General features: G+C 68.9%; 53 protein-coding genes (2 of these 53 cut by a window edge). 30 read left to right on the top strand and 23 right to left on the bottom strand.

Annotated features, from left to right (window positions below):
- The 5 genes in view from ACFY3D_RS24025 to ACFY3D_RS24045 are tightly spaced (at most 44 nt apart) and all read right to left on the bottom strand, a layout consistent with a single transcriptional unit that may run on beyond the window.
- Positions 1-317, bottom strand: partial view of a phytanoyl-CoA dioxygenase family protein gene (locus ACFY3D_RS24025; RefSeq protein ID WP_389982757.1) — the start only. Its footprint begins 553 nt before the window's first position; only the first 317 of its 870 coding nucleotides appear in the window; the start codon lies at positions 315-317; the stop codon falls past the left edge of the window.
- Entirely contained in the window at positions 317-1,384 is a 1,068-nt protein-coding gene (locus ACFY3D_RS24030; RefSeq protein WP_389982762.1) for a hypothetical protein, read from the bottom strand. The genes ACFY3D_RS24025 and ACFY3D_RS24030 overlap by 1 nt, the downstream gene beginning before the upstream one ends.
- 44 nt (positions 1,385-1,428) lie before the next feature.
- The gene (locus ACFY3D_RS24035; protein WP_389982766.1) at positions 1,429-2,622 is read right to left on the bottom strand and encodes a hypothetical protein; all 1,194 of its coding nucleotides are present in this window, start codon (positions 2,620-2,622) and stop codon (positions 1,429-1,431) included.
- Positions 2,619-4,709, bottom strand: coding sequence for a DegT/DnrJ/EryC1/StrS family aminotransferase (locus ACFY3D_RS24040; protein ID WP_389982769.1), 2,091 nt, complete (start codon positions 4,707-4,709; stop codon positions 2,619-2,621). The genes ACFY3D_RS24035 and ACFY3D_RS24040 overlap by 4 nt, the downstream gene beginning before the upstream one ends.
- Positions 4,710-4,724: 15 nt before the next feature.
- A complete protein-coding gene (locus ACFY3D_RS24045) occupies positions 4,725-5,918 on the bottom strand; it encodes a radical SAM protein (RefSeq protein WP_389982772.1) in 1,194 nt (397 codons plus the stop codon).
- A 303-nt stretch (positions 5,919-6,221) separates the two neighbouring features.
- On the opposite strand from ACFY3D_RS24045, the gene ACFY3D_RS24050 reads away from it, so the two are divergent.
- The 7 genes from ACFY3D_RS24050 (at position 6,222) to ACFY3D_RS24080 (ending at position 15,783) form a co-directional block, all read left to right on the top strand.
- Entirely contained in the window at positions 6,222-7,415 is a 1,194-nt protein-coding gene (locus ACFY3D_RS24050; RefSeq protein WP_389982775.1) for a galactosyltransferase-related protein, read from the top strand.
- On the top strand, positions 7,412-9,511 hold the full coding sequence (locus ACFY3D_RS24055) for a N,N-dimethylformamidase beta subunit family domain-containing protein (RefSeq protein ID WP_389982778.1): 2,100 nt from the start codon (positions 7,412-7,414) through the stop codon (positions 9,509-9,511). Before ACFY3D_RS24050 ends, ACFY3D_RS24055 begins: the two co-directional genes overlap by 4 nt.
- A gap of 1 nt (position 9,512) precedes the next feature.
- Positions 9,513-10,523 carry a zinc-binding dehydrogenase gene (locus tag ACFY3D_RS24060; RefSeq protein ID WP_389982781.1) on the top strand — a complete coding sequence of 337 codons (1,011 nt, stop codon included), beginning with the start codon at positions 9,513-9,515 and terminating at the stop codon, positions 10,521-10,523.
- Positions 10,505-11,623 carry a Gfo/Idh/MocA family protein gene (locus ACFY3D_RS24065; protein WP_389982784.1) on the top strand — a complete coding sequence of 373 codons (1,119 nt, stop codon included), beginning with the start codon at positions 10,505-10,507 and terminating at the stop codon, positions 11,621-11,623. The genes ACFY3D_RS24060 and ACFY3D_RS24065 overlap by 19 nt, the downstream gene beginning before the upstream one ends.
- Positions 11,620-12,216, top strand: a complete 597-nt coding sequence (locus tag ACFY3D_RS24070; RefSeq protein WP_362769368.1) for a DUF1349 domain-containing protein — start codon at positions 11,620-11,622, stop codon at positions 12,214-12,216. Before ACFY3D_RS24065 ends, ACFY3D_RS24070 begins: the two co-directional genes overlap by 4 nt.
- A 222-nt stretch (positions 12,217-12,438) precedes the next feature.
- Entirely contained in the window at positions 12,439-14,034 is a 1,596-nt protein-coding gene (locus tag ACFY3D_RS24075; RefSeq protein ID WP_389982787.1) for a CocE/NonD family hydrolase, read from the top strand.
- A 492-nt stretch (positions 14,035-14,526) separates the two neighbouring features.
- The gene (locus tag ACFY3D_RS24080; RefSeq protein ID WP_389982790.1) at positions 14,527-15,783 is read left to right on the top strand and encodes a pectate lyase; all 1,257 of its coding nucleotides are present in this window, start codon (positions 14,527-14,529) and stop codon (positions 15,781-15,783) included.
- Positions 15,784-16,000: 217 nt separating this feature from the next.
- Here the strand turns inward: ACFY3D_RS24080 and ACFY3D_RS24085 are convergent, their stop codons facing one another.
- The 3 genes from ACFY3D_RS24085 to ACFY3D_RS24095 all read right to left on the bottom strand — a co-directional run bounded on the left by ACFY3D_RS24085 (position 16,001) and on the right by ACFY3D_RS24095 (position 18,471).
- Positions 16,001-16,939 carry an NADP-dependent oxidoreductase gene (locus ACFY3D_RS24085; RefSeq protein WP_389982793.1) on the bottom strand — a complete coding sequence of 313 codons (939 nt, stop codon included), beginning with the start codon at positions 16,937-16,939 and terminating at the stop codon, positions 16,001-16,003.
- A 68-nt stretch (positions 16,940-17,007) separates the two neighbouring features.
- Positions 17,008-17,646 carry an HD domain-containing protein gene (locus ACFY3D_RS24090; RefSeq protein ID WP_389982796.1) on the bottom strand — a complete coding sequence of 213 codons (639 nt, stop codon included), beginning with the start codon at positions 17,644-17,646 and terminating at the stop codon, positions 17,008-17,010.
- 516 nt (positions 17,647-18,162) lie between these two features.
- A complete protein-coding gene (locus ACFY3D_RS24095) occupies positions 18,163-18,471 on the bottom strand; it encodes a MiAMP1 family antimicrobial peptide (protein ID WP_389982799.1) in 309 nt (102 codons plus the stop codon).
- A gap of 343 nt (positions 18,472-18,814) precedes the next feature.
- Here ACFY3D_RS24095 and ACFY3D_RS24100 point away from each other — a divergent pair, with 343 nt between their 5' ends.
- Complete coding sequence (locus ACFY3D_RS24100; RefSeq protein ID WP_389982802.1) at positions 18,815-20,374, top strand: methionine--tRNA ligase; 1,560 nt, start codon at positions 18,815-18,817, stop codon at positions 20,372-20,374.
- Between the two features lie 155 nt (positions 20,375-20,529).
- On the opposite strand, the gene ACFY3D_RS24105 is transcribed toward ACFY3D_RS24100, so the two are convergent.
- A complete protein-coding gene (locus ACFY3D_RS24105; protein WP_350949241.1) occupies positions 20,530-21,105 on the bottom strand; it encodes a DUF5919 domain-containing protein in 576 nt (191 codons plus the stop codon).
- 527 nt (positions 21,106-21,632) lie between these two features.
- Here ACFY3D_RS24105 and ACFY3D_RS24110 point away from each other — a divergent pair.
- The 6 genes from ACFY3D_RS24110 (at position 21,633) to ACFY3D_RS24135 (ending at position 25,754) form a co-directional block, all read left to right on the top strand.
- The gene (locus ACFY3D_RS24110) at positions 21,633-21,971 is read left to right on the top strand and encodes a hypothetical protein (RefSeq protein WP_389982806.1); all 339 of its coding nucleotides are present in this window, start codon (positions 21,633-21,635) and stop codon (positions 21,969-21,971) included.
- A complete protein-coding gene (locus tag ACFY3D_RS24115) occupies positions 21,968-22,255 on the top strand; it encodes a hypothetical protein (protein WP_389982809.1) in 288 nt (95 codons plus the stop codon). The genes ACFY3D_RS24110 and ACFY3D_RS24115 overlap by 4 nt, the downstream gene beginning before the upstream one ends.
- Positions 22,256-22,595: 340 nt before the next feature.
- Positions 22,596-23,981, top strand: a complete 1,386-nt coding sequence (locus tag ACFY3D_RS24120; protein ID WP_389982812.1) for an IS110 family transposase — start codon at positions 22,596-22,598, stop codon at positions 23,979-23,981.
- A gap of 98 nt (positions 23,982-24,079) precedes the next feature.
- A complete protein-coding gene (locus ACFY3D_RS24125) occupies positions 24,080-24,508 on the top strand; it encodes a hypothetical protein (RefSeq protein WP_389982815.1) in 429 nt (142 codons plus the stop codon).
- A 259-nt stretch (positions 24,509-24,767) separates the two neighbouring features.
- The gene (locus ACFY3D_RS24130) at positions 24,768-25,238 is read left to right on the top strand and encodes a hypothetical protein (RefSeq protein ID WP_389982818.1); all 471 of its coding nucleotides are present in this window, start codon (positions 24,768-24,770) and stop codon (positions 25,236-25,238) included.
- 252 nt (positions 25,239-25,490) lie between these two features.
- Complete coding sequence (locus ACFY3D_RS24135) at positions 25,491-25,754, top strand: hypothetical protein (RefSeq protein ID WP_389982821.1); 264 nt, start codon at positions 25,491-25,493, stop codon at positions 25,752-25,754.
- Positions 25,755-25,758: 4 nt separating this feature from the next.
- Here the strand turns inward: ACFY3D_RS24135 and ACFY3D_RS24140 are convergent, their stop codons facing one another.
- Positions 25,759-27,702, bottom strand: a complete 1,944-nt coding sequence (locus tag ACFY3D_RS24140; protein ID WP_389982824.1) for a hypothetical protein — start codon at positions 27,700-27,702, stop codon at positions 25,759-25,761.
- A 246-nt stretch (positions 27,703-27,948) separates the two neighbouring features.
- Between ACFY3D_RS24140 and ACFY3D_RS24145 the strand changes: the two genes are divergently transcribed.
- Entirely contained in the window at positions 27,949-29,673 is a 1,725-nt protein-coding gene (locus tag ACFY3D_RS24145) for a hypothetical protein (RefSeq protein ID WP_389982827.1), read from the top strand.
- 1,949 nt (positions 29,674-31,622) lie between these two features.
- Positions 31,623-32,360 carry an HAD family hydrolase gene (locus tag ACFY3D_RS24150; RefSeq protein ID WP_389982830.1) on the top strand — a complete coding sequence of 246 codons (738 nt, stop codon included), beginning with the start codon at positions 31,623-31,625 and terminating at the stop codon, positions 32,358-32,360.
- A 185-nt stretch (positions 32,361-32,545) separates the two neighbouring features.
- Here ACFY3D_RS24150 and ACFY3D_RS24155 read toward each other — a convergent pair whose 3' ends face one another.
- From ACFY3D_RS24155 to ACFY3D_RS24190, 8 genes are all read right to left on the bottom strand, one after another.
- The gene (locus ACFY3D_RS24155; RefSeq protein WP_389983128.1) at positions 32,546-32,821 is read right to left on the bottom strand and encodes a CPCC family cysteine-rich protein; all 276 of its coding nucleotides are present in this window, start codon (positions 32,819-32,821) and stop codon (positions 32,546-32,548) included.
- Between the two features lie 563 nt (positions 32,822-33,384).
- Positions 33,385-33,714, bottom strand: a complete 330-nt coding sequence (locus tag ACFY3D_RS24160) for a DUF3140 domain-containing protein (RefSeq protein WP_389982833.1) — start codon at positions 33,712-33,714, stop codon at positions 33,385-33,387.
- A complete protein-coding gene (locus ACFY3D_RS24165; protein ID WP_389982836.1) occupies positions 33,707-33,943 on the bottom strand; it encodes a DUF2945 domain-containing protein in 237 nt (78 codons plus the stop codon). The genes ACFY3D_RS24160 and ACFY3D_RS24165 overlap by 8 nt, the downstream gene beginning before the upstream one ends.
- Positions 33,944-34,209: 266 nt before the next feature.
- Complete coding sequence (egtD, locus tag ACFY3D_RS24170) at positions 34,210-35,190, bottom strand: L-histidine N(alpha)-methyltransferase (RefSeq protein WP_389982839.1); 981 nt, start codon at positions 35,188-35,190, stop codon at positions 34,210-34,212.
- Positions 35,191-35,277: 87 nt separating this feature from the next.
- Positions 35,278-35,991: an ergothioneine biosynthesis protein EgtC gene (gene egtC, locus ACFY3D_RS24175; protein WP_362896910.1), complete on the bottom strand. Its 714-nt coding sequence runs from the start codon at positions 35,989-35,991 to the stop codon at positions 35,278-35,280.
- Complete coding sequence (egtB, locus tag ACFY3D_RS24180; RefSeq protein ID WP_389982842.1) at positions 35,992-37,461, bottom strand: ergothioneine biosynthesis protein EgtB; 1,470 nt, start codon at positions 37,459-37,461, stop codon at positions 35,992-35,994.
- Complete coding sequence (locus ACFY3D_RS24185) at positions 37,458-38,717, bottom strand: glutamate-cysteine ligase family protein (RefSeq protein WP_389982845.1); 1,260 nt, start codon at positions 38,715-38,717, stop codon at positions 37,458-37,460. The genes egtB and ACFY3D_RS24185 overlap by 4 nt, the downstream gene beginning before the upstream one ends.
- Positions 38,718-38,956: 239 nt before the next feature.
- Complete coding sequence (locus ACFY3D_RS24190; RefSeq protein ID WP_389983131.1) at positions 38,957-40,135, bottom strand: AI-2E family transporter; 1,179 nt, start codon at positions 40,133-40,135, stop codon at positions 38,957-38,959.
- 235 nt (positions 40,136-40,370) lie between these two features.
- Between ACFY3D_RS24190 and ACFY3D_RS24195 the strand changes: the two genes are divergently transcribed.
- The 11 genes from ACFY3D_RS24195 (at position 40,371) to ACFY3D_RS24245 (ending at position 52,054) form a co-directional block, all read left to right on the top strand.
- Positions 40,371-41,363 (top strand): substrate-binding domain-containing protein, encoded by a 993-nt coding sequence (locus ACFY3D_RS24195; protein WP_350949227.1) that lies wholly within the window; start codon positions 40,371-40,373, stop codon positions 41,361-41,363.
- 159 nt (positions 41,364-41,522) lie between these two features.
- Positions 41,523-42,575 carry a galactitol-1-phosphate 5-dehydrogenase gene (locus ACFY3D_RS24200; protein WP_362896907.1) on the top strand — a complete coding sequence of 351 codons (1,053 nt, stop codon included), beginning with the start codon at positions 41,523-41,525 and terminating at the stop codon, positions 42,573-42,575.
- A 2-nt stretch (positions 42,576-42,577) separates the two neighbouring features.
- On the top strand, positions 42,578-44,095 hold the full coding sequence (locus ACFY3D_RS24205; RefSeq protein ID WP_389982848.1) for a ribulokinase: 1,518 nt from the start codon (positions 42,578-42,580) through the stop codon (positions 44,093-44,095).
- Positions 44,092-45,060, top strand: a complete 969-nt coding sequence (locus ACFY3D_RS24210) for a sugar-binding domain-containing protein (RefSeq protein ID WP_350949224.1) — start codon at positions 44,092-44,094, stop codon at positions 45,058-45,060. The genes ACFY3D_RS24205 and ACFY3D_RS24210 overlap by 4 nt, the downstream gene beginning before the upstream one ends.
- Complete coding sequence (locus tag ACFY3D_RS24215; protein WP_389982851.1) at positions 45,057-46,559, top strand: sugar ABC transporter ATP-binding protein; 1,503 nt, start codon at positions 45,057-45,059, stop codon at positions 46,557-46,559. The genes ACFY3D_RS24210 and ACFY3D_RS24215 overlap by 4 nt, the downstream gene beginning before the upstream one ends.
- Positions 46,556-47,560, top strand: a complete 1,005-nt coding sequence (locus ACFY3D_RS24220) for an ABC transporter permease (RefSeq protein ID WP_350949222.1) — start codon at positions 46,556-46,558, stop codon at positions 47,558-47,560. The genes ACFY3D_RS24215 and ACFY3D_RS24220 overlap by 4 nt, the downstream gene beginning before the upstream one ends.
- Positions 47,553-48,473: a deoxyribose-phosphate aldolase gene (gene deoC / locus ACFY3D_RS24225; protein WP_389982856.1), complete on the top strand. Its 921-nt coding sequence runs from the start codon at positions 47,553-47,555 to the stop codon at positions 48,471-48,473. The genes ACFY3D_RS24220 and deoC overlap by 8 nt, the downstream gene beginning before the upstream one ends.
- 15 nt (positions 48,474-48,488) lie before the next feature.
- Positions 48,489-49,928 (top strand): aldehyde dehydrogenase family protein, encoded by a 1,440-nt coding sequence (locus tag ACFY3D_RS24230; RefSeq protein WP_389982859.1) that lies wholly within the window; start codon positions 48,489-48,491, stop codon positions 49,926-49,928.
- Positions 49,921-50,814 (top strand): aldehyde dehydrogenase family protein, encoded by an 894-nt coding sequence (locus ACFY3D_RS24235; RefSeq protein WP_389982862.1) that lies wholly within the window; start codon positions 49,921-49,923, stop codon positions 50,812-50,814. The genes ACFY3D_RS24230 and ACFY3D_RS24235 overlap by 8 nt, the downstream gene beginning before the upstream one ends.
- A gap of 201 nt (positions 50,815-51,015) precedes the next feature.
- The gene (locus ACFY3D_RS24240; protein ID WP_389982865.1) at positions 51,016-51,474 is read left to right on the top strand and encodes a transposase; all 459 of its coding nucleotides are present in this window, start codon (positions 51,016-51,018) and stop codon (positions 51,472-51,474) included.
- Between the two features lie 331 nt (positions 51,475-51,805).
- The gene (locus tag ACFY3D_RS24245; protein WP_389982868.1) at positions 51,806-52,054 is read left to right on the top strand and encodes a hypothetical protein; all 249 of its coding nucleotides are present in this window, start codon (positions 51,806-51,808) and stop codon (positions 52,052-52,054) included.
- Positions 52,055-52,187: 133 nt separating this feature from the next.
- Here ACFY3D_RS24245 and ACFY3D_RS24250 read toward each other — a convergent pair whose 3' ends face one another.
- From ACFY3D_RS24250 to ACFY3D_RS24260, 3 genes are read right to left on the bottom strand one after another with little or no spacing between them, the layout of a single operon-like run.
- The gene (locus tag ACFY3D_RS24250; RefSeq protein ID WP_389982871.1) at positions 52,188-52,454 is read right to left on the bottom strand and encodes a hypothetical protein; all 267 of its coding nucleotides are present in this window, start codon (positions 52,452-52,454) and stop codon (positions 52,188-52,190) included.
- Between the two features lie 59 nt (positions 52,455-52,513).
- A complete protein-coding gene (locus tag ACFY3D_RS24255) occupies positions 52,514-52,903 on the bottom strand; it encodes a hypothetical protein (RefSeq protein ID WP_389982874.1) in 390 nt (129 codons plus the stop codon).
- Positions 52,904-52,907: 4 nt separating this feature from the next.
- The gene (locus tag ACFY3D_RS24260) at positions 52,908-53,273 is read right to left on the bottom strand and encodes a hypothetical protein (RefSeq protein ID WP_389982877.1); all 366 of its coding nucleotides are present in this window, start codon (positions 53,271-53,273) and stop codon (positions 52,908-52,910) included.
- A gap of 96 nt (positions 53,274-53,369) precedes the next feature.
- Between ACFY3D_RS24260 and ACFY3D_RS24265 the strand changes: the two genes are divergently transcribed.
- Complete coding sequence (locus ACFY3D_RS24265) at positions 53,370-53,759, top strand: hypothetical protein (RefSeq protein WP_389982880.1); 390 nt, start codon at positions 53,370-53,372, stop codon at positions 53,757-53,759.
- Between the two features lie 168 nt (positions 53,760-53,927).
- On the opposite strand, the gene ACFY3D_RS24270 is transcribed toward ACFY3D_RS24265, so the two are convergent.
- Positions 53,928-54,122 carry a CsbD family protein gene (locus tag ACFY3D_RS24270; RefSeq protein ID WP_362505991.1) on the bottom strand — a complete coding sequence of 65 codons (195 nt, stop codon included), beginning with the start codon at positions 54,120-54,122 and terminating at the stop codon, positions 53,928-53,930.
- A gap of 430 nt (positions 54,123-54,552) precedes the next feature.
- Here ACFY3D_RS24270 and ACFY3D_RS24275 point away from each other — a divergent pair, with 430 nt between their 5' ends.
- Positions 54,553-55,131, top strand: coding sequence for an ATP-dependent Clp protease proteolytic subunit (locus tag ACFY3D_RS24275; protein WP_350949211.1), 579 nt, complete (start codon positions 54,553-54,555; stop codon positions 55,129-55,131).
- Positions 55,132-55,352: 221 nt separating this feature from the next.
- On the opposite strand, the gene ACFY3D_RS24280 is transcribed toward ACFY3D_RS24275, so the two are convergent.
- On the bottom strand, positions 55,353-56,081 hold the full coding sequence (locus ACFY3D_RS24280; RefSeq protein WP_389982883.1) for a DUF2470 domain-containing protein: 729 nt from the start codon (positions 56,079-56,081) through the stop codon (positions 55,353-55,355).
- Between the two features lie 88 nt (positions 56,082-56,169).
- Between ACFY3D_RS24280 and rpsD the strand changes: the two genes are divergently transcribed.
- Positions 56,170-56,597: the 5' portion of a 30S ribosomal protein S4 gene (rpsD, locus tag ACFY3D_RS24285; protein ID WP_389982886.1), read on the top strand. Its footprint extends 187 nt past the window's final position; 428 of the gene's 615 nt are visible here — the first part of the coding sequence; the start codon lies at positions 56,170-56,172; its stop codon lies beyond the right edge, outside the window.

Here is a 56,597-nt window from a genome sequence, read left to right on the forward strand (position 1 = left end):
TCGTAGGCGGGGTGGTCCCTCACCCCGTGGGAGGGCAGCCCCTCCGGCGGGCGGCCGGAGAAGACGCCCTCCTCGGGGGTGGTCCCCGGCTTGAGCAGACCTTCGGGAAACGCCGACAGGTACGCCGCCCGCAGGGAGAGGACCGCCTCGCGGTCGAGGAACCCCCGCAGCAGCAACAGACCGTCGTCGTGGAACCGCCGCCTGAGCGCCTCGGGATCGCCGAGCAGCGCGCTGCTGTCGGCGAGCGGGGCGAACAACTCGTCGGTGAACGGGATGGGCACGCCGTTGGAGGAGACGGCCCGCCTGTCTCCTGGCATCAGTAGACCCCCTCGGTGATCTGGTCGGCGTCCTCCGCCTCGTAGGGCCCCACTCGCGCCACCCCCGGCCACGGAAACCAGGGATGCGGCGGGGCGGAGACGGCGCTGTCCCGCTCCAGCAGGTTGGGCAGGAAGAGATCCTCCAGGAGGGTCACCGCCCTGATCCGGCCCCGCTCACCGGTGGCGGCCTCCTGCCAGACGTCGTCGGGCCGGACGACGTGCATGACCGCGAAGGGCGGCGGCAGATGGTAGCTGTGCGGCTCGCCGGGGGAGGGGGCGTCACCCTGGAGGGCGTGCCCGACGAGGGTGTTGCCGTAGGTGTCGATCCACTGGACCCCGTCCAGATACTCCTCGCGCAGATAGCGCGCCTCCTCGGGGGAGCAGGAGGTGCCGCCGGTGCACACCGCGCGGACGCCGTACTCGGCGAGGGGCTTGTCCAGTGCGGGGGCGAGCGACAGGAGCAGTTTGGCGGTCGTGAAGAGCAGGCTGACCCGCTCGTCCCGCAGGAGGTCCGCCGTCTGCGCGACGAGGTGCTCGACGTAGGCGTCGGCGCCGTCGCCGGAGGAGGCGCGAAGCAGGTGTTTCACCCAGCGCGGGTCGAAGTCCACGGAGAAGACCGCCGCCCCCCAGCTGTCGCCGAGCAGCTTGACGAAATGCCCGTAGGCGTGCGGGCCGCTGGGCGTCATGGCCAGGATGTCGCCGCCGAGCAGGCCGCGGGCCTCCAGCATGACGCGGTACATCTTCACGTCGTAGACGGCGCGGGTCACATCGACGACCCGGTACGGCAATCCGGACGTCCCCCCGGTCTCCACGACGCGGAACGGCCGCCCCGCGAAGCCCCTGGGCACGAGGTCGCGCGCGCTCACCCCCCGCAGGTCGGTCTTGTCGAACAGGCCGAACAGGCGCAGGGAGGCGTAGTCGGTGACGTCGCGGATCGGGTCGAAGGGCAGGCGGCTCCTGCGCGCCAGCCAGAACGGTGAGCCGGTCTCCTCGCTGAAGTGCCAGCTCATCATGCGCGCCGTCCACTCGTCGAGGGACTCGCGCATGGCGGGGATCTGTTCTCGCATGGCGTCCAGCAGGGAGCCGACCGGGAGGTGATGACTGCTCGGGTTCAGGACGACACTCCTTGGGGAACGGCCGCGAAACAGGCCGGGTGTACGAAGCGGGACCCGGCGGCGACGTCACGCGCTCCCGCCTCGTCCGTGGAGACGACGACGGCGAAGGGGAAGGGCAGCTCGCAGCCGACGAGAGGATGGCCGACGTCGTCGACGTGGACGAGGGTGGGCGCGAGGAACGTCGTCCCGCCCGACCTGACCAGGAGCGGCCGCCGGGTGAGGACGCGCCCGCCGGGGGCGAGCCGGTCGGAGACGAACGCGGCCATGCGCGCGGCGTCGGCCTCGGGCCACGACGCCTGCGGCAGGCGCGGGTCGGGCGGGTCGAGGGAGATGCCGTCGAGCACCGCCGCGACCGCGCGGCCGCGCTCGACGGCATCTTCCCCGGCCGTCCGCAGGCAGACCACCGTGGACACGCAGGTGCAGAACCGGCCCGCGTCCCGCGCGATCCGGAAGGCGAGCTCGGTGGGATCCACCGGCTCCCGCGCGCCCACGATCACGCAGGCCCGCCCGGGGCCGCGCAGATCGAGGGACGGCGTGTCCATCGCCGGTTCCGCGGCCAGGCCGTCGCCGCCGTAGACGACCTGCCTGTCGGTCGCCCGGATCAGCGCGGGCAGGACCCGGGGCGCGCTCGGGTAGTAGCCCAGCGTCTCCGGCGGCCAGCCCACGCTCAGCAGGGCACCGATCAGGCGGGCCGACGACAGCGGCTCGCGCCTGCTGGGGCGGACCCAGACCGCCGCGCCCGACAGCGCCGCCTCGAGCACTCCCTCCAGGCAGGTGAAGGTGTTGGCGGGCAGGGAGACCAGGGTGAGCCCGCCGGTCTCACGCACGTCCGCCGCGAGCTCCTCCAGCCGCTCGCCGAGCATCGCCGACCAGCGGCGCACGAGAACGGAGGGGAGCCCCGCCGTGGCGCGCATCGCCTCGTCGAACCCCCCGGCGTCCTGGACGCCGAGGGACTCGACGGGTACGCGGCCGTGCCCGAACAGCGCGACGGCCTCGCGGAGCATCTCCAGGCGCCGGGCGAAGGGGGGGACGGTCGTCGCGGCACGACGCGCCCGCAGGCGCGCGCCGTCGTCGCGGACGAGGATCTCCGGGGCGAGGGAGAGCGACGGCCCTCCGGGGACGGGCACGGTGTCCATCGACCGGTACCACCGTCCCGCGCGCAGCAACGGCAGGACCGCATCGCCGGTCACGACAGCGCGTCCCGCAGCGCGTGGACGACCCGCTCCTGCTGGGCTCGCGTCATGCCGGGAAAGAGCGGCAGGCAGATGTGCCGGGAGGTGAACGCCTCGGCGTTCGGGAAGGACCGGTTCGCGAAGCGCCGGGCGAAGTAGGGCTGGCGATGGAGCGGGACGTCGTACACCTCGCCCGCGAGCCGTACCCCCTCGGCGCGGAGGTGCCGCTTGAGCGCCGCGCGGTCGACGCCCTCGGGCAGCAGGGCGAGATACTTGTAGTGGTTCGTCGCGCACCCCGCGGGTACGGCGGGGCGCTTCAGTGAGGGCACGCCGGCCAGGCCGTCGTCGTACCAGGCGGCCAGTTCCGTACGCTCGGCCAGCACCTCGGCCAGCCGGGCCAGATGGGTGAGGCCCACCGCCGCGTGCAGTTCGCTCATCCGCCAGTTGCTGCCGAGATCGTCGTGGAGGTTCTCCTCGAAGGAGCGCTTGCCGTGGTCGCGCAGGTGCACGACGCGCCTCAGATCGTTCTCGTCCGCGCTGAGCAGGCCGCCCTCGCCACTGGTGATGATCTTGGTGGGGTACAGGGAGAAGGCGGCCAGCCGGCCGAAGGTGCCCGCCCGGCGTCCGTGCAGCGAGGAGCCGAGGGCGTGGGCGGCGTCCTCGACGACGGCGATCCCCTGCCTGTCGCACTCGGCCAGCACCTCGGCCAGCGAGTCGGGGACGACCCCGGCGATGTGCACGGGCACGACCGCGGCCACGTCCTCGTGGGCGGCGAGGGCGGCGCGCAGCCCGTCGGGGTCCATGCCGAGACCGTCCGGCTCCATGTCGACGAAGTCGACCCGGGCGCCGGCGCGGACGGCACTCGCCGCGGTCGCGAAGAAGGTGTTGGCCGGGACCAGGACGGTGCGTCCCTCGACCCCGACGATCCGTAGCGCGATCTCCAGGGCGGAGGAGCCCGAGCTCACCGCCGCCGTGCCACGCCCGATCTCCCCGGTCGCGAGCGCCTCCAGCCGGGTGCCGCGCGTTCCGAGCGTGAGGGACCCGGAGGCGAGGGCGTCGTCGACGAGGTCCAGGATGTCCAGGCGGGCCCGGACGTCGAACCCGATCTTGGCCGCGGGCACGTCCGGCGTGTCGGTGACGGGCTCGGCCAGGGACCGGGTGAAGAAGTCCGCCGCCTCGGCCAGGCCGGTGCCGTGGCCCATGGGCAGCGGCAGGATCTCGGCCGAGGGGTGGGCGCTCACGATCCGTTCGCCGGCGGTCTTGGCGTCGCCGGGATCGAGGCGTCCGTCGGCCGTGCCGTACTGGACCTGCAGGGGAGCGGGGGCGAGCGCCGCGTACAGGTCGGGGAGGTCGGCGTGACGCAGGATCGACGGCAGGGCGACGTACTGGTTCCAGGCCAGCGACCGGCCGATCATCGTCTCGTACGTGCCCAGGTGGCTGGCGGCGCACAGCGGGAGCGACTCCTGGCGCAGCAGCGCGGCGTGCAGCGCCACGGCCGCGCCCATGCTGTGCCCGAACAGGCCGATCCGCCCGGGTGCCACGTCCGGATGCGTGCCGAGCCAGTCGAGCGCGGCTCCCGCGTCCTCCGCCATCGCCCCGAGGAGGCTCCCGCCGCGCAGCCGCAGCGTGCCGTCCAGCACGTCGCCGGGATCGCGCCCGCCCAGCGTGGCGGGTTCGGCCCAGCGGTCGAGACCGTGGTCGAGGGTGAGGGTGAGGAAACCGGCCCGGGTCAGGTGCGCGGCGACGTCGCGCCCCGGATGGTCGGGAGGCAGGAGCCCGGTGACCCGTTCCAGGGTCGCGTTGCGCCCCGGGCAGACCAGCACGGCCGGCCACGGCCCCGGGCCCGGCGGGGCCAGCATGACCGCGCGCAGCTCCCGGCGGTCCTCGTGCTCGAAGAGGTAGTGGTCCACCCGCGGCTCCCCGCCCTCCTGCCTGCGGGTGGAGCGCACCCGAAGGCGCACCTGCCGGGTGGCGGCCAGTCGGGCCACCACCCGGCGCACCTGGCCGTTGCGTGCGGCGGCGGGGGCGGGGTCGGACGTGGGGGAGCCGGGGGCGGAATCGACCGGAGAATGGCCGAGATGGTGGAACCGGTCGATCGACGTCAACGCGAACCCCGGATCTCAGACGAAGTCGGCGTGGAGCGTGTGCGGAACCTCGACGCGGTAGGTGTTCAGTGCGTCGTCCAGCTTGATCCGCCCCTTGCGCAGCCATTCGAGCAGCTCGTTCTGCGGCCGGTAGAAACAGGATTTGCACAGGTCGGTCCTGAGCGGGTTGCTCGACTCCCACTCGGCTCTGGGGCCGCCCTCAAGGACGTTCAGGTAGCCGTCCTGGAGCACGTTGCCGATGCGGTAGCGGCTGTTCAGGTGGACCTGGGGGCAGGGGTAGAGATGGCCGTCCGCTCCGACGGCCGTGACGAAGCGGCTGTAGTGGCAGTGGTCGAAGTCGCCCTCGACGGACTCCACCTGGTCCATCGGTCCCCGGTCGAGCTTGGGCACGGAGACCTCGAACTCCTCCGACGACAGCGCGGAGACCTCGTCGAGCGAGGCGGAGACCTCCGCCATGACCTGCTCGATCGTCTCGTGGCCCATCGAACTGTAGAACTCCGGCTCGAACCGTACGTAGTGGGCTCCGGAGTCGCGCGCTATCAGGGCGGCCTGCGTGATCTCCCGGTAGTTCTGCATGGTGATCACGAAGTTGAACCCGATGCGGAACTCGGGGTCGACGGCGTTGTCGCGCAACCTGCGGACGGAGCCGAGGAAGGACTTGAACGTCTGCTCGCGGTCCCGGGTGATCTCGTTGAAGGTGGCCTCGGTGCCGGCGTTGAGGCCGATGCGCACCCAGGTGTGGGTGTTCACCACGCAGTCGGCGATGTCGTCCCTGTGCAGGCGGGAGCCATTGGTGATGAGGCCGATGCGCAACCCGGCCGCGTGCCCGGAACCGCAGATCTCCGTATAGCCCTTGTGAATGGTGCATTCGCCGCTGCCGCAGAATGTGACGGCCCGGCCGCCGGACTCGGCGAATTCCCGCATGAGCCTGACGCTCTTGTCGGTGGGAATCGCGTCCTTGAAGGAGAACAGATCGTAGAAATTCTCCTCGTTCGGCGAGTGGAAGTTGCAGAAATTGCAGCGCATATTACAGGCACCCATGATGCCGATGCGCATATGGACGGGCCGGAAGCTCTCCCCGTTGACGAACTTCCTCAGCAGGTCCTCGTGAGCCATGACCTTGTCGGGAGCGTGTGCCTGGTCGAGTTCGACCTCCGCCAGGCCCTCCCCGTTGGTGGGTCTCGCAGACCGGTAACTCTCGTTCGACATTTCATCCCCAATCGACCAGGAAGGATTTGGTCAACCCGGTCCTTGTGCCAAATTCGGCGCGCTGGCAACGTCGTTCGGATACGTGTTGAAGTAGGTCGATTTAGGGTTGGGATCGTGACATTCGGACTATGGGAGCGCTCCCAAATCGGGATACTAAATGACGCTCCTAAATGGGTCAAGTCCTCTTGTGGGGCATTTTCGGACACGGTACGGTACGTCGGGGTCCGACATTCGCGCGGCCGGAGGGAGTTCGTGCAGGTGGAGGGAAACGGCATGACAGAAACCCCAATAGCGTCACCCCAAATGCCAGGTTCCTTCCCGGACACACGGACACTCGGGTCCAGGCTGGCCGCCTATGCCTTCCTCGCCAACGACCCGTCGGTTCCCATGGTCGCCGCCGACTGGTGGGAGATCAGCGGCCCGCACTACAAGGCGGTGGCCGCCGCTCTCGCCCACTTCGTGGCCGGAGAGCCCGCGGCGGAGGACCTGCGCCGCTTCGCCGCCTGCCCCGGGGACGGCGAGCTGGAGACCGCGCTGGTGAACGCGCTCCTTCCCCTGCTGGACCGCTCACCCGCCGACCGTGCGCGCCTCGGGGAGCTGGTCGTCGCGGCCGACGCGCGCGTGCTGGTGGACTACCACAACGGCGCGTCGGCCGACCGCTCCGCCGCCGAGGTGTCGGTGGCCGACGCCTCCGCCTGGTCACGGCCGAGAACACTGGGGACACCGGGGGCGTCGGGGGTGCGGACGGTGGTCGTCATCCCCTTCAGGGACCGCGTCGGCGGCGCCCGTACCCGCAACCTGCTGGCCTGCCTGGCCGCCCTGCGCGACCAGGACGGTCACGACGCCCGGGTGAGCGTCGCCGTGGTCGAGTCCGACTCGGCGCCCACCTGGCGTGACACCGTCGAACCACTGGTGGACCACTACGTGTTCGCGCGACACGACGGGCACTTCAACAAGTCCTGGGCGGTCAACGTCGGGGTTCGCGACACCCCCGGCGAGCCCGAGCTGATCTGCGTGCTGGACACCGACATCCTGGCCGACCGCCGGTTCCTGAGCCGGAACCTGGACCGCATGGCGAGCGAGCCCGAACTCTCGGCCTTCCTGCCCTACCGTCGCATGTTCTGCCTCGATCCCGAGTCCTCCTCCGCCGCCGTCCGCCGGCGCTGCGAGCACGGCGAGGCCGACGTGCCGCTCGACGCCGTACGCGCGCTGGTGCTGAAGGAACCGCCGGGCGCCTGCCTCTGGGCGAGAAGGACAACCTTCGACGCGATCGGCGGGTTCGACGAGCGATACCAGGGCTGGGGCGGCGAGGACGACGACGTCGTGGCGCGGCTGAGCCTGGCGGGAGGGTTCACCCGGTTCGACGACCCGTTGCTGCACCTGGCCCACCCGCGTCCGGAGATGACCCTGGACGGGGTGCCGTTCAACGCCCACATCGCCCCGCTGAGCTGGAGCGTCGCCGGCGGATACGGCGACCTGCGAGGTCCCGGGGCATGACCTTGGCCGTTCGCGCCTACGCGGCGCGCACCTCGGTGCCGCAGGGCGGATCGCTGCGCTTTCGTCTCCTGCCCGACGATCCGACGACCGAGGACCCGATGCCCGGCGGTATCGCCGCCGGCGAGACGGCGGCAGGCGGCGGGCACGGCGCGGCCGGCTGCCGTGCCCGGGTTCGTGACGCCGTGACCGGCGAGGTCAGGGCCGAGCTGGACGCCTCCGGGCCCTGGTGGACCCTGCGGGTCCCCGAGAGCTGGCCCAGCTCCCTCTACGCCGTGCGGTTCACCCTCGGCGAGGAGGACGACGGGACCCGGGAGGGCGAGGCCCGGGCCGGCGGGAGCGACGAGAGCGGGGACGACGAGACCTACTTCGTCGTCCTGGCCCGCGAACCGGGACCCACCGGGGCGGTCCTGGTGTCGGTGCCCTTCCTCACCTGGCAGGCGTACAACAGGGCCGGAGTCCCGGGAGAGGGCCTGTATCCCACGGAGAGCCCGGAGCGAGCCGGCCGGGTCACCTTCGACCGGCCGGGCGGCGGACCCGCGGGCAACTGGGAGGACAACTTCTACCGGTGGCTGAGCCGTAACGGCGTCCGGGCCGACTACTGCTCCAACCTGGATCTGCACGAGGATCCGGACACGCTGCTGCGCGGCCGCCGCCTGCTCGTGATCCCCGGGCACGACGAGTACTGGACCCGGGAGATGCGCGACGCCGCGGAGTCCTTCGTGGCCTCCGGAGGCAACATCGCCTTCTTCGCCGGCAACACGTGCTGGTGGCAGATCCGGCTGGAGGACGAAGGCCGCACCATGGTGTGCCACCGCGACGCCCTGCTCGACCCGATGGCCGCGACCGATCCGAGCCTGGTCACCGTGGAGTGGTCGGGTTCGCCCGTGGGCCGGCCGGAGAACAGCCTGACCGGCGTGAGCTTCCGGCGCGGCGCGGGCTGCTGGGAGGACATGGACGCGATGAAGTCCGAGTCGTACACGGTGCGCTTCGCCGAGCACTGGGTGTTCGAGGGCACGGGACTGCGCGACGGCGACACCTTCGGCAGGGGCGCGGTCGGCTACGAGACCGACGCCGCCGAGTACGTCGAGGTCGACGGCGTCCCGCTCGCGACCGGCGCCGACGGCACCCCCGCCGACTTCGCCATCCTGGCCACCGCCGACCTGCGCCACTGGCGGCACCTGGGCCAGGGCGGCCACGCCACCATGGGCATCATGCGCCGTGGGGCGGGCACCGTCTTCAACGCGGCCACGATCGGCTGGGGCGACGCCCTCGACGATCCGGTGCTCGACCGCGTCACCCGCAACGTGCTCGCCAGGCTCGCCGGTGATCCCGGCTGGTGGGAGCCGATGGGGCACGGGGCCACCGCACTCGCGCTCGCCGCCTGCGAGCACCGTCTCTTCGCCGTCCACACCGACGGTGATCTCTGGGTGAGGCCGTACCGCACCCAGAACCTGAGATGGCGGCGGATCGAGCCCGCGCCCGGCCTGGTGGCCCTGACCGCGCCGAGAGAGGCGACACCGGGCTCACCCGTCCTGTTGTACGGCCTGCACTCCGAAGGGCGCGTCGTCGTCCGCGAGCCGGTGACCGAGCGGGCTTCATGGCAGGACCTGTACGACGCCCCGCCGGAGGCGGTCGGGATCGCCCCCGTCGACCAGACCATGTTCGCCGCCGGTGCCGGAGGCGAGCTGTGGCAACGTCCGCTCGCCGCGGGTCGGTCGCGGCCGTGGACCCGCGCGGGCGAAGGGCCGAGGCTCGCCGCGCTCGCCCACGTGGGGGGACGGCTGATCGGGCTGACCCACGACGGGGAACTGCGGGTCAGGACACGGGATGACGAGTGGGCGTTTTTGGGCACCACGCCCGGGCTGGTCACGCTGACCGGTACGACCGGCAGGCTTGTCGGCGCCACGCCGGGCGGCGACCTGTTCTGGCGCGAACTCGTCGGTGGCGCGTTCACAGGACCTCCACCTCCCGTGGCGGGCGATACGGGTCCGGGACGTCCACGGCCCCTGGCGGGCGATGCAGCCCTGGGACGTCCACGGCCCTTGGCAGGCGAAGCGATCACGGGACATCCGCAAACCGGAAACAACGAGGAGTGACGTGCGCCGGATCGAACTCGTCGGCCGACATCGCATCCGCCTGGACGGCGACGCGCCGGTCCCGCCCATCGGGCCGGGCGACGTGCTCGTCCGGGTGGGAGCCTGCACCGTCTGCAACCGCAGCGACCTGGCCTATTATCACTACTTCGGCCTGCGCGATCACTGCGCGACCGGCTGCTTCGGCCACGAGGTCGCCGGCACCGTCGAGGCCGTGGGGGAGCGGGTGACCCGCGTCGAGCCAGGGCGACGGGTGTTCGTCCGCACCCCGCTCACCCCGGGTTTCGCCGAGTACGCGGCGGCGAGGGAGGTGAGCGTGGGCGTCCTTCCCGACGACGTGCCCTTCGAGCAGGGGGCGATCCTGCAACTGCTGCCCCTGGCCGTGCACGCGACCCGAGGGGTGCGGCTGGGCGATCGGGTGGCCATCGTGGGGCAGGGGCCGGTCGGGCTGATGGCCCTGCGGGTCGCACGGTTGCGCGGCGCGGCCGAGATCGCCGTCGCCGACCTGGACCCCTGGCGCCTGGAGCGCTCGGTGCTCCTCGGCGCGGACCGGACCTCGCTGGTGAAGACACCGCAGGCCGTACCGGAGGAACTGGGAGGGGAGTTCGACGTCGCCATCGAGGCGGTCGGCACCCCGCACACCGCCAACGTCTGCGTCGACCTGGTCCGGCAGAACGGTCTCGTCGTCTTCCTCGGCACCCACCACATCGACACCCACGTCACCTTCGACATGGTCAAGTGGGAGAAGAAGGGATTGCGGGTGCACAGCTCCGCCGAGCCGACCGACACCGCGAGGGCCGAGGCGATGCGCGTGGCCGAGCGGCTGGCCGCCACATTCACCAAGGATCTGCGTCTCGACGCGATCCTCAGCGCCGTCTACCCACTGGAGCGGCTTCAGGACGCCCTCGACCGCCTCTCCGAGAGTCCCACCCTTCATCCGGCGGGAAGCGCGGCACCGTTCCAGACCCCGCCCCCGCAAACCCTGAAGATCGCCATATGTCCCGGCCAGGGCTGAGATGGGGGATCGCCGGATACGGCGACATCGTCCGCAGGAAGGCCCTTCCCGCCCTGCTCTCCCTGGGGGAGACCGTCACCTGCGTGTGGGGCAGGGACGCCACGCGGGCCCAGGCGATCTGTGAGGAGTTCGGAACCTCTCCCGGCGGGTCCGGCGCCTTCGGCACGTCCGACTACACCGAACTGCTCGACGTGGCGGAGGTCGTCTACGTCGCCACACCGGTCGCGGCCCATCTGCCGCTCGCGATCGCGGCGGCGCGTGCGGGACTGCCGGTCCTGGTGGAGAAACCGCTCGGCGGGGCGGCGCCCGAGCCGGCCGCGGCCCACGTGGGAATCGACCGCCGACACGGAACGGCGTCCGAGCCGGCCCCGGCTCGCGCGAGGGACACCCGCCGGCGTGGATCGCCATATGTCCCGGCCTGGACCCCCCCGGGGGTCGCCCAGCACCGTGAGATGGTGTCCGAACTGGCCGGCGCCCACGCGGGCGTCGCCTACTACCGCCGGCTCGCACCCGCGCTCGGGTGGGTGCGCGAGATCCTGCGCGGGCGTGCCGTACACCGCGCGATCGTGGAGTTCTCCAGCCCTTTCGACCCGGGCCCCGACGATCCCAGGCTCTGGCGCACCGACCCCGCGCTCTCCGGCGGGGGAGTACTCGCCGATGTGGGCAGTCACCGTCTGGACCTGCTCTGCTGGCTGCTGGGAGAGCCGGTCGTGACCGCCGCGTGGACCGGGCGGCCCTTCGACCTGGGCGCCGAGCGCCTCGCCCGGATGGAACTGGCCTGGCCGTCGGGGACCACGGCCGGCCTGGAGGCGGCGTGGAGGCCCGGCGCCCGCCACGACCGGCTGCGCCTGTTCTTCGACGGTGGTCACCTGGAACTCGACCCCCTCGACTCGGGGACCGTGCGCGGGATCGTCGACGGGGTCGCCGTCGACGAGTTTCTTCCCCCGCCGCAGAACCCGCATCTCCCCCTCATGGCCGACTTCGCCCGTAGCGTCAGGAACGGGACCGATCCGGTCTGCACCGTCCGCGACGCCGACACCGTCGACCGTCTCATCGCGACCGTCTACGCGATCGCAACCCCTCTGGAGGAACACCCGTGAGCGAAACCGTCTCCCTGCCCGCCTTCCCCGCGCCGCTGCGCTGGCTGAACCGGCCCGAGGACTGGAGCGCCGACGGCGACGCGCTCTCCATCGTCGCGGGGGCGGGCACCGACCTCTTCTCCGACCCCGGAGAGCCGAACCGCTACGCCAACGCCCCCGCCCTCGTCGGCCGCCTGGACGGCGACTTCACCCTCAGTGCGCGGGTCAGGCTCGACCTGCTGTCCACCTACGACGCGGCCGTCCTGCTGCTGTACGCCGACGACGACCGGTGGGCCAAGTTCTGCCTCGAACTCTCCCCGCAGGGCAAGCCCACGATCGTCTCGGTGGTCACCCGCGGAGTGTCCGACGACTGCAACTCCGTGACCATGGACGGCCGGGACATCCGGCTGCGGATCTCCCGCATCGGCTCCGCCTTCGCCTTCCACGTCGCCGACGAGTCCGGTTTCTGGAACCTCATCAGATACTTCGCGCTCGACGGTGACCCGGAGGTCGGTTTCCTCGCGCAGAGTCCCACCGGCGACGGCTGCACCGTACGCTTCGAGGACATCGAGTACTCGCCCAAACGTCTGGCCGACCTGCGCGGCGGCGAGTAGCCCGCTCTCCCGCCGGCCGGGGTGGGCAGTGCGGCGAGAGCTCCACGGAACGGCGGCCGGGCGGGCTACCGGGTGTCGGCCGGGCGAGCGGTGAGAACGCGGGCGAGCAGACCGTTGAGATCGGCCTGCTCGCGCGGGTCCATGGGGAGGACCACTCCCGCTCCCCGCGGATCTCCCCGGTACGATCCCCGAAGCTCGACGGACGCCCCCAAGGAACTCGCGATGCCGAAGCTGAACCGCCCGCCGCTCTCCATCGTCGCCGAACACGACACCCCGATGCCGGTGCGCGACGGCACGATCCTGCGCGGCGACATCTATCGCCCCGCCTCCGGCGGGCCGTTCCCCGCCCTGCTCGTCCGCACACCGTACGGCTCGGGCTCGTTCTCGATGGCGCCGAAGATCCCCGCGCTGGAGGCCGGCTTCGCGGTGGTGCTCCAGCACTGCCGGGGACGCGGAAGCAGCGACGGGGAGTTCCGGCCGTGGCTGGACGAGGGCGACGACGGCTACGACACCGTCGGGTGGATCACCTCCCAGCCGTGGTCGAACGGCGAGGTCGTGGCCTTCGGGATGTCCTACCTCGCCGGATGCGCGCTCCAGGCCGCCGCGACCCGCCCGCCGGGGCTCAGGGCGGTGGTCGCCTCGATGACCCCGCACGACTTCTACGACGGGCTGAAGTATCACGGCGGGGCCTTCGCGCTCGGCTCGGCGCTGAACTGGGGCCTGCTGCAGGAGATGCTCGGTCTGACGCATGCGATGGAGGCCGGCCAGGACGTGACGGCGGGCTTCGGCACGCTCCTGCCCGTACTGGGCGACCAGGCCGCCGCCGCGCGAACGCTGCCGCTGCGCGACGTCCCCGCCGGGCCGTGGTGGAGCGACTGGATCTCGCACCCGACCCGTGACGCCTACTGGGAAGGGCTGGCCGAGACCCTGCGGCACGACCGGATCGAGGTGCCCGTGATGCACGTCGCGGGCTGGTTCGACCTGTTCCTCGCCGGGACCCTGGAGAACCACCGGCGGCTGGGCGGCCCGTTGGTCATCGGCCCCTGGTCGCACGGTTCGGAGGCGACGGGTACCGGCCGCCTGGACTTCGGGTTCTCCGCCTCGGCGCAGGCGATCATGCTGCCGCCGCGGCAGCTGGACTTCCTCCGCGGCGAGGACGCCGGCCCGCCCGTGAAGATCTTCGTCATGGGCGACAACGTCTGGCGGGACGAGGAGGAGTGGCCGCTGTCTCGCGCGGTCGACACCCGCTATTACCTGCACACCGGCGGCCTGCTGTCCGCCGAGGCCCCCTCGGACACCGCGCCGTCCACCTTCACCTTCGACCCCCGCGATCCCGTGCCCACGACCGGTGGCCCTCTCCTGCTCCCCGACGTGACGAACATCGGCCCTCAGGACCAGCGCGACGTCGAGCTGCGCCCCGACGTGCTCTGTTTCACCACCGAGGCGCTCGCCTCCGATGTCGAGGTGACCGGCCACCTCCGTGTCACCCTGCACGCCGAGACCTCGGCGGTCTCCACCGACTGGACGGCCAAGCTCGTCGACGTCCACCCCGACGGCCGTGCCATGAGCGTGACCGACGGCATCGTCCGGACCTCCGTCGCCTCCGGAGTGCACGAGATCGACCTCGTCGCGACCAGCCAGGTCTTCAAGACCGGCCACCGCATCCGCGTCGAGATCTCCAGCTCCAACTTCCCCCGCTTCGACCGCAACCCCGGCACCGGCCGGACCTCCGCCGACTCCACCGAGGCCGACCTGGTCGTCCAGCACCAGACCGTCTTCCCCGACTCCTGCATCACCCTCCCGATCGTCCCCCGGTAACGGACCCGCACCGATACCTGTCGTACCTGCCGCCATCGGATCCGAGCGGGCCCGGAGGAAACCCGGTCACCGTCGACGCCCGCCGGTGACGATGTCTCCGGACTCCTTCGAGGGCGAGAACCCAAGCGCGGTGAGCGACCCACCCCTCCCGAAATGAAAGTTTCAGGGTCGTCCCGAGGTGGGCGGCCCTCGAGAAATCGCGGTGACCTGCCCCGATGACGAGCCGTCGGGGCCTTTCGCCCATCAGGGCTTCTCATCCTCGTCCACCGTGTGCTTCACTCCAAACGCATGCGGGAAAGCGCTTACCAACAGAAGGCGGGCGACCTTCCCCATGCTGTCCGGCAGGCATGCCCGCCGGCGAAGGGAGCTTGACGAGGACGGTGACGATCAGGGCGTCCGGGCCGCCACAGGTGTGGCCGTCGAGAAGATCACCCCCTGACGCGCTTCGACCCCGTCAAGCGCTCACACCCCCCGACCGAACTGGAGATGACGATGCGCAAGGACCGAAAACTCGCGGTCATGCTGGCCGCCGCCCTCGTGACGGGCAGCGGGCTGGTGACCGTGCTCTCCACCCCGGCCTCGGCGGCCCCCTCCAACGGCAACTACACGCTCGCCAACGCGGGCAGCGGCCTGTGCGCCGCCGTACCGGGGCAGAGCACCGGCGACGGCGTGCAACTGGCCCAGAACGCGTGCACCAACGCCGCCGGACAGGTCTTCACGCTCACCTCCTCGGGCGGCGGATACCAGATCAAGGCGGCGCACAGCGGCAAGTGCCTCGGCGTACGGGACGCCTCCACCAGCGCCGGCAAGGCGGTCCAGCAGGAGTCCTGCACCGGGGCCGCGTCGCAGACCTGGCAGCTCACCGCCTCCGGGTCCAACTACCGGGTGGTCAACGCCAACGGCGGCAAGTGCCTCAACGTCCAGGACAACTCCACCTCCTCCGGCGCCCTGCTGCAGCAGAACTCCTGCGACTCCGCGGCCACCAAACAGTGGACGTTCCGGACCGCCGGCGGCACGCCGCCGCCGAACCCCACCCCGTCTCCCACCCCGACCTCGCCGCCCCCGGGCAACGGTGACGGCAGCGGCTCGTGGCCCTCGGACACCGGCAGCGTGCACCAGACCACCACCCGCAACGCCGGCACGTTCTTCGACGGCGGCATGAAGCGCTACTACGGCATCGGCGACGGAGGGCAGAGCGAGAGCCAGGACCCGATGTTCGTCGTGGCCAACGGCGGCACGATCCAGAACGTCATCCTCGACGCCCCGGCCGGTGACGGCATCCACTGCGAGGGCTCCTGCACCATTCGCAACGTGTGGTGGAACGACGTCGGCGAGGACGCCGCGACGTTCAAGTCCTCCAGCTCCTCGGCCACCTACCTGGTGGACGGCGGCGGCGCCAAGTCCGGCGCCGACAAGGTCTTCCAGCACAACGGGGCCGGCACGCTCACGATCAGGAACTTCCAGGTGCACAGCTCCGGCAAGCTGTACCGGGCCTGCGGCAACTGCTCCACCTCCTACACGCGCCACGTGGTGATGGACGGCATCACCGCCCGCTCCACGAAGGTGCTGGCCGGGATCAACTCCAACTGGGGCGACACCGCGCGCTTCAGCCGGATCACCGTCTACGGCAACACCACCATCTGCGAGCGCTACAAGGGCGTGCCGAAGGGCAGCGAGCCCAGCAAGATCGGTGAGGGACCCGACGGCACGAACTGCCTGTACTCGGAGTCCAACATCACCCGTCGCTAGAACCCCCGGGTAGGCGGGCCCTCACACCCCCGCCTACCCGGGTTTTGGAATCGAAGGACGGAAGGTTCACACGGTCTCCGCAGGTCTCCGCCGAGCCGCCGGAGCCCTTCAGACAAAGCGAACAGCCCTTCGTCGCTTCAGACGGGACGGCGGAGCAGTGGCGCGACGAGGCCGACCGTGTCCAACTGTTCGGACTCGCCCAACCGGAGTGCGATGCTCAAAAGTGCCGCGCTCCTCGCTCGTCCGCGACCTGAATGATCGTCTTGCCGGGCGCGCGGCGATGGTCGGCGAACGCGGAGACCGCTTCCGAAAGCGGTCGTACGTCGCCGACGACAGGAGTGAGCTGTCCGGTCTGGAGACGCCGGGCGAGGGCGGCCAGCCGGACGCGGTCGGGTTCGACGACGAAGAAGACGGCTCGCCCGTCCTTGGGTCGCACGGTGGGGGGCACGGCTATGGTGACGAGGATGCCGCCCGGGCGTACCAGCTCGGCCGATCGCCGCAGGACGTCGCCGCCGATGACGTCGAACACCACGTCCACCTCGCCGACGTGCCGCATGTCGTCGGCGTCCAGGTCGAGGAAGGCCTGCGCGCCGAGGCCGAGCGCGACGTCACGATCGCCGGCCCGGCCGGTGCCGATCACGCGGGCGCCCACCTCTCGCGCGAGCTGGACGGCGATCGAGCCGACGCCGCCTGCGGCGCCGTGAACGAGGACGGTCTGGCCGGTCGTGAGATGAGCGTGGTCGAACAGTCCCTGCCACGCGGTCAGTCCGGAGACGGGCAGCGCAGCGGCCACGGTGTGGTCGATGTCGGCCGCGAGCGGGGCGAGGTTGCGGGCCTCCACCGCGGTGTACTCGGCCAGGGATCCGTCGCGGGCCCAGTCGGTCAGCCCGAACACCCGCTGGCCCACGGTGAGGCCAGTTGTTCCGTAGCCCAGCTCGACCACGACCCCGGACAGCTCGTGTCCGGGGACGCTGGGTGTCCGGTCGCGGCCGGCGCGATCGGTCCACGTCGTCGGCCAGTCGAGCTCTCCGGGAGTGAAGCCCGCGGCGTGCACGCGTACTATGACGTCGTTCTCCGCCGCGTGGGGGTAGGGCATGTCGGTCAGGGTGAGGCCGCCGACACTCGCGTCACGGTCTCGTACGGTGATCGCTCGCATGTGAATCCTTCAAGAATGTTCGTCGGTACGGGACCGTCGTTCATAGCGTGGCCCCGTGCGGTGTCCGGTCAGCTCGGCCAGGGCGAGCCGACGATGCGCTCGACCGTCGTGGTGCGCCGGAAGCCGGGGACGAAGTGCTCGAGCACGTCGGAGTTCACGGTGCCGTTCGTGGTCTCGGGGCGGCTCTTGAGCCCGTCGACGTAGGCTCGCAGAAACTCGATCTTGAAGTTCCCCCGCGGGTGGACGGCAAGGATCTCGCCCAGCTGATCGTGCTCCAGTCCGTCCAGGCCAAGGCCGAGCACGTCGGTCTGGACGCCGAAGTAGGTGGTCGCGATCTCCGGGGCCATCCGGCCGGGGATGCCCGGCGTGGTATGTAGCGCGATCGCTGTCCAGACGGTCTCGGCGGCGGCCGTGGAGAAACCCCGGTCCAGGAGGAACCTGCGCGCGTGGTCGGCGCCGTCGACCTCGAAGCGCTGTTCGACCTCGGAGAAGGGCGTCAGGAGGCCGGTGTCGTGGAACATGGCCGCCAGATAGAGCAGCTCCGGATCCGGTTTCACGCCGAGCCTGTGAGCGTGGATCAGGCCGAAGAGGAAGACCCGCCGTGAGTGGTGGTAGATGAGGGGGACGGTCATCTCCTGGACAAGCCTGGTCGCCTCGGCGACCGTTGCTGTCCCAGGGATCTCCAATCCCGCGATGACTTCTGGCATGATCTTTGGCTTTCCGGGAAGCGTGTCGGCTGTCGGACTGGATGTCCGATTTCCATGCTGCTCGCCGATCAGCGTGCGGCGCCGCCCTCGTTCGGCCAGGAATCACCTATATCTGGACAGGGCGAATATCTGGACAGGGCGAAATCGCGATCGTGTGCTCTGCCCCGCGCGGCACCGTGTCGCGCGGGGCGGAGGGGCTTCGGTGCCCGCCGGGTGGCCCCCGCGAGGGCCCGGTGATCTCCGATGAGGTGTGCTGCCAATGAACGGCGCCAATGCCTTCCGTGTCGCCGACTCGACGTCGGGCGAGGTTCGTGAGCGCGTCGTCCGGTTGCTGTTGCTCCGTGCGCGTCTCACCGTGCGGTACGCGTGCGACGGTCCTGGAAGCGGGGCCGTGTGGCCTGACCGCCCCACAGGCCAGGAGTTATGGGGAGTGTCCAGGGCATGCAAGCTGTGAAATCGCCGGTGCGTGACCGGAAGGTGGACGGGCTCCGGGCTTCCGGCCACGCCTTCCGGGCGTCAGCACACGATGAAGATGCTCTTCCAGCCGACGGGTGTCCGCTGCTCCGCGTTGCGGTCGGACGCCAGCTCGAAGTGCATCACCCCCTGCGCGTCGGGCTGGTTGTACATCCGGCCGCTCTGGCCGTCGCCGTACCACTTGTACGACCCGTGGAAGGGGATGTTGGACGGGCCGCACCGGTCGATGATCGCCGACCGGCCGGTGAAGCCCGGCCCTTCGTAGGCGACGTACTGCGAGGCGTAGGCGGCGCTGCCCATGACCGCGACCAGGGCGGCGGAGATGACGGGGACGAGGGCGATTCGCTTCACGACGATGATCCTCTCGATGATCTCGATTTCCTACGTTGAGTAATGAGGCTATCACTCAAAGTGAAGGAAGCGGTTGGCGTAGGGTCCGGATCGCTTGCCGGAAGCATCGCCGAGGTGATGAGGGGACCTTGATCCCTCCTCGGGCCGAGGGCGTTCGCCGTAAAACCGGCGGCTCGTGCCGGGGGGCGGGTGTTAGCCTGACCGCATGAACGCGTCCGGACGCCAGGTGATGATGCCCCGCTCACGGGGCCGCTGACGCCGCACGGACGTTCGTTTCCGAGGCCCTGTCACGGGGCCTCGGCGCGTTTCACCGGCCGGAGCCCCCGTTCTACCGGAGGTTCCGATGACCACAGCGCACACCTACGTCACCACCACCATTCCCTACGTCAACGCCCGCCCCCACCTGGGGTTCGCGCTGGAGCTCGTGCAGGCCGACGTGCTCGCCCGGTTCCGCAGGGCACAGGGCGAGCAGGTGCGGTTCCAGACCGGCACCGACGACAACTCGTTGAAGAACGTGCTGGCCGCCGAGGCGGCCGGTGTTCCCGTCCAGGAGTTCGTCGACCGTAACGCCGAGGCGTTCGTCGCGCTGCGCGAGCCGCTGGCACTCGCGGTCGACGACGTCATCCGCACCAGCCGCGACCCCCGCCACCGGAGTGGCGTGGAGAGGCTCTGGCGGGCCTGCGCCGATGCCGGTGACCTCTACCGCAAGCACTACGAGGGTCTTTACTGCGTCGGCTGCGAGCAGTTCTACACCCCCGCCGAGCTCACCGGCGGACGATGCCCGGAACACGGTGTCGAGCCCCAGCGGGTGGCCGAGGAGAACTGGTTCTTCCGCCTCTCGCGCTACGCGGACCGGCTCCACGACCTCGTCGCCGGCGGGCGCCTGAGGATCGAGCCCGCGGAGCGTCGCAACGAGGTCCTCGGCTTCATCGCCGGTGGTCTGGAGGACCTCTCGGTCTCCCGGTCGACCGCTCGTGCCCGGGGGTGGGGAATCCCGGTTCCCAGGGACCCCGGCCAGGTCGTCTACGTGTGGTGGGACGCGCTCGGCAACTACATCACGGCCCTGGACTACGGCACCGGCGGTGAGAATTACGGCCGCTGGTGGGTCGGCGCCGACCGTCGGATCCACCTGGTCGGCAAGGGGGTGTTGCGCTTCCACGCCGTCTACTGGCCGGCGATGCTGCTGTCGGCCGGGCAGCCGCCGCCCACGGACGTGGTGGTACACGATTACCTCACCGCCGGTGGCCGCAAGATCAGCAAATCCGGTGGGGGCACGGCCGATTCGATCGCCCTGGCCGGGGAGTACGGCACCGACGCCGTCCGCTGGTGGCTGTTGCGCGAGGTGCCGCGCGTCGGGGACGCCGACTTCACGGTCGACCGGCTTGTCGCCCGCGCCAACGACGAGCTCGCCAACGGGCTGGGCAACCTCGTCAACCGGGTCGTCGCCATGGTCCACCGCTACCGCGACGGGCACGTTCCCCTCGCCGGCACCGGGCCCGGGACAGGTGGTGGGATCGGCGCGCCGGGAGGGGAGGCCCTGGAGGCGGTCTGCCGCCAGGCGCCCGGTCTCGTTCGCTCGGCCCTGGACGACTTCGCGTTCCGCCGGGCCACCGCGCCGGTCTGGGCCATCGTCGACGAGGCCAACCGCTACGTCGACCTCACCCGGCCCTGGGAGCTGGCCCGGGCGGAACGCGACGGCGCCCCCGGCGCCGCGGCCCGGCTCGACGCCGTTCTCGCCGCGCTCGTCCGGGCGTGCGAGACGTTGGCCGATCAGCTGGCGCCGTTCCTGCCGGATACGGCCGCCCGGATCGCCGCGCAGTGCACGGCCGGGGAGAGTGGCCTTCCCGAGCCGCGCCCGCTCTTCCGGCGGCTCACCGCCCTGGAGCCGAAACCCCTGCCCTGACGCGCACCGCGCACGAGGGCCGGGTTCCGTGCTCCGGCGCGCGGTGTGAGAGGGGCCGTGCTCCGATCCGCGCCGGGTGCGACGTGGGCGGGGCCGTGTCTTGGCCCTCACCGCGACGCAGCGGCCATCGAAAACGCTCCCGCCCGGGGGCGTTGTCACCCAGAACTGGCGCTCCCCGCAGGTTTGCGTGGCTCCTCTGCCCAGACGTTCCTCCCGTTGCTCCACAACTCGGAGGCGTGGTAGCCGAACCGGTCGAACAGGCCGTCGTCCTGGTAGCGGCGTAGGTGCATCATCGGCGAGTCGTGGCCGACGAGTTTGGCCAGGTGCGGGGTCACGAGCATCTCCGAATCGAAGCGGAAGACGCTCATCGCGATGTGCTCGTCTCCGAACCTCGCCTCGATGCCGGGTACGTCCCGAACCTGCTCGATCTCCGAGAGGGTGATCCGGATGCGGGTGGAAACCGTCAACGGAACGCTCTCCACCTCCTCACGACGGCGGGTGACCTCACTGTCCGGATCGCCGATCAGGAACCGGATCTTGCATCCTTGCTCGGCTTTGCGCTTGAGGACCTTGGCGAGGTTGGGGTGTTCCAGCCATAGGAAGTAGTTGGTGTACCCGGCGAAGACGATCTCGTTGCGGGCCGAGGTGATCAGGTTGCGCCAGATCGACTTGGGGCACGCCGACCGATAGGGGTAAACGGTCAGAACCTCTCGATCCGGGCCGGTCTTCACGGTGTTACGGATAGCCTCTGGCCACAACACGGACGTATCAACTCCTAATGCCTCGGCGGCGGCCAACTGGTGCCGGAGGTGTGGGACTCGTGCCTCATCCTGTAACCAGCGTTCCACCGTTTTAACGTCCACCTCGCAGCGGTCTGCCAGATTCTGGTTGCTCAGCTTCGCATCGAGCATGGCGCGGCGTAAGGGGACGTTGGCCACGGTGCACCTCGTGAAGTGAGGACGTCAAGGACGTTTTCGACTCTAACTTTGAAACGTCCTGGACGTCTCTGGAACGCGGTGGGTTCGTCACTCAAATGGAACGACGCTTACTCCATGTCAACGCCCATGATTCTGGAAGACCTCCAGGCAGCATTTCTCGGATGGTGTATTTGGCGTAGTTCTGCGGGTCGTTTGTGGGCAACCCGGAATGGCCGACACCTCACCGACGAAGAGATAAATCGTGGCCTTTACCGGACAATCGACGCCGACGACGTCACCGAACTCGCCCAGCAGCTCCGCGACCAGGAAGGGCTGGAGTCGTGAGCGCCCTCGGCGGCAAAGGGCCGGCTCAACGATGCCCGGCGGCCCTGGCTGCTGAGCGCCTGCGGATCGGCCTCGAACACTGCGGCGTCTCGGCCGACGTCCACGAGGGCCACGGCGTCGCCCTGGTCTCTGTCTGGGCCGATCTCCTTGTCTGGACGGACGGGCTCGCCTACCGCTGGTGGACGGGAAAGACCTCGGTGAAGACGGGGCGCCGCCTGTATCGGGTCTACGGTGTGGACAACCCCATCACCGTCGCCCACTACATCGCCCAGCGGCACGAAGAGCTCCTCAAAGCGGCTTACCGGTGCGAAGGCGTCGCGGAGCGCACGTCGTGATTCTGCTCGACGAGTGCCTAAGCCCGCATGTGGCAATGCCGCAGGGAGGTCATCTCCGGCTGGACTGGCAACAGCCCTACCCAGCACTTGAGCGGGCGCGCTCGGTGGCCTGGACCTGTTGGTGCCGTGCCACGGTCTACGAACTGTACGAAGGCGCCGGTCGGGCGTTCGTCCGGCGAACCATCCAACTCGACAGCGGCCACCAGGTCCAAGAGACCTTTTCCTGGCCAATCAATGAGGCTCGGGCGATCTGGACGGCGTTGCTGTCCGGAAGAGCCCGGTGAGACGGGCGTGGCGGCGCGGGATCTGGAGGGACCCGTGTCGCCACGCCTTCAGCAAACAGAAATACGACCTTCCACTTTTCAGTCTTTGATGTGGCTGCGCACGCCCTGCGGGCATGAAAATCGGGGGTGGTTGCCCGCCGACGTCGAGTCCGCCTGGTGCCTGGTCGAGGCCGGTTTTCAGTCTGACGCCGGGAGCCGCCCAAGGGGCCCTGAACTGTCGCTTCGAGCACGAGAGCCCGGCTCTTGATCCTTCCCCTACCGGCTCCCCGGGCAACCACCTTGCCCACGACGGAGGAGACGAGGGACACCTGCGCAGGAAAGTGATGAGCCACTGGAACTGGTGGAGCGAGTCGCGGCGATCGACATCGGCAAGAGCGGCCTGGTGGTGTGCGTGCGCGTCCCCCATGACGACAAACCCGCACGACGCCGCCAGGAGGTACGCGAGTACACCACGCTGACCGCCTCCCTGCTCGCCCTGGCCGACTGGCTGCGCTGCCAAGCCGTCACCCTGGTGGCGATGGAGGCCACCTCCGACTACTGGAAGCCGGTCTACTACCTGCTGGAAGCCGAGGGATTCACCTGCTGGCTGCTGAACGCCAAACACGTCAAGAACGTCCCCGGCCGCCCGAAAACCGACAAGCTGGACGCAGTCTGGCTGGCCAAGGTCGTCGAACGAGGCATGTGCCGGCCCAGCCTGGTCCACCCCAAACCGATCCGCCAGCTACGCGACCTGACCCGCTATCGGCGCAGCCTGGTGCGCGAGCGCACCCGCGAAAAACAGCGCGTGGAAAAGCTGCTGGAAGACGCCCAGATCAAGCTGTCCAGCGTGATCAGCGACATCTTCGGCATCTCCGGCCGCGAGATGCTGGCCGCACTGATCGGCGGACAACGCGATCCCAAGGTGTTGGCCGCGATGGCACGCGGTCCGATGCGCTCGAAGATTCCCCTGCTGCAAGAAGCGCTCACCGGTCACTTCACCGATGAGCACGGCTTCTTATGCCAGATGATGACCGATCGAGTCGATGACCTCACCGCCCGGATCGAGGCCATCTCCCGCCGGATCGAGGACAAGATCGCCCCGTATGCCGCCGCGGTGGCTCAACTCGACGAGATCATCGGTGTCGGCACCATCGCCGCCCAAGAACTCATCGCCGAGATCGGCATCGACATGAGCCGCTTCCCCACCGCCGGCCACCTGGCCTCCTGGGCCAAATTCGTGCCCATCGACAACGCCTCCGCCGGCAAGAAGAAAGGCGGCTCCACCGGCAAGGGCAATCCCTGGCTCGGCGCCACCCCCTCGGCGAGATCGTCGCGGTCACCTCCCGCTCCAGTACCTTCCTCGGCGAGCGCTACCGGCGACTGTCCAGACGCCGCGGACAAAAACGCGCCATCGTCGCCGTCGGCAATTCCGTCCTCACCATCGTCTGGCATCTGCTGTCCGACCCTGAGGCCCGCTACTGCGACCTGGGCCCCGACTTCTACCAATCTCGCATCGCCACCAGACGCCGCGAACACGACCTCGTCCGCCAGCTCGAACGCCTCACCGACAAAACCGTCACCCTGCAACCAACCGCCTGACTCCAACCCGCCCCCACAAAACCCTGACCCGACATCACCGGCCAGGGCTCGCTGCCGCCTGCCCACTAACGCACCGATTTTCGAGCCAGGCGGAGCAATCACCGTGGTCGGGTGGCGGAGACCATGCTCAGAGGGTGGTGGACGGTAGCCGAAGTGAGCCCGTGTGTGGGGACGTTGCTGTCAGCGCTGCTGTCACCGTTCTAGTGAGACCCGCGAGATCGTTCCGGCCTGTAGGACCATGTCCTCATGTCAGTGACCGAGTTCGCCGGCGTGACTAAGGACAAAGATCGTGGCATCACATTCAAGGGAGGGCTGTACGAGTTCCGGACCGAGGAGGATGCCCACGTCTGCCTTCACGACACCGATTTTAGGCGCCTGACCTACGAGCCTGGCAGGCCGCCGACGTTGGAGCTGGAGTTCGTCTACGACCCGCGGTGGACTCCGCCCGAACTGTCGAAGACGCCTGTCGTGGTCTTCCGGTTCGAGGACGTCCGCCTCGTCGAGTGGCACGAGAACCAGGAGGGGCATGACCGCGTGGCCGCTGATCCTGATGCTCCACCGGGGCAGGTCGGGCAGTTCGACTGGGATGGCACGGACATGTTCACGCTGGACACCTTCATACTGCGCCTGGTCTTTCACGCGCCGCGAGCAGCGGTGACCGTGCGCGCGAAGTAAAGTGGGGAACCCGTCACGACCCGCCCGCTCGAATTTCGGACCTCTTCATCACGAGTTGGAACACGATAGTCCAGGATCGTCCACGACTGTCTTCCGGACCTGGTGGAGCGGGTTCTCGGGACTTCTCGGTCCACGGTCGTTCAGGTCCGCCCAGGCCTGTTGTCGGCATCCGCGGTAGCGGAATTCTTTACGCCGACGGCGTCAAGCGTCGGTGGACGGTCTCTCCGATCCACGGCGACGCAAGATCTATGCTGGGTCTGTGCCGCCATGTCTCGACGTCTACGTGTGGGTTCCAGAGCCCAACTGCGAGGTCTTCAGGCGATTCATCGATGACTACGTCGACATAGACGCCCCTGGCGACGAGCGGTTTCACGCTTTCAGACAGGTTCATGTCCTGGGCATCGCGAACGACGCAGACGACAAGATCCTCGACGAGTTGCGCCGCGACGGGGACGACGCCTTCACGCTCTACCTCAGGGCTCGCAACCACTACCAGGCCGTCATCACGGTCACTCGTGACGGGGCAACGGTTCTCGGCCTCAGCGTCGATGCCCCCGACGACCTACCGGAAACGCTCAGGCAGGGCGAACAGCTCGTAGAACAGCTACGACAACAGTTCTCTGCCCCGGCCGGACTCGCGGGAGTCGAACTACCTCCGGCCACAGACCGCTCCGAATGGTACGAAGAAGATCTCGTACTGCTTCGCACTGGCCAACTCCCCGCGTTTTGAGTTGGACACCACCCACCATCTGATCCGTAGAGAAGGGCGGATGCCTCGTCAGGGGCATCCGCCCTGCTCAGGTGGTGGTTGCGGGGCGGTGGAGGGCGATCCTGTAAGGCGGTGTTGCTGTATCGACTGCTGTACAGCATTCCTCATCCCTCGTGAGAGGCTGCGTGGCCTTTCGCCGAATCGGCGTCGAGCGATTCCCTCGAGACTGGCTCTGAGCCAAGATGATCCAAGCATCGTGACACGGGAGGGCGCATGATCGTGTTCACATATGCGGACTGTGATGCTCCGCTGACCTTACCCGTGTCGCAGGTCGCGCTCCCCGCCCACGCCCATCAGAAGCATGGCTATGAACTGCTGCTCGTGCTCATGGAGCCCAGGACCTACACGGTGGACCCGGAACCCTTCGGACCACCGTGGCGGCGGTGGGAGGAGATCGGCGCGGAAGAGGCAGAGGCCCGCGGTGTGTACGCGCCGGTCTTCACCCCGTCTGCCGCTCGACGCAATCGGCGGCCATGAGATGTCATGTCCGTGTGAAGATCTTGGCCGCCAAACTGGAGAGAGCGGTGGATTGCAGCAGGCTTGCTGCCGCTTCGGCTGATGCGGCGACCATTCGTTGAATTGGCCACTCAGGCATTTCCTGATTCGCCATGACGGCGTTGATAACTATCTTGGCGTCTTGGCTGCCATTAACCTGAATCTGTCGATCGCTGCCGCCATAATTACGCACCACCCCCAGTGCGTCTATGATCCACTGACGTGCCCGCGACCGGGCTGCGGGCTCATTGCGGGGATCGTCGCTGACGAGGTCTGGAAAATCTGTTGCCATTGCTCCTGTCCCGTCCGGAGCGATCTGAGCGATGATCGACAAAGCCTTGAACCGGACGCTCCCGTCATCGTCTGGCTCTTCCTCGCTGATAATGATAGACGCATGTTCTCCGGCTCTTTCGAGCAATCCTCGGGCCAGTTCACGTGGCGTACAGATATAACCGCCTTTGCCTAGATGTGCGTTCACCTTGGTCGACGTCAGCTCGGCTGCCTGACCGACAACATTCAAGATCCCACGCACCGACTCATAGAGATCACCGTCACCGTCGAGAGCCGCTTCAAGTGCGTGGTGCATATCATCATACGCATCGCCGTCCTCATCAAAAGAGTACGAGCTCCCGTCATCCGGGTCGGTCAGCGCCTGCGCACGCACGAATTCCCTCATGGCAGCATGTGTAGCCGCTGGCATGTCAACGCTGTCAACAGCTGCCCGGACCGGCCCTGCCCCCGCCATCACCAGCGCCGAATACACAAGCTGGTGAAAGGTGCCGATGTCACTCACAACGATGTTGATGAGCCACCGGCCTTGTTCGGTGTTCAACAGTCCGGGTCTGCTGATCGCAAGCCAAACTGCGGCATGAGCAGCAGCCGCGCTTTCCAGCTGCTCTTGATCATGGTCGATGACTGCACCAATTCGTTCGGTCTCCAGCTCGGCTAAAAGTGCCACAACATCGTCGTCGCCTAAATCATTCAGCAGTTCCCAAGCATTGCTTACGTGAGCAAGAGGGGAGGCGAGTGTCGCCAGCGTTCTCAGCCCTGCCCACAGCAGCTGCCTCAGCTGGTCGGCACTGCGCTTGTCAACCTGCCTGGATGTCTCACCCTCGCGGACTTGGTTCCAGTCGAGTTCATGCTTTTCCATGAACTTCTCGATAAGCAGGTGACCACGCATATCGTCGTCGGTCCAGCCTTCCGTTGCGTTCCCACGAGCCGTTCTGCGAGCTCTACGCAACAGGTCGGCAGCGAGTGCGAGGTCCCCTGCCCCCTGGGCGGTCAGTTTGGTGGAAGCGCCCAACCGTGCGTCAAGCTGGGCAGCACGGATTAGCAGCGTCCCCAGAGCTTGAACGAAAGCACCTCTCCATGGATGCTCAGCGGCACCTGCGGCAATGTCGTACGGATCGACCGCCGGACTGCCCACCCGTCGGCCGGGCTCCCACAGTGACCGGACGGCACCGGCAAGAAGGTACCGAGCGTTCATCGCGAGAAGGTCCTTGTCCAGAAGCGCCTCCGGTGGCCAATGCGGCCGAGGTTGCTGTTCGTCGTCATCGAATGGGGGGAGCCAGTTGTCAGCGTCGTAGGGCTCGTCGTATCGAGAAACATTCATCTCGGCGACGGAGTAGGCGAGCAGTTCAGGGCTCCACGTGGTCAGGTGGCGGCCGAACGCGGCAACCGCGAGCGCGGCTTGCTCGAGTTCAGCCCCCACCAGCAAGACGTAGATGATCGCCCCACCCGGATACCCCAGGATGCGGTAATCCTGGATCGACCCGCCTTCCTCGTGCTCGTCGTCCGGCTCATCCTCAGGTATGACCCGCGGCGAATCCCATCCTGCCTGGATGGCCGCTGCAACCGTATCCATCAAACGATCTACATCCACCGGGGCTGGGTCCCCGCTGGATATCGTGATCTTTCCGAGGTGTGGCATGGCGCCTCCCTGTCTGTCAAAAACTTCCAGGATGCAGAGAATTCAGCCCGTGACGTAGCTCATTCAGTGGCCCATCGCTTATATCATCCAACCCATTGAATAAGGTTGCGAGTGCCGAATATTTGCCCGTACAGCTCAGGGCCCGATGCTGCCTGAGGTGGCAGCGAGTGTCTTGAGGCGGCAACTAGTGGTGCGGTGGCGCGAACTTCCCTATCCGTGTCGGTGCTGGCCGCTATGGTCGTGGTCATGTTCAGCGCATACAGCCAGAACAACATGCTGCTGTCGATGATGGAATGCCTGGTTGGAGACGGCGTTGACCTGGAGTCGGCCAGGAGGGCGTTCGAGTCCACCAAGGGTGACTTCACGGCGAAGTTCACCGCTGCGGTACAGGCACGGTTTGCTCAGCTGGTCGAACCAGAGTTGTTTATTGACGTGCCCGAGCGCCCCGAGGAACTTCGCAAAGGTGATCTGGACGCACTGGTGCGGCCGGCCGCCGACGGCTTCCTTCGCTCATATCCGACCAAGGACGAACTGCTGCGCCAGGCGGATCGGATCCGCCGGCGGCAGGAGCGGCGCCCACCGTGGATCCCACGCCTGGACCGACACGGCAAGCCCATTCCGGAGCCACAAACTGACTCGTCCGATGCGGAGGCTCTTCCCGGACGGCCGCTGACGGTCACTGCCTTTGCCGAACTCGGGGAGGTGACAGTCCTTCTGCCCGCTGCTGACTGGGAGCGGCCGGAGCTGGCCATGATGTCCGGCGGGATCGGGGAATGGGAAGCGGCTCTGTACACGGTCCTGGGTGTCACCAGCGAGCAAGGGCCCGCCGCGACTGTTGCGATCGACGCGCAGGCCAACGAGGCGCTGATTCCTGAGGGTGTGCGCTGGTGGTCGACCGAACCGGCACAGCCGCTGCCGGCAGCGCAGGATCCAGGAGTAGCAAGTGAGCTGCTGGCCACCTCGACGAGTCTTGGCGGGCTGTCAGTTACCGACAACGCGCACCAAGACATCGAGACGCTGGCCATCGCTCTCGGGTTCGCGGGCGACTGGCGATACAGTGCCCGTTGGCTGCTTGACGCATGGGACTCCAGCATGGATGTGGGCACGCTTGCCACCGCCCGCGCGGCCATCGCCGGCTGGGCGGGGGAGGGCCGAAGCGGATTGATCGTGTACGTGTATGGCGGGGCCCTGCACGGCGCCGAGGGTCTGATCGGCGTCCCCGGTCCACTGCACAGCTACCTGCTGTGCGTGAGCCGCTCTGCCGACGGTACGGACACAGTCGACACGGTGCAACGGGCGATCCTCTCGTGTCCAGGGGAGCACTGGTGCCACCGCGGCGGCTGTCCCATGGCCGAGTTCCCAGAAGCGGACGCGCTGCTCGCGTCGATCGTCGCCATCGGCGACGTCACCGGTGTGGCCGACCAGGACAAGGGCTGGGCCGGGGAGACCTACCAGCAGTTGTATGGCACTCGCGGCGTCGATGATTACTCGGAAGCCGTTTTGGACTGCCTGGAGGCGGAGCTATCGGGCGATGGCTGGGTTGAGTTGGAGCGAGCGACGTGGGAGGGCGGCATGGAGCAGTCGTTGCTGCGCCGAGGCGTACACTGCTTGGCCGCCTCCTACGATCCGATCACCCGCCAGCTCCAGTTGGCCGATGGCAAGCCCCATCTCGATGGCATACTCGATCTCCTGGCAGACGATGGTGTGCTTATCGGCGATGACGACCACGCGACTGTCGACACCAGCGAGCAGGCGGTCCAGCAGTGGGGTACGGATATCCTAACCATTGCGGAAGATTATTTGCGCGGCCTCATCAACGAGTTGCGGCAACTGTCTGTCCCGATCCAGGGCGCTTTACTCGGACTGCATCCTCATGCAGACGGAACACTTAGCGCTCCGGAATCGACAGCACTCGCAAAAGAACAACTCGCAGTCCTGGTCCGCACTGCCGGGCTGTTTAGCAGCGAATGATCTAGATGGATTTCAAGTTTTGGACTTGTTTGGCTATGTCCACACGTCGGCGAATTTCGGAAGTTCCAAATCCTTGATCCCCTTAGGCCAGACGTCACCCGGTTATTGCGATCAGCAAGATCGAGGCCAACTGCCTCGCACCCACTCAATCTCATCCGCAATAATTTAAAGGAGCACTGCCGTTCTCATTGGGACAGGGGAACGGTGACTGGAGCTGGAGTAGCCCTCCATGTAAAAGGAGCACTTCATCTTCACTTCAGTCGTTCAGTGCGCGATTGTAGCGAAGCGGTATATTCCCTCGCATTCTCGTATGCTTTCCACGCTGTTCTAAGATAATCCAGTCCTCGGTCGTCCGGTTAGATGTATTGCGTGAGACCTTAAGAGACATTCCAAATTTTTCGTCCAGCAACTCTCTGCAGACTTCTGGCGCTGTTCTGCCGTTAATCCAGTCAAGCTGCAAAAGCACCCCATGCCTCATTCCGCCGTTGTCCCATACGTCAATCCATCTAGGCTTCTTGTCGCCTCTCAGTTCCGGATAGAAGACATGTACTCTGCGCATAATTCCGCTACAGAGACGAGAACTGCCTATACGATCGTCGCGAAAGAACTCTATAGCCTCAGTTTCATGCTTCGTCACTAAATCCGGCGACTCTCTATGAATGTAGTAGGGGCTTTGGATAAGTTCCTCCGCGATTCTCAATGCCTTGCGCCATTGTGATCGCATGATCGTCTCACGAGCACCGCGAAGACATATATATGAGTCGCTGCCAGGGCGGTAGAGGCGCATATGTCGCTCATGAATCTCAAATCATGAACCCGGTATGCCAATTATATTGTCATCGTCTGCCGATTGAGCGTTGGGGATGATTGCGGATAAAACTCCCGGGAGATCCTCCCTAGTTACAGCTACAGTTAGACGCTCAGCTTCCGGCTGCACGTACGATATGAGGGCCAAATTGCTACGACTCGACTCTGGCGCGTCGTTCGTGAAAATGCTGGTTGACAGCGTTCTGCGCATGGCAAGCAAGAAATCTGTTTCCAGAATTTCTTGATCGAGGGAATTTGCATACGGTATTGGAATAGTGCGTGGGGAGCTTCCTTCGGGGGACTGAAGCGCCGCGCGAAACGGCTCCCCTGTGTATGCGGCTCGCTTCCGCGCCATGTCGTGGATGTGGACGTACTTCATCGTCGTAGCGGTTTTCCCTGTGAGCAGCGGTCCAGAATATCTGCGCTCCACCCCTGGAGGAGATTGATGATCGCCTTGAGGTCATTCCTCCGACTCCCTATGAAAGGGAGAATTGCGAGAGCGGGAAGCATCGGCAGGATAATCAAAACAAGGGGAATGTGGGCTAAAACAGCAACAGCTGTACGCGCCCACGCCGCTGCGAGAATAGCCTGCGGCTGGAAAAGGTCAGGGAGCTGCGGATTGACAACCATCGCACACCGATCAGGACTGCCCGGTCTCAGTCGCAATCAGGAACGACGGCCTACATGGAGCAACTCATGTCGGTTGTGGGCCTGACCACCAGTGAATGACCGGGAGCACTAGCACAGGCAGGTGACCGAATGAACCTGCCGAGATACTATCGCAGGCGATTGGACGTCGTACGACATTCCCAGAAGCGACGCCGCAATCCTGTCCACGACCTTCCGCTTCTCAGGCGGACCAATCACTCTGGCCGGGTAGAAGAGACCGTGGTCAGAGGGTGTTGGACAGTCGCCGAGGTGAGTCCGCGCGCGGGGACGTTGCTGTCAGCGCTGCTGTCACCTCGATCGTGATCACCACGTGGCACGTTCCCTCCAGGAAACAGCCGCGGTAACGACCATCTGAAGCGTGGCGTGCATGGCAGGCATCCGGCTTTGTGTTGATACCTTCCACTATTAGGAAGAAGACCCGGTTCGTGCGGCGCCGCAGGACGGCTGCGGCATCATGGCCAGGAGGTTCCCGCTTGCCTGGCACGCGAGTACGTCCCCATGTCGCGCGAGTGCTGGAACGCACCCGTGCCATGGTGTTCGTTTTCGACAGCGTCATCTGCAACCTGTTCGCCGGTGTGGACACGTCGGCGATCACCGACGACATCCGCGCACGTCTCCCTGCCCCACATCGTGCGCCGCTGCTGGACAGCATCGCCTTCCTCATGGCGACCAGTCCGTTGTGGATGGTGGCCTACGCCCACGAGGTCAGTGCCGCCCACGGCGACGAGGCGGAGGACATCCTGCGCGCGGCCGAGACGACCGCAGTCACGACGGCCGTTCCCACGCCCGGCGTACGCGAGGCTCTGCTGGCCTGTCAGGCCAGCGGTAGGAGCATCGCCGTGGTGGGCAGCCGCTACTCCGCAACTATCGAGTCCTACCTGGACCGGCACGAACTGAGGCAACTGGTGGGACCGATCATCGGCTACCGGCACCACCGTCCTTCGAGTAGGCCGGCGGGAAACGCCCTCGTACACCGAGCGAGGAAGGCACTGGCCGTGAAACCCGCCGAATGCACCGTGGTCGGCGCCTCCACTCAGGCGATGATGATCGCGGCGGACCTCGGCACCCAGGCGATCGGCATCGCCGGCCTGCGTGACAGCCGCAAGCACATGACCCAGATCAACGGCTCGGTCGTCGTCTCATCCCTACCCCACTTGGTCGACGCCCTCGCCACGGTCCCCATCAGTGGGGGCACCACATCCCCCATGTAGCGTGACCGCCTCCAACGTGACCATGAGGAGCGGCCTACCCGTATGAGATCACCTGTACGGGGCCGCCGAACGAACGCCTCAGTGCGACGGGAGCACTTCATTACGAGTTGGAACACGACCGTCCAGGACCGTCCACGGTCGTCCAGGGCTGTCCAGATCTGTTGTTAGCACCCGCGTTAGCAAGATCACTTGATTGGGTGCTCGTGTGGGAGAGGGTCACGCACCTTGTCGATGCACCGCTCACTGCTTGCGCCGAACCTGGCGAAGTTACGCCGTCCCCGGATGAGGCTCAACTCGTAGTTGGGACCACCACGGACCTCGTCGGCGTCATGCTCGTCCTGTCCGTCATCCTCCCAAAAGCACACCGGGCAGACCTCGTGCATGCCCCGCTCCTCAAGCGTGAGGAACCCACAGCACGGACACGAATAAGGCTCGTCGCCCTTTGACCGGTGGACGTTCATGAAGACCAATTGTCCAGGGTAACGTCCTCGTCGACCGACCCGAAGTGTCGGTAGCTGATCATCTCATTACGAGTAAACAGCACGTCCCGGGTCGGCAGGCCCACGCACTGGTCGAGTGGTAGATGTGGGCCGGTGGCATGTGATCGTGTAAGGCGGTGTTGCTGTACGGGGCTGATGTACAGCACTCCTCGCGGCTACGGCAGGACTGCTCCATCACTGCTAACTGTGCAGAATCTCCATGACCTGAAGCACGTCAGTGCTGCTCATGACCGCGACCAGGGCGGCGGAGATGACGGGGACGAGGGCGATTCGCTTCACGAAGATCCTCTCGACTATCTCAATTGCTACAACGAGTAATGAGATTGTCATTCAAGGTGAAGGAGTCGGTCTGCGTATGGTCTAGATCGTTTACCGGAAGTATCGCCGAGGTGATGAGACAGGCCGTGCGGTGGTCGCCCTCTGCGAAGCGGAGAACACCGCGACGTTCCTCGACCGGTTCCGGCTCGCCGGGGACGAGGTCCGGACGGCCTGTCCGCGCGTGACCGGCGGCGCGGGCCGCGCGTTCACTTGAGCGGGTCGTGCCCCCAGTTCATGAGGGAGTATCGCCAGCGGGTCTCCTTCACGTCCCCGGACGGCCGCTGCGTCAGATGACGGCGGACATAGCCGATCACCTTGCGCATGTGGGCGTAGTCGTCCTCTCCCAGGTCGTCCTTCCGCTTCCGCAGGATCTCGATGATCCGGCGGCCGGACCGGTGGCCTGTCGACTCCTCGCCACCTGACTTGTCCCCGACGCTCTTGGACTCCTCGGTGTCCAGCCAGCGTTCCAGTTCCGCGGCCGTCATGTTGACCGCCTGGTCGAAGTCCGCGGCGATCTGCTCGCCGTCGTCAGTCATGGCGATCCTTCCTGCGCAGCGCCGACGGCTTGTGCACGGCGGTCTTGCCGCTCTTGTCGCTGCGTACGAGATACTGCGGATCGTCGGCCGAGGCGTCCACGGTACGGCCCGCTTCCTCGGTCCGCTCCGTGATCTTCTTCTCGACCCTGCCCGAGGTCGACGAGCCGTGGCTCTCCCACGTGACCTCGTCACCCACGTCGAGGTCGTCCTGCCTGCGCTTGTCGGTCATGGCCGACCTTTACCCGTACCCTTTCGAAACCCATCGCGCCGGACTCGAACCCAGGCGCTTCGCTGGATCGGATCGCCCTCAACGATCGACGGGGCGCCGTGGTCGATGGCCGGTGTTTGGCAGGTGGTTACCCGCCGATTGCCACCCCGGCCCGGTGCCCGGCGAGAGCCGGCGCCGGGCTCCGGGGCGGCTGCGAGCGGTTCCACACCTCCGCCGAGTTCACCGGCGGTGCCCGGAATACGGTGTCGAGCCCTGAGGGGTGCGGGTCATGGGTGGGCGAGGATGAGGACGAAGTCGCCGGTGGGGTCGATGTACTGGCGGATCATCCCGAAACCGGCCGCGAGGAGTTCCCTGCGCAGTCCCTCGGTGCGGAACTTGGCGCTGATCTCGGTCCGGATCTCCTCTCCGGCCGCGAAGGAGATCCGCAGGCCGAGGTCGCCGATCCGCACGCGCATGGCGCGGCTCGCGCGCAGCCGCATCTCGACCCACTCGTGCCGCGCGTCGTACAGCGCGACGTGCTCGAAGGCGTCCGGCTCGAAGTCGGCGTCCAGTTCCCTGTCGATCACGCGCAGGACGTTCCGGTTGAAGGCGGCGGTCACCCCGCTCACGTCGTCGTACGCCGCGACCAGCCGGTCGGCGTCCTTGACCAGGTCCGCGCCGAGCAGGAAGGTGTCGCCGGGACGGAGCGTGGCGCGCAGTTCCTTCAGGAAGACCTCGCGTGCCGCCGGGGTCAGGTTGCCGACGGTCCCGCCGAGGAAGGCCACCATCCGCCGTCCGGTACGGGGCAGCAGGGCGAGGTGCGCCTCGAAGTCGGCGCAGACCGCGCGCACGGTGAGGCCGCGGTAGCGGGAGGCGAGGCGGTGCGCGGCCTCGCTCAGGGTGGCCGCGTCGACGTCCACCGGCGTGTAGGCGCGCAGCGTCCCGGCCGCGGAGAGGGCGTCCAGCAGCAGGACGGTCTTCTCGCTCGTCCCCGAACCGAGTTCGACCAGGGTGTCCGCGCCGCCGCGTACGGCGATGTCGAGGGCCTCCCTGCGCAGGATGGCCAGTTCGCGACGGGTGGGATAGTACTCGGGCAGCCGGGTGATGCGGGAGAACAGCTCGCTGCCCGCCTCGTCGTAGAACCACTTGGGCGGCAGCCACTTGGGCGTCGACGTCAGCCCGGCGCGGACGTCGTGTTCGAGTGCCTGCCGGAGATGGTCGCGGCCGAGATGGTTGACCAGGCGGATGGTCGGCTCACTGACGGTCACTGGGCCTCCTGGATGTGTGGGGGCCACGATCCCGCTCGCCGGTCCGTGGCCGGGTGCTGTGCTTGCTCGTGGTCTCGCCCCGCCCGGTCACAGGGGCTGGACGCTCACCCCGTCGGGTGAGGCGAGGACCAGGGTGTGATCCGGTACGGCCTGCCAGCCGGGCCGGTCGTCCAGCGGCTCGCTCGCGACGAGCACGCCGTCGCGCGGGTGGCCGTCGAGGCGGAGGAAGAGCGTGTCGCCCCAGGCGGTCGCGGCGATCGACGCGCCGTCGCAGGCGAGGAGGTTCAGGCGGGCGCGGGAATCCTTCAGCCCGGCGCGGGTGACGACCTCCGCCAGGGCCTCGCCGAGCGGGTCGCCCACCCGCCGCCTGGCGAACACGGCGGCGGCGAGCCACGCGGAGTCGCAGGAACTCTCCGCGTCGTCGGCGAGCTCCCTCACCGTCTCTCGCGAGACGCGGCCGTTGTGGCTGAGCAGCCACGGCCCGTCGGCGAAGGGCGCGGTCGCGCTCTCCTCGATCGGCATCCCGGCACTGGCCGACCGTACGCAGGCCAGCAGGCAGCCGGAGCGGGCCGTTCGAGCCAGGCCCGCCAGGTTGGCGTCGGCCCAGGCGGGGATCGTCCGGCGGTAGCGGACCGGCTCCGCGAGGGCGTCGTACCAGCCCATGCCGAAGCCGTCGGCGTTGAGCCTGCCGTGGCGCTGCAGGCGCGGGGCGTAGGACTGCCGGAGCAGACCGTTGACCGGCTCGTGGATCAGCGAGGCGAGGGTGCGTGGAGCGCCCAGCCAGGACGCGTGGCGGCACATCTAACCGCGCTCCGCGGGGCGCCCGGTAAAACGTTCCGCGAGGCGCTCCGCCGGGCGCTCCCGGTGGCGTCCCGGCGAACTTCCGGGCGGACCTTTCGGGGAGTCTCCCGGGGAACCTCCCGGGAGACGCCGCGCGGAGCGCCTGGCGGAGTGGCCGGGGGGATGCCGCGGGGAGTGCTCGGGGGAGGCCGAGCGGGCGCACCGGAAGCCGGCGAAGATCTGCCTGCGGGCCGGGCGGTCCCAGTTCCTGAACGTGGTGCGGACCACGGCCGGGTCGGAGGCCCAGGACCCGCCGCGCAGCACCCGGTAGCGGGCGCCGAAGAACACCTCGCTGTACTCGCGGTAGGGGAAGCTCCGGAAGCCCGGGTGGGGCAGGAACCACGAACCGGTCCACTCCCACACGTCCCCGATCATCTGTTCGGCGCCGCAGGGACTCGCTCCCAGCGGGAAGGCGCCGAGCGGGGCGGGCCGTGCCGCCCGGTGCCCGAGGTTCGCCACGCCGGGGCCGGGGTCGTCGTCGCCCCACGGGTACGTCCGAGCCCGACCGGCCTCGGCGTCCCAGCCGCAGGCCTTCTCCCACTCGGCCTCGGTGGGCAGTCGCTTTCCCGCCCACCGGGCGTAGGCGTCGGCCTCGTACCAGCACACATGCTGCACGGGTTCGTCCATGGGCACGGGCTCGGTCCTGCCGAAACGGCTACGCCACCAGGTGTCGCCGTCCCTGGTCCAGAACAGCGGGGCGAAGGCGTGGTTGCGCCGTAGCCAGCGCAGGCCGTCCGGGGACCACCAGCGGGGGTCGTCGTAGCCGCCGTCCTCGACGAAGTCCGCGTAGGCGCGGTTGCCGACGGGCAGCCTGTCGATCCAGTAGCCGGGCAGGTCGAGCCGGTGGGCGGGGCGCTCGTTGTCGTAGGCCCACGGCTGGGTGTCGGTGCCCATCATGAAAGGCCCCGCCGGGACGAACACCTCCTCGGAGCCGGGCGCTCCCGCGGGAGGCAGGTCGCCGTCGCGGACCAGTCCCGGCCGCCCCGACAACTGCAGGGTGGCGAGCATCGTCTCGTCGTGCTGGTGCTCGTGCTGGATCACCAGGCCGAAGACGAAGCCGTTCCTGCGCAGCGGGTCGGGGTCGTACGGGTCGACCGTGTCCAGGACGTCCAGCACCCGGCCGCGCACCCCCTCGATGTAGCGGCGCGCCTCGGCCGGCCCGAGGATGGGCAGGGACGGGCGGTCGGCGCGCGGGTGCTTGAACGCGTCGTACAGGTCGTCGATCTCCGGGCGGAGCGGGGTGATCCCGCCGACCTCCCGCAGCACCCACAGCTCCTCGTAGTTGCCCACGTGGGCCAGATCCCACACCAGGGGTGACATCAGCGGCGAGTGCTGCCTGACCAGCAGGTCGTCCTCGGCGTCGGTGTAGGTCGTGGAGCGGTTCCGCGCGGCGGTCAGTTCGGCGGCGATCCGTTCCTTGAAGTCGCTCATCGGCTCCGTCCTTCCTCGGCCAGCCAGTCGGGCAGGCGTTCCGCCGATTCCCTCACCAGATCGAGCAGGTCGGCGGCCGGGGACCGGCCGGGTGTCACGTGGCGGTCGGCGAAGGCGGCCACCTCGCAGACCAGGGCCGGGGCCGCCCCCAGCCGGGGCAGCGCGCCGAGGGCGGCGCGGAAACAGATGTCGGCGGCTCTGCGCAGCCGGGGCTCGGCCAGGCCGTGGCGCGCCGCCGACGCCCACATCCCCGCGCACGGCCCGGCAGCGGCCAGCGCCGCGTCGGCGGCGCGGTCGTCCGTCACCAGGGCGTGGGTGACCGCCGCGCACACCGGCCAGATCGCCGGGTGCTGGGCGTCGAGGTAGCGGATCTCCAGCCAGCCGCGCGGCCGTACGGGCGGGAAGAGCGTCGTGGCGTGGTAGCTCAGGTCCGCCAGGGTCGGCGGGTGTTCCGGCGAGGCGAGCCGGTCGCGGAAGGTCGAGCCGTCGAGGACCGGACGGTAGGACTCGGCGTCCTCACCGTCTCCGTCGGTGTCGCGGTCGGTGTCGCGTACGGCCATGAGACGGGCGTCGAGCAGGTAGTCCGTCCACGCGGCGCCGGGGTCGCGGCTCACCGGGACGGCGGCCGTGCGCGTGCGGTCGAGCCGCTCCCACACCGCCTGGCGTCCCGACATCCATCCGCACGGCCGTCCCTCGCTGAGTGGCGAGTTGGCGAAGGCCGCCACGAGGACGGGACCCAGCAGGTGGGCGCGTTCCCAGCGGGCCGCGGGTCTGTCGCCCAGGTCCAGGTTGACCTGGACCGACGCCGTCGAGCACATCATCAGCGCCCCGTACGGGGTGCCGAGGAAGCGCGCCATCACCTCGTACCTGGGCAGGCGCAGCTGCCGCCTGGGCGGTCGCAGCGGGTCGAGACCCAGCCCGCCCAGCACCAGGCCGGCGTCCCGCAGTGCCCGGCGCGCCGCGTTCACGTCGGCGCTCAGCAGGGCGATCGCCTTCGGCAGCGAGCCGGGCGGTCCCGAGAGCTCCAGCTGGCCCCCGGGTTCGTAGGTCACCAGGCTCCCTCCGGGGAGCGGGGGCAGGGCGTCGGTGATCCTCGCCAGCGGGACCTGGCGGGCGGGATCCGTACGGTCGAAGACCAGGAACTCCAGCTCGACACCCACCCGGTCGCCGGGGGAGCCGAGGAAGCAGCGTCGTGCGAAGGTCTCCACATCCGTGGCGTTCCGGATAAGTGTGTTCTCGGTCGCCAGACCGGTCATCCTCATCCCCTTTCGCCTTATATGTCCATTTAGGTATGGATTTATAGAGCCGCGAAGGCTCAGGCGTCAGGGGGAGTGGAGGGCGTCGAGGCGCGCGAGGTCGCGGCGTCTCGTCCGGCCTTTCGATCGTCGCGGCGCCCTCCTGGTGGAGGGCGCCGGGAAATGGTGGCTCTGGAGGGGAAATTCCCGTTCTGGCCTAGTTCGACACCTTTTGGTGAGTTACGTGGTATTTGACGGTGTCAGCCGGGGTTCTGTGCGGGGACGGTCGCATCGGTGCCCGGCTTCTCGGTCTTCGGCTTCTCGGCCTCCGGCCCGTCCGTGCCGGGCCCGCTCGTGTCCGGCCCGCCGGTGTCGGGTTCCCGGGGTGGGTCGCTGAGCTGTTCGCGGATGTAGTTCCACACCACGGCGATCAGGGCGGCGACCGGTACGGCGAGCAGGCTGCCCACGATGCCCGCGAGGTTGCCGCCCAGTGTCACCGCCAGCAGGATCACCGCGGCGTGCAGGCCGAGGCCGCGGCTCTGCACCATGGGCTGGAACACGTTCCCCTCAAGCTGCTGCACCGCGACGATGATGGCGAGCACGATCAGCGCGTCGGTGAGGCCGTTGGACACCAGCGCGATGAGGACCGCGACGAAGCCGGCGAACAGGGCGCCGACGATGGGGATGAACGCCGAGACGAAGGTGAGGACGGCGAGGGGGAGGACGAGGGGTACGCCCACGATCCACAGGCCCAGGCCGATGAAGACGGCGTCGAGCAGGCCGACGAAGGCCTGGGAGCGGACGAACGAGCCGAGGGTGTCCCAGCTGCGGGTGGCCACGGCCGGGACGTCCGTGGCGAGGCGGCCGGGGAGCTGGCGGGTGAGCCAGGGCAGGAAGCGCGGGCCGTCCTTGAGGAAGAAGAACATCAGGAAGAGCGCGAGGACGGTGTTGACCAGGCCGTTCACCACCGTGCCGACCCCGCTGAGGGTGGCGGTGACGATGCTGCCGACGCTGTCCTGGATGCGGGAGGCCGCGGTGTCGAGCGCGGTGCTCACCTGGTCGGCGCCGATGTTCAGCGGCGGACCGGCGGCCCACCTGCGCAGCTGCTGGATGCCGTTGCTCACACCGGTGGCCAGCTCGCCGGACTGCGAGGCCACGGGGACGGCGATCAGCACCACGGTGCCGGCGGCGAGCAGGAGGAAGAGCACGGTGACGGTCGTGGCGGCGAGGGTGGGGTGCCAGCCGTGCCGGCGCAGCAGGCGGGTCACGGGCCAGGTGAGCGTGGTGAGGAGCAGGGCGATCACGAGCGGCCAGAGGATGGACCACATCTGGCCCAGGATCCACAGGCTGACCGCGGTCATGAGCACGACGAGCAGCATCTCCAGGGAGATGCGCGCCGAGGTGCGCAGCGCGGTGCGGGTCTTGGTGGCGTTCAGCATGGCGGGCACGTGTTCACCCTAGACATGGTCGGGCCCACGTCAACGCGAGGCTCGGACCGGACCGCCCCTGATGGGTGGATCGGCACGTTTCCGCAGGTAGAGCGGGTATGTTCGGGAGCCGGTGGTGGGGAGACGGGGTAGCGTGCTCATATGAGCAAATTTTGGCTCATGTGTTGCCGTGAGGTTAACGTCCGATTTAGCGTGCGTTATCTAAATCACACCCCGGAGGTCCCATATGCGTAGATTGCGGCTGCTCACCATGCCCGCGCTCCTCCTCGCCCTCACGGCGATGTCCGCCTGCTCGGTGTCGTCCACCCCCGGCGGATCCACCGCCGGCGCCGACCAGAAGGCGGACGGCGCGATCACCATCGGCTTCAGCCAGGCGACCCAGCAGTCCCCCTTCTACGTGCAACTGCGCGAGGGGGCCGAGGCCGCCGCGAAGAAGGCCGGCGCCACGCTCCACTTCGCCGACGCGGACGGGGACGTCACCAAGCAGAACAACGACATCCAGGACCTCATCACCCGGCAGGTCGACATCCTGCTCATCAACCCGGTGGATCCGCAGGGCGTGCAGCCCAGCCTCGCCGCGGCCAAGGCGGCCGGGGTCTCCGTGGTGACCGTGGACCGGCCGGTGGCCGAGGGCGCGGTCGCGCACGTCGGGCGGGACAACAAGGCGATGGGCGAACTCGTCGGCAAGCGGCTCAGCGAGAAGCTCGGAGCCGAGGGCGGCACCGTCATCGAGATCCGCGGGGACGCCGGTGGAGCCGTGGCGCGCGACCGCAGCGCGGGCTTCCACGAGGCCGTCGAGGCGAACCCCAAGATCAAGATCGTCGAGGGGCCGTACTCCGACTACGTCCGCGCCAAGGCCGTCACCGCGATGCAGGACCTGCTCCAGGTCCATCCGGACGTCGCCGCGGTCTACGCCCACAACGACGACATGGCGCTCGGCGCGCTGCAGGTCCTCACCGAGAACGGCAAGGACAAGGTCCTGGTCGCCGGAGTGGACGGGCTCATGGAGGCGGTCAAGCAGATCGCCGACGGCGACCGGTACGTGGCCACCGCGCTCAACGACCCCATCTCCCTCGGCGCGACGGCCGTCGAGACGGTGCTCAAGGTCCAGAAGGGCGAGCAGGTCGAGCCCTCGGTCGACGCGGGCACCGCGCTGATCGACGGTGAGAACGCCGCGAAGTACGTCGGAGAGACCGAGTTCGCCCAGACCCTCCCGTAGGCGACCGTTCCCCGAAGAACCGGCCCGCAGGGGCGGGCACGCGGGCATCCGCGGCGAAGGCCGGTGGTCCGGGTCGTGAAAGACCCCAGGAGGACCCCTGGAGGACACGACCCGCGACGACCGACACGCGAGAAGCAGAAGACGAGGAAGAAAGAAGAAATGCCGGAAACCATGCAGGCCGCAGTGCTTCACGCCCCCGGGGACATCCGGGTCGAGCAGGTACCCGTGCCCACACCGGGCCCCGACGAGGCGCTCGTCCGCGTCGCGGCGTGCGGAGTGTGCGGCTCGGACATCCCGCGCATGCTGCGTGCCGGGGCCTACCGTTTCCCGATCATCTGCGGCCACGAGTTCTCCGGGCACGTGGTGCGGATGGGCGATCGGCTGTCGGCCACCGGCCGGGTGCGGGAGGGCGACCTGGTCACCGTGCCGCCGCTCATTCCCTGCCACGCCTGCGGACCCTGCAGCCAGGGCCGGTTCGGCCTGTGCAAGAACTACGGCTACTTCGGCAGCCGCAGGGACGGAGCGTACGCGCAGTACGTCTCCGTACCGGCCGAGAACCTGATGGTGCTCCCCGACGGCCTCGACCCCAGGGCCGCGGCGATGCTCGACCCGGCGGCGATCGCGCTGCACGCCCTGTGGCGCACGAAGATGCGCGGAGGCTACCGGGTGGCGGTGGTGGGCGCCGGCCCCATCGGGCTGTTCGCTGTGCAGTGGGCGCGTATCGCCGGGGCCGCCGAGGTGCTCGTGATCGAACTGGACGAGCGGAAGGCGGCCATGGCGACGGAGGCCGGGGCCACGCACACCGCGGTCAGCGCCGAGGCCGCCGCCGAGGTGGCCGGAGAGGGCTACGACGTGGTCATCGAGTCCGCGGGTGTGCCCGCCACCGTCGACCAGGCCGTGGGCCTGGCCGGACGGCACGGGGAGGCGGTGTTCATCGGCATCCCGCACGACCCCGTGGTGCTGCCCAAGTCCACCTTCAGCTCCTTCCTGCGCCGCGAGGTCACCCTGCACGGCGCGTGGAACTCCTTCTCCGCGCCGTTCCCCGGAGAGGAGTGGCGGGTGGCGGCCAGCACGCTCGCCTCGGGCGACCTCGCCTGGAAGTTCATGATCACGCATGAGCTGGGGCTGGACGCGCTCCCCGAGACCATGGTCAGCCTCGGCGAACGCTCCATTTTCAGCTCCAAGGTCCTGTTCATGCCGAACGAGGGGTGACCGTGAGCGCTTTCCTCGCCCTCGACCTGGGAACCGAAGGCGCCCGCGCGGCGGTCTACGACGCCGACGGCGCGCGGCTCGGGGCGGGCGACGAGTCCTACCCGACCACCTTCCCCAGGCCGGGCTGGGCCGAGCAGGACCCGGACCACTGGTGGCGGGCGAGCGTCCACGCCGCGCGGGCGGCGCTCGCCGAGGCGGGCAACCCGGAGATCGCCGGTGTCGCGGTGGCGACCACCGCCTCGACGGTCGCCGTGCTCGACCGCCACGGGCGCCCCCTGCGCCCGGCCCTGCTGTGGATGGACGGCAGGGCGAGCGAGGAGTCGGCGCTGACCGCGCGGATCGACCACCCGGCCCTGCGCTACTCGGGCGACTGCGACGCGGTGGAGTGGCTGGTGCCCAAGGCCATGTGGCTGGCCCGTCACGAGCCCGAGGTCTACCGCGCCGCCGCACGCGTCGTCGAGGCCGTGGACTACATCGTGTGGCGGCTCACCGGACGGTGGGCCGGATCGCAGATGAACGCGGTCTGCAAGAGCAACTACGATCCGCGCGGGGCGGGGTTCCCGCACGACCTGTACGAGAAGCTCGGCATCGGCGATCTCGGCGACAAGCTGCCGGACGAGATCGTGCCGGTCGGTGACCCGGTGGGGCCCCTCGGCCCCGACGCCCGCGAACAGCTCGGGATCACCGGCCCCGCCGTCGTCGCCTCCGGCGGGATCGACGCGCACCTGTCCCTGCTGGCCGTCGGGGGCGCCCGCGAGGGGCGGGTGTCGATCGTGTGCGGCACGTCCAACGCGTTCGTCACCGAGATCGCGGAACCGGTCTTCCCCTCCACCGTGTGGGGCCCGTACCCGGACGCGTTGCGCGAGGGGCACTGGCTGGTGGAGGGCGGTCAGGTGAGCGCGGGCTCGGTGCTGGCCTGGGCGGGCGAGCGGCTCATCGGACGGCCGAGATCGGAGATCGGCGGGCTCATCGAGGCCGCGGCGGCGCTGCCGCCGGTCGAGCACGGGCTGATCGTCCTGGACTACTTCATGGGAAACCGCACGCCGCTGCGCGATCCGCGGCTGCGCGGCGCGGTGCTCGGGCTGACCCTCGCCAGCACCCCCGAACAGGTCTACCGGGCGGCCGTGGAAGGGGTCGCGTACGGCACCCGCCAGGTCATCGACTCCTTCGTCGCGGGTGGGATCGGCGTGGAGGAGATCTTCGTCTCCGGCGGCATCCGGCACAACGAGCTGTGGCTCCAGACGACCGCCGACGTGCTCGGCCGGCCGATCAGCCTGGCCACCGGGGACAACCTCACGCTGCGCGCCTGCTCGGTGATCGCCTCGGTGGGGGCGGGACGGTACGCCTCGCTGGCCGAGGCCGCGGCACACTACGAGCCGAGGATTCGCGTGGTCGAGCCGGTGGCCGAGCACCGGAACCCGTACCGGCAGGGCTACGACGACTATCTCGCGGCGACCGCCGCCACCACGGCGATCGCGCACCGGCTGAGCGCACCGCGACGAGGGGACGGGCTGACATGAGCATTCCCGTGGACTATCACGACCAGCTCTACCAGGTCGCCGTCCGCTACTACGAGAGCGGGGAGACCCAGGAGCAGATCGCCCACCGCATGCATCTCACCCGCTGGAAGGTGGGCCGGATGCTCGCCGAGGCACGCCAGGCCGGGATCGTGCGGATCGAGGTGCTGCACCCCAGGTCGAGGGTGCACGCCCTGGAGCGCTCGCTCAGGGAGCGGTTCGGCCTGCGCGAGGCGATCGTGGTGGCGGGGAACGCCAGGAACGACCCGGAGTACCTGCGTGACCGGGTGGCCGCCGCGGGGGCCGACCACCTGATGGCGATGCGTCCCGCGCCCCAGCTGATCGGCGTCTCCTGGGGACGCACGCTCGACCGGCTGGCCGGCGGGCTCACCCCCGGGTGGGCCACGGGCGTCAACGTGGTGCAGGTGAACGGCGCGCACAGCCGATCACGGCAGCCGACCACCGCGCACAGCATGGCGAACCTGATCGCGCACCACGGCGGCGGCACCGCGACGCTGCTGCCCGCCCCGGCGATCCTGGAGCAGGAGAGCACCCGGGCGGTGCTGGAGAGCGACCGGGCCGTCTCCGACGTGCTCGCCCTCGCCGGCCGCGCCGACCTGTTCCTGTTCAGCCCGGGAGGCATGGGCAGCGACTCGGTGCTGGTGGACTCCGGCCAGATCGACGCCGACGACGTCACCCGGTTGGCGCGGGCCGGCGCGGTCGGCGACGTGCTCGGCCGTTTCGTCGACGAGCGCGGCCGGATCGTCGATCCGGGCCTGGACGGGCGCACGCTCGGCCTCTCGCTGGACGCCCTGCGCTCGGCCACCACCTCCGTCGCGCTCGTCAGCGGCGCGGCGAAACACGCGGTGTGCCGGGCGGTCGTGGTGAGCCGCCTCTGCGACGTGCTGATCACCGACGACCAGAGCGCGACCTACCTGCTGGACACCGCGACGAGGGAGGAGCCATGACGGACACCGCCGAGCACCCGAGGCTGCGGATGGCCGGGATCGTCAAACGCTTCCCCGGCACCGTCGCACTGGACGGCGTGGAGCTGACCGTACGCCCCGGCGAGGTGCACTGCCTGCTGGGGGAGAACGGCGCCGGCAAGAGCACGCTCATGAAGATCCTTTCCGGCTCCTACCAGCCGGACGAGGGCACGATCCTGCTGGACGGGGAACCCTTCAGGGCCGCCACCCCGCACGCCGGTCTCGCCGCGGGCATCGCCGTGATCTACCAGGAGCTGGACCTGCTGCCCGATCTCACCGTCGCGCAGAACCTGCTGCTGGGCAGGGCGCCGAGGTTCGGCCCGTTCGTGCGCAGGTCCCAGCGGGCGCGGCTGGCCCGCGAGGCGCTGGACCGGGTCGGCGCGCGCTTTTCGGTGACCACGCCCGTCAGGGAGCTGCCCATCGCGGCGCAGCAGCTCACCGCGATCGCCAAGGCGCTCACCGCCGACGCGCGAGTGATCGTGATGGACGAGCCCTCCGCCACCCTCGGCGAGAGCGAGCTGCTCGCCGTCTTCGACGTCATCAGGTCGCTCACCGCCGAGGGACGCTCGGTGATCTTCATCTCGCACCGGATGGACGAGGTGATGGAGATCGGCGACCGCGCCACGGTGCTGCGCGACGGCCGTACGGTCGGCGTCTACGACCTGGCCTCGACCGGCCCCGGCGAGATCGTCGCCGCGATGATCGGTGAGGCGAGGGAACTCATACGCCCCACCGACCACCCCGCGCCCGAGGGTGAGCCGCTGCTGAGCGTCGAGCGGGTCCACCTGCCTGGCCTGATCGACGTACGCGACCTGGAGGTGCGGCCGGGCGAGATCGTCGGGCTCGCCGGACTCGGCGGCGCGGGCCGGACGACCCTGCTGCGCGCGCTCTTCGGCGACCTGAGGGCACAGGTCACCGCGAAGCTGGACGGGCGCCCGATGCGCGTGGGCAGCCCGTCGGCCGCGGTACGCGCCGGGCTCGCGCTGGTGCCGGAGAGCCGCAAGGAGCAGGGGCTGATGCTCGGCCTGTCCGTGGGCCGCAACGCGGCGATCGCGGCGATCGGCCGGCCCCCGTGGCTGCTGCCCGGCCGCCTCGGACGGCGGCTCACCCGGCCGGCGCTGACCGACCTGGGCATCAAGTCCGCCGGACCCGACCAGCTCGTGGGAGAGCTGTCGGGCGGCAACCAGCAGAAGGTCGTGCTGGCCAAGTGGATCACCCGGGGCGGGATCAGGGTCCTGCTGCTGGACGAGCCCACCCGCGGCCTCGACGTCGGGGCCAAGGCGGACCTCTACCGGCAGGTGCGCCACCTGGCCGACCAGGGGGTGGCGGTACTGCTCGCGAGCAGCGAGCTCACCGAGCTCACCGCCAACGCCGACCGCATCCAGGTCCTGTACGAGGGCCGCAACGTCGCGTGTTTCGACCCGAGTGTCAGCCCGGAGAACGTCATCGCGCACACCGTCATCACAGGAGCGACTCCATGACCACATCGATCGGATCCGCCACCCCGGCGACCAAGGACCCCGGCGGCTCCAGGTCGCGCCGCGGCACCGACCTGATCGTCAAATCCAACCTGCTGCTCGTCTTCATCGCCTTGTGCGTCGTCGCGACGCTGCTGGCCCCGCAGTTCCTCACCGGCCGCAACATCGCCAACCTGCTGCAGCAGTCGTCGCTCACCGGGATCGTCGCCATCGGCATGACGATGGTGGTGCTGACCGCGGGGATCGACCTGTCGGTCGGCAGCGTGGCCGCCTTCGGCGGGATGACGGTCGCCCTGCTCATGGGGTCGGACGTGCACTTCGTACCGGCGATCCTGCTCAGCGTCGCGGTGGGCGCGCTGTTCGGCGCGCTCATGGGCGGGCTGTCGGCCTACCTGTCGCTGCCCTCGTTCATGACCACACTGGCCGGGCTGACGGCCATTCGCGGGCTCACCTACCTGCTCACCGACGGCAAACCGGCGGGCGGCGGCGGCTCGGAGGCGTTCCAGCTCCTCGGCGGCGGGTTCATCGGCTACGTGCCGATCATCGGGATCGTGTTCGTCGTGATCACGATCCTCGCCGCCCTGGTGCTGCGGGGCACGACCTTCGGCGAGTACGTCTACGCGGTCGGCAGCAACAAGGAGGCCGCGCGGCTGTCCGGCCTGCCGGTGCGCGGGGTGATCACCGCCGTGTTCGCGGTGTCCGGCGCGCTCGCCGCGCTCGCGGGGGTGCTGCTCACCTCCCGGCTGACCGTGGGCCAGCCCACCGCCTTCAGCGGGCTGGAGCTGGACGCGATCGCGGCCGTCGTGCTCGGCGGCACCAACCTGTTCGGCGGCCGGGGCGGGGTGTTCGGCACGTTCGTGGCGGTGCTGCTGCTGTCGGTGCTGCGCAACCTGTGCAACCTGCTCGGCCTGGGCTCCTTCTTCCAGATGGTGGTGACCGGCCTGATCCTGCTGGTCGCCCTCATCCTCAACATGCTCATCGAAAGGCGGGGCGCTCGTGCCTGACACCGTCCCTGGCTCGTTGCGGGCCTATCTGCACGGACTGCCGGGGGTCGACGAGGTCGGCGTGCACCGGCGGGCCGCGGACCTGGCGACCCGGTCGATCAAGACCACGGCCAAGCGCCGGGCGATCGACCTGGCCATCCGGATGGTCGACCTGACCACGCTCGAGGGGGCGGACACCCCGGGCAAGGTACGCGCGCTGGCGAGCAAGGCGATGCGTCCCGACCCCGCCGACCCCACCACGCCGCCGGTCGCGGCGCTCTGCGTCTACCCGGACATGGTGCCGGTGGCCGCCCAGGCGCTGTCCGGCAGCGGGGTGGGACTCGCCTCGGTCGCCACGGGCTTCCCCGCGGGCCGCACGTCGCCGGAGGTGAAGCTGGCCGACACACGTGTGGCGGTGGCCGCCGGCGCCACCGAGATCGACATGGTCATCGACCGGGGGGCGTTCCTCTCGGGCGACTACCGCAAGGTCTTCGACGAGATCGCGGCGGTGAAGGAAGCCTGCGGCGAGACGCACCTGAAGGTCATCCTGGAGACCGGGGAACTGGTCTCGTACGACAACGTGCGGCGGGCCTCCTGGCTCGCCATGCACGCCGGGGCGGACTTCATCAAGACCTCCACCGGAAAGGTCACGCCCGCCGCCACGCTGCCGGTCACCCTGGTCATGCTGGAGGCGGTGCGGGACTACCTGGCCGCCACCGGACGGCGGGTGGGGGTGAAACCCGCGGGCGGCATCCGCACCACCAAGGACGCGATGCGCTACCTGGTGCTGGTCAAGGAGGTGGCGGGGGAGGGCTGGCTGGATCCGGCGTGGTTCAGGCTCGGCGCCTCGACCCTGCTGAACGATCTGCTCATGCAGCGCACCAAGCTGAACACCGGACACTACGCCGGGCCCGACTACTACACGATCGACTAGGGGGACTCCGATCACATGACGGAGGAGATCTTCGAGTACGCGCCCGCGCCGGAGTCACGGTCGACCGTGTCGATCCGGCCGTCCTACGACCTGTTCATCGACGGCGAGTTCGTCGAGGCCAAGAGCGACGAGCGGATCGTCACGATCAACCCGGCCGACGAGGAGCCGCTGTCCGAGGTGGCCGTCGCCTCCGAGGCCGACGTCGACCGCGCCTTCACCGCGGCCCGGCGGGCCTTCGAGCGGGTCTGGTCGCCGCTGCCGGGAGCGGAGCGCGGCAAGTACCTGTTCAGGATCGCGCGCATCATCCAGGAGCGCGCACGCGAGCTGGCCGTGCTCGAGTCGCTGGACAACGGCAAGCCGATCAAGGAGACCAGGGACGTCGACCTGCCCCTGGTCGCGGCGCACTTCTTCTACCACGCGGGATGGGCGGACAAGCTGGCCCACGCCGGGCTCGGCCCCTCGCCGCGCCCGCTGGGCGTGGCCGCCCAGGTCATCCCGTGGAACTTCCCGCTGCTGATGCTCGCCTGGAAGGTCGCGCCCGCGCTGGCCACCGGGAACACGGTGGTGCTCAAACCCGCGGAGACCACTCCGCTGACCGCGCTGGCGTTCGCCGAGATCTGCCAGGAGGCGGGACTGCCGCCGGGCGTGGTGAACATCGTGACCGGCGCCGGCGACACCGGCCGGGCCGTGGTCGCCCACCCGGACGCCGACAAGGTGGCCTTCACCGGCTCGACCGAGGTGGGCAGGGAGATCGCCCGCGCCGTGGCGGGCACGGGCAGGCGGCTCTCCCTCGAACTGGGCGGCAAGGGCGCCAACATCGTGTACGACGACGCGGCGATCGACCAGGCCGTGGAGGGGATCGTCTCGGGGATCTTCTTCAACCAGGGGCACGTGTGCTGCGCGGGATCGCGGCTGCTGGTGCAGGAGTCGATCGCCGAGGAGCTGCTGGCGAAGCTGCGCGCCAGGATCGAGCGGCTGCGGCTGGGCGACCCGCTGGACAAGAACACCGACATCGGGGCGATCAACTCGGCCGCGCAACTCGCCAGGATCCGCGAACTGGTCGCCGTCGGCGAGGCGGAGGGCGTGAGCGGCTGGTCACCGGCATGCCCGATCCCCGAGCGCGGCTTCTGGTTCCCGCCCACCGTGTTCACCGGCGTCACGCAGGCACACCGGGTCGCCCGCGAGGAGATCTTCGGTCCGGTGCTCTCGGTGCTCACCTTCCGCACACCGGAGGAGGCCGTCGCCAAGGCGAACAACACGCCGTACGGCCTGTCCGCCGGGGTGTGGACGGAGAAGGGCTCCCGGATGCTGTGGACCGCGAGCCGGCTGCGCGCCGGCGTCGTGTGGTCCAACACCTTCAACATGTTCGATCCCGCCAGCCCGTTCGGCGGATACAAGGAGTCCGGTTACGGCCGCGAGGGCGGCCGGCACGGGCTGGAGGCATACCTTGGCTGACAGAACCGACCCCCCGTTCCCCGCGCCGGCCCGCGTCGCCGTGCGCAGGACGTACAAGCTGTATCTCGGCGGGGCGTTCCCGCGCTCGGAGTCAGGCAGGTCCTATCCGGTGACATCTTCCCGCGGGGTCCATCTCGCCAACGCGGCCCAGGCGTCCCGCAAGGACGCGCGCGACGCCGTGGTGGCGGCGCGCAAGGCGTTTCCCGGCTGGTCCGGCCGTACCGCCTACAACCGGGGCCAGATCCTGTACCGGGTGGCCGAGATGATGGAGGGGCGCCGGGCCCAGTTCGCCGAGGAGACCGCCGCGGCCGAGGGGGTGAGCAGGGCGGGGGCCGAGAGGCTGGTCTCGGCCGCCATCGACCGCTGGGTCTACTACGCGGGCTGGGCCGACAAGATCGGCCAGGTGCTCGGCGGGGCGAACCAGGTGTCGGGTCCGTTCTTCAACCACTCAGAGCCCGAGCCGACCGGGGTCGTGGGCGTCATCGCCCCGGCCGGCTCCCCGCTGCTCGGACTGGTCTCGGTGCTGGCGCCGGTGATCACCTCGGGCAACACGGCGGTGCTGGTGGCGAGCGAGCGTGCCCCGCTCCCCGCCGTCACGCTCGCCGAGGCGCTGGCAACCTCGGACCTGCCGGCGGGGGTCGTGAACATCCTGACCGGACGCCTGGGTGAGCTCGCCCCGCCACTCGCCGGGCACGCCGACGTGAACGCCCTCGACCTGACCGGGGCGGGCGACCTCGCCTCCGAGCTGGAGGAGAGCGCGGCGACCACCCTCAAGCGGGTCCTGCGGCCGGGCCTTCACGACGACTGGACCGCCGCCGATCCCGGCATCTCCCGGATCAGGTCCTTCATGGAGATCAAGACGGTCTGGCACCCGGTGGGCGTCTGACACCGGGGCGGGCGCGGTCTCCGTTCCCGCCCACGCGCCGGGGGTCGCGCGGGAACGGCGTTCTGCTGAGGAGCGTCGCCCTCGCGTCCCCCGACGCTCCGGGGCAGGGGGCGCCTCTCACCGGCCCGGCAGGGAAACGCGGGGGTGACACGGGGGTGGGTGCCTGTTAGGCCCCATTTGCCCAGGTGAGAGCCTTAAAGTATGAGATATTCAGACAGGGGCGGTGGGCTGTCGGCACAGGAGCGGGCCAGGCGCGAGAGGCTGCGGTTCCGGGCCGCCGACATGTTCGCCGGGGAGATCACGCCCGCGCGGGTGGCCCGGCTGCTGGGAGTCACCCGCAAGTCCGCCTACGAGTGGTACGCGCTCTGGAGACGGGGAGGCAGGGCGGCACTGGTCTCCAGGGGCGCCGCCGGCGGCAGAAAGCTCACCGACGAGCAGCTGGCCCGGCTGGAGGCGACCCTGGAGGAGGGGGCTGCCGCCCACGGCTGGGACGACGGCCACTGGACCACCGCGCGTGTCGCCGTGGTGATCGCGGAGAGGTTCCAGGTCTCCTACACCGTGCGCGGGGTGGCCTATCTGCTGGACCGGCTGGGATGGACCGGCCGGTTCGGGTTGCCGATGCGCGGGCCCGCGCGGACGGGTGGCGGATCCCCGGCGTGAGCGGGCTGGTGATCTCCGTGCCGCGTGGGCGGCTCGGCGGGGTCGAAGCACATCAAGATCGACATGGATGCGCACTCCATGCCGTGCGCGCGGCTCGGTGAGAAGCCGCTCCCTTGGCGGAGCGGAGAAGCCGCTCGGATGTAACCTCCACCTTTCCTGCCGGGAAATGATCCCGGACCAAGGCTTTGTCCTTTCTGGGGCGAAGGTCGTTATGGCTCTGAACTAGCGTCTTACATGGCGTCGATTCGTCATATTTCCTGGAAATCTGATCGGCGCCCTGTAAGTCCTGGCGGCATGCCGGGTTCAACCATCAGACACGGAGTGATCTTTCATGTTCAAGCAGGCTCTCGCCGTCGGCACCTTGGTGGCCTCCACCCTGATCGCCGGCATGACGGTGTCGGCTCAGCCCGCCGGGGCAAGCGTGGCACCACAGCAGGTCTCGGTGGTCGCCGGAAGCAACCACGACCCCTTCGGTCCCTACGCCTACTACACCAGGTATTCGCCATTCAATTTCTACAACACTTATACGCCCTTCGGCTTCCAGCCCTATTACCGTCCCGTTGTCTACACCTACTGGTAAACCAGGAAAAAGTAGAAAACGGTAATGGGCGAGGCGCGACGGTGCCGGGCGTGGTCACCACGCCCGGCACCGTTCGCCGTCACGGCGCCCGTGGCGCCGTCGTGGCCCGTTGACGACCGCCGAACGCGGCGGCTCAGCCCGCTTCCGTCGTCGTACCCGGAGCGGAACGCGACTGCCGGTGCATCGCCAGGGCGATGTCCACGATCGCGATCACGGCCAGCACGGCCATCACGACGGTGAGCCAGGTGATCCCGGCCACGAAACCGAGCACCCCGAGGCCGATCGCCGCTATCAGGGCGAACGAGCCCAGGCGAATGTGGACGACGTCGCGCGGGGTGGCCGCGACCATGGGCTTCCCGCTCGCCGAAGTCTCCTCCGGCATCTCTCCTTCGGCCGTCATGTTTCCCTCCTTGGTTGGAACGCCCTTTTACCCGGATGCCCCTCTGTCATGTGTCCGGCTCACGTCTCGTGCGACTGCCCGAGGGCTCTCACCAGTCCTTCGGGATCGGAGACCGTGAGAGTTGCGGCCGGGTGGGTGAGGAGGTGGCCGGGTACCAGGGCGGGCACCGGGACGTGGAACCGGACGCACACGCCTCGCCCGGTGCTGGTGCCGAACGTCACCCCGTGGTCGGCGAACGACAGGTGCGGTCCGATGGCCTTCCACGGAGCGTACGGGCCGGTCACGGTGGTGCCCGCGACGTTGGACAGGGGCGTGCGCAGCGACCAGAGGCCGAAGCGAACCGAGAGATCGCCCTCGCGGACCTCGGCGAAGGCCCTCCCGGGGCTCACCCCGACCATCAGCAGCGGTATCCGCCACGCCGGGTCGAATTCGAACGCGAAACGCGTCATCCCCTCAGGACTCCCAGGGGGCGCTCTCGCCCATCTTGGCGTAGTACCTGGCCAGGTGGGCCTTGATCCGGTCGAGGTCCTCCTCGGGCACCTTGACCCCGCCCCTGGCTCCCTGCAGGACCCCTCCCGCGGCTCGTACGGCGTGCGGCACCACCTTGAGCCTGCCGTCGATCACGTCGGCGATGGGAAGTTTGTAACTCCCGAAGTTGTCCGGCTCGTCGCCGTCGTACCAGAGGTGGGCCTCTCGATATCGGGCATTGGGCTCCTCCTCGGCGTCCGACCATGATCGGACGCGCTTCTCGGCCGCTTCGCCGTCCCAGGCCCTGTCGTGCTCGGCCAGTGGCAGATCCTGAAACCGGGTGACCGTCATGATCTGGCTCCCTTCGTCGAGGGTTTCCCTACCCGGCTGACCGGTCCCATGCCTGCCCGGCGACATATTTGGACTTTGTCAGGGGAGGGGGTCGGCATGACGGACACTCCTGAGACGAGCGAAGACACGGCCGAGCGCGAAGGTGCCGGGACGGGCGGCACCGAGAGCACCGGTGCCGAGAGCGCCGGTGCCGAAAGTGACGCCCCCGCGCAGGATCCGCCGCCCGCGGGTCCGCGGGGCATCGACGGCGAGAGCAGGGTCGTGGCGGAGCGGTCGGGGGCGGACACGACCTTCCCCGAGCGACCACTTCTGGCGGATCCCGACGACGCGCGCCGCACTCCTGAGGAGGAAAGACCAGAGGGTGTGAGCGAGGCCAAGGCCGAGGCCGAAACCGAGAACGAGGCCGACGGCGAGATCGCGGGCGACGAGGGAGAGGACACGTCCGGTGACGGGGCGCCGGAACCGGAGGTCGGCCCGGCCTCCTGAGAGTCGCCCTCTTTGACCTGGCGTTGACCTGGCGCCCTATGGTCCCCGGCCCGAGGAGGGCGGACGGCCCCGCCCGACGAGGGTGGACCGGGCCCGCGGCAAGGACTCCTCCCGACATGGCGGTGGGGGCCCGGAAAACCGGGCCCCCACCGCCATATGAGTCGCGAGTCAGCTCTTGAAGGCGTCCTTGACCTTCTTCGCGCTGTCCTTGACCTTCTCCCCGGCCTGCTTGAGGTTGCTCTCGGTCTGGTCGGCCTTGCCTTCGGCCTCAAGCCGCTCGTTACCGGTGGCACGTCCCGCGCCTTCCTTGACCTTGCCCCCGAGCTCTTCGGTCTTGTTGGCGATCTTGTCGTCGTGACCCATGGTGTTATCCCTCCCGTTGTGGAGTTTTGTCCACTTCGACAGGTCCCCTCTCCTCCAGAGGAGGGGGTAAACATGCCTGCTCCGGGAGTGGTCGTCGCCTGGCCGATCCGGCGTCGCTCCCCTGGGGGCGCTCGCGAGGAGTGGAGCGTGATCACGCCCCGCCCCGGGGCCGCCCGAGGGCACTCATCCGGCCGGGGTCCGTCCCCCCTCCGGAGGCGGGACGGACCCCGGCCGGGAAACGCTCGTGGCCAGGGGGAACAGCCGTTCCGGCCGGGCGACGACCGTGCCCGGAGGAAAAACGAAATGAGGGATGCTGCGCTGTCAGCGAAAAGCGCTGACAGCGAACGAACGGAAAACGCGGCTCCCCGCTGGACTATGGTCGCGGGTATTCGTTTATTGGCAAACCTCGGGTTCGGAGTAGGTGGAAGACATGAGCGGTCCCCAGATCGTCCCCGAAGACCAGCTGTATCAGAGGCTGCTGCGCAAGCGGATCGTCGTGCTCGGCAGTGAGGTGAACGACGAGGTCGCCAACCGGATCTGCGGGGAGCTGCTCCTGCTCTCCGCCGACGACGACCGTCGCGACATCTGGCTCTACATCAATTCACCCGGCGGCTCGGTGTCGGCCGGAATGGCCATCTACGACGTGATGCAGTACATCCCCAACGACGTCGCCACCGTGGGCATGGGCATCGCGGGGTCCATGGGGCAGTTCCTGCTCTGCTCGGGCGCTCCCGGCAAGCGCTACGTCCTGCCGCACGCCAGGGTGATCATGCATCAGCCCTCGGGAGGCCTCGGGGGCACAGCCGCCGACATCGCCATCCAGGCCGAGCAGATGCTCTACACCAAGCAGATGATGCGCGAGCGGATCGCCTTCCACACCGGCCAGCCGCTGGAGCGGATCGAGGAGGACTGGGATCGCGACCGCTGGTTCACCGCCACCGAGGCCAGAGACTACGGCTTCGTCGACCAGGTGATCAGAAACACCAGTGAGGTGGTGTCCGAGGGCTGACATTCCGCTCCCGAGGACGACCCCCTTTCGGGGGAATATTTCACTCCGGGAGTGATCGCGCTCTCGGAGTGGTTTCCTGCAGCCATTCGGCGTGTTTCACATGGAACGGTCTGGCGCCATTTCCGGCCCCGCCCGGAAATGGCGCCATGCGATAAAACGGTGCCGTGCGATGAATCGTCGCCCTTTTGGTCGTCGAGGGGCCGCCGGCCGGGCTTTCCGCGTCAGTGCCGGCAGAGCAGGCAGCGTACGGCGTGTTCGAGGGACTCCGCGTCGCCGATGGGCGAGGGCCATGGAAGCCGGATCAGCGTCGGGTCGCTGTCGACGCCGGAGCGGACGGTCGCCCCGAAGCGGTCGAGCTCCCAGAGCCAGGCCTCCGGCACCGGTGCGGCGAGCAGGGAGACGAGCGCGGCCTCCAACTGCCGGCGGTGGGAGCCGTTGATGTGGTGGAGCATGCGCTCGGCGTCGTCCATCAGAGGGTCGGGGGCGGCGCCCAGATACTCCTCCGCGTCCAGCAGGCCCGACTCCGGCCCGGTGAGATAGATCACCCTGCCGACGTCGACGCGGATCAGCCGGGGGCCGTCCATCCCCTCCAGCGTCTCGAACAGGGCCTCGTCCGGGCAGCGTTCGGCGATCGCCACCGCCGTCTCCCTCACCTCGGCCTCGGGCACCGCCTGCGCCCAGCCCTGCACCTTGAGCAGGCCCCGCGAGAGCTCGTGCCCTCCCAGTGAGCGGGTCGACGTCAGATCCACGGTCACCACGGGCTCGTCTCGCACGTCATGGAGCGGATCGCCGGGCAGGACGAGCAGCACGGGTCGTCCGGCGCCGTCCACGCCGCCCCTGGCGGGTGTCGCGGGAGCGTTGGTTCCGGAGACGGAGACGTGGGTGGGAGCGGCGGTGGCTGCGAGGGTGCGGACCCGCTCGGGGATCGGCGGAGCGGTGACGGGCTGCATGAACCGGCTCTCCTTGAGGTCGGGGACACTGCTGTGTGTAAGATTAGCCTTGCCTAACTAAGGTAAACCTAACCATAGAGGAGTGAGCATGCGCTACACCGGGCCGAAGGTGCGTCTTTCCCGGAGGGCCGGCGTGCCGCTGACCCGTAAGGCCGTCCGATACTTCGAGGAGCGCCCCTACCCGCCGGGTGAGCACGGTCGCAAGACCAACCGGCGGCAGACCGGTGACTACGGGCTGCGGTTGATGGAGAAGCAGAAGCTCCGCTGGTACTACGACGTCTCCGAACGGCAGATGCGCCGCTACTGGGACATGGCGCTGCGCGGCACCGGGCGGGCGGGTGCGGAGCTGGTGGTGCTGCTGGAGACGCGCCTCGCCTCCCTCGTCCTGCGCTCAGGGCTCGCTCCGTCCATCTACGCGGCCCGCCAGTACGTCGCACACGGCCACATCACCGTGGACGGCCGCAAGGTCGACATTCCCAGCTACCTCGTCAAGCCGGGCCAGGTCGTCGCGGTGCG

The sequence above is a fragment of the Streptosporangium sp. NPDC000509 genome, assembly GCF_042898365.1.
In the GTDB taxonomy this organism is placed as follows: Bacteria; Actinomycetota; Actinomycetes; order Streptosporangiales; family Streptosporangiaceae; genus Streptosporangium.

Bases quoted from the DNA above. Each gene is read 5' to 3' on its own strand.
- ACFY3D_RS24135 (WP_389982821.1), top strand. From the start codon at position 25,491: ATGATCGTGTTCACATATGCGGACTGTGATGCTCCGCTGACCTTACCC.
- ACFY3D_RS24245 (WP_389982868.1), top strand. From the start codon at position 51,806: ATGTTCAAGCAGGCTCTCGCCGTCGGCACCTTGGTGGCCTCCACCCTG.
- ACFY3D_RS24230 (WP_389982859.1), top strand. From the start codon at position 48,489: ATGACGGAGGAGATCTTCGAGTACGCGCCCGCGCCGGAGTCACGGTCG.
- egtC (WP_362896910.1), bottom strand. From the start codon at position 35,991: ATGTGCCGCCACGCGTCCTGGCTGGGCGCTCCACGCACCCTCGCCTCG.
- ACFY3D_RS24165 (WP_389982836.1), bottom strand. From the start codon at position 33,943: ATGACCGACAAGCGCAGGCAGGACGACCTCGACGTGGGTGACGAGGTC.
- ACFY3D_RS24200 (WP_362896907.1), top strand. From the start codon at position 41,523: ATGCCGGAAACCATGCAGGCCGCAGTGCTTCACGCCCCCGGGGACATC.
- ACFY3D_RS24190 (WP_389983131.1), bottom strand. From the start codon at position 40,135: ATGCTGAACGCCACCAAGACCCGCACCGCGCTGCGCACCTCGGCGCGC.
- ACFY3D_RS24145 (WP_389982827.1), top strand. From the start codon at position 27,949: ATGTTCAGCGCATACAGCCAGAACAACATGCTGCTGTCGATGATGGAA.
- ACFY3D_RS24255 (WP_389982874.1), bottom strand. From the start codon at position 52,903: ATGACGCGTTTCGCGTTCGAATTCGACCCGGCGTGGCGGATACCGCTG.
- ACFY3D_RS24050 (WP_389982775.1), top strand. From the start codon at position 6,222: ATGCCAGGTTCCTTCCCGGACACACGGACACTCGGGTCCAGGCTGGCC.
- ACFY3D_RS24220 (WP_350949222.1), top strand. From the start codon at position 46,556: ATGACCACATCGATCGGATCCGCCACCCCGGCGACCAAGGACCCCGGC.
- ACFY3D_RS24280 (WP_389982883.1), bottom strand. From the start codon at position 56,081: ATGCAGCCCGTCACCGCTCCGCCGATCCCCGAGCGGGTCCGCACCCTC.
- ACFY3D_RS24185 (WP_389982845.1), bottom strand. From the start codon at position 38,717: ATGACCGGTCTGGCGACCGAGAACACACTTATCCGGAACGCCACGGAT.
- egtB (WP_389982842.1), bottom strand. From the start codon at position 37,461: ATGAGCGACTTCAAGGAACGGATCGCCGCCGAACTGACCGCCGCGCGG.
- ACFY3D_RS24100 (WP_389982802.1), top strand. From the start codon at position 18,815: ATGACCACAGCGCACACCTACGTCACCACCACCATTCCCTACGTCAAC.
- ACFY3D_RS24140 (WP_389982824.1), bottom strand. From the start codon at position 27,702: ATGCCACACCTCGGAAAGATCACGATATCCAGCGGGGACCCAGCCCCG.
- ACFY3D_RS24195 (WP_350949227.1), top strand. From the start codon at position 40,371: ATGCGTAGATTGCGGCTGCTCACCATGCCCGCGCTCCTCCTCGCCCTC.
- ACFY3D_RS24210 (WP_350949224.1), top strand. From the start codon at position 44,092: ATGAGCATTCCCGTGGACTATCACGACCAGCTCTACCAGGTCGCCGTC.
- ACFY3D_RS24215 (WP_389982851.1), top strand. From the start codon at position 45,057: ATGACGGACACCGCCGAGCACCCGAGGCTGCGGATGGCCGGGATCGTC.
- ACFY3D_RS24270 (WP_362505991.1), bottom strand. From the start codon at position 54,122: ATGGGTCACGACGACAAGATCGCCAACAAGACCGAAGAGCTCGGGGGC.
- ACFY3D_RS24055 (WP_389982778.1), top strand. From the start codon at position 7,412: ATGACCTTGGCCGTTCGCGCCTACGCGGCGCGCACCTCGGTGCCGCAG.
- ACFY3D_RS24080 (WP_389982790.1), top strand. From the start codon at position 14,527: ATGCGCAAGGACCGAAAACTCGCGGTCATGCTGGCCGCCGCCCTCGTG.
- ACFY3D_RS24125 (WP_389982815.1), top strand. From the start codon at position 24,080: ATGTCAGTGACCGAGTTCGCCGGCGTGACTAAGGACAAAGATCGTGGC.
- ACFY3D_RS24240 (WP_389982865.1), top strand. From the start codon at position 51,016: ATGAGATATTCAGACAGGGGCGGTGGGCTGTCGGCACAGGAGCGGGCC.
- ACFY3D_RS24045 (WP_389982772.1), bottom strand. From the start codon at position 5,918: ATGTCGAACGAGAGTTACCGGTCTGCGAGACCCACCAACGGGGAGGGC.
- ACFY3D_RS24260 (WP_389982877.1), bottom strand. From the start codon at position 53,273: ATGACGGTCACCCGGTTTCAGGATCTGCCACTGGCCGAGCACGACAGG.
- ACFY3D_RS24030 (WP_389982762.1), bottom strand. From the start codon at position 1,384: ATGCGAGAACAGATCCCCGCCATGCGCGAGTCCCTCGACGAGTGGACG.
- ACFY3D_RS24265 (WP_389982880.1), top strand. From the start codon at position 53,370: ATGACGGACACTCCTGAGACGAGCGAAGACACGGCCGAGCGCGAAGGT.
- ACFY3D_RS24090 (WP_389982796.1), bottom strand. From the start codon at position 17,646: ATGCCAGAAGTCATCGCGGGATTGGAGATCCCTGGGACAGCAACGGTC.
- ACFY3D_RS24155 (WP_389983128.1), bottom strand. From the start codon at position 32,821: ATGAACGTCCACCGGTCAAAGGGCGACGAGCCTTATTCGTGTCCGTGC.
- ACFY3D_RS24065 (WP_389982784.1), top strand. From the start codon at position 10,505: ATGTCCCGGCCAGGGCTGAGATGGGGGATCGCCGGATACGGCGACATC.
- ACFY3D_RS24075 (WP_389982787.1), top strand. From the start codon at position 12,439: ATGCCGAAGCTGAACCGCCCGCCGCTCTCCATCGTCGCCGAACACGAC.
- ACFY3D_RS24085 (WP_389982793.1), bottom strand. From the start codon at position 16,939: ATGCGAGCGATCACCGTACGAGACCGTGACGCGAGTGTCGGCGGCCTC.
- ACFY3D_RS24160 (WP_389982833.1), bottom strand. From the start codon at position 33,714: ATGACTGACGACGGCGAGCAGATCGCCGCGGACTTCGACCAGGCGGTC.
- ACFY3D_RS24275 (WP_350949211.1), top strand. From the start codon at position 54,553: ATGAGCGGTCCCCAGATCGTCCCCGAAGACCAGCTGTATCAGAGGCTG.
- ACFY3D_RS24250 (WP_389982871.1), bottom strand. From the start codon at position 52,454: ATGACGGCCGAAGGAGAGATGCCGGAGGAGACTTCGGCGAGCGGGAAG.